This is a genomic window from Paenibacillus sp. SJS-P3 (genome assembly GCF_056711585.1).
Map to the genome: position 1 here is coordinate 3,268,693 of NZ_CM160043.1, position 57,671 is coordinate 3,326,363.

At 53.7% G+C, this 57,671-nt stretch carries 54 protein-coding genes, 2 pseudogenes and 1 riboswitch (1 of these 57 running past the window's edge); of the genes and pseudogenes, 15 read left to right on the forward strand and 41 right to left on the reverse strand.

What is annotated here, in order from left to right:
• The 9 genes from aroE to spoVAC form a co-directional block, all read right to left on the reverse strand.
• Positions 1-698, reverse strand: the 5' portion of a protein-coding gene (gene aroE / locus AC06G8_RS15050) for a shikimate dehydrogenase (protein WP_480283228.1). The gene continues 199 nt to the left of window position 1, outside the view; the window shows 698 of its 897 coding nt (coding positions 1-698); the start codon lies at positions 696-698; the stop codon falls past the left edge of the window.
• Between the two features lie 22 nt (positions 699-720).
• Positions 721-1,842, reverse strand: a complete 1,122-nt coding sequence (gene yqeH, locus AC06G8_RS15055; protein ID WP_447661534.1) for a ribosome biogenesis GTPase YqeH — start codon at positions 1,840-1,842, stop codon at positions 721-723.
• Positions 1,839-2,366, reverse strand: coding sequence for a YqeG family HAD IIIA-type phosphatase (locus AC06G8_RS15060; RefSeq protein WP_480283229.1), 528 nt, complete (start codon positions 2,364-2,366; stop codon positions 1,839-1,841). The genes yqeH and AC06G8_RS15060 overlap by 4 nt, the downstream gene beginning before the upstream one ends.
• 130 nt (positions 2,367-2,496) lie before the next feature.
• Positions 2,497-4,746 carry a DUF4129 domain-containing transglutaminase family protein gene (locus tag AC06G8_RS15065; protein WP_480283230.1) on the reverse strand — a complete coding sequence of 750 codons (2,250 nt, stop codon included), beginning with the start codon at positions 4,744-4,746 and terminating at the stop codon, positions 2,497-2,499.
• Positions 4,739-5,995, reverse strand: coding sequence for a DUF58 domain-containing protein (locus tag AC06G8_RS15070; RefSeq protein ID WP_480283231.1), 1,257 nt, complete (start codon positions 5,993-5,995; stop codon positions 4,739-4,741). Before AC06G8_RS15070 ends, AC06G8_RS15065 begins: the two co-directional genes overlap by 8 nt.
• 3 nt (positions 5,996-5,998) lie before the next feature.
• The gene (locus AC06G8_RS15075) at positions 5,999-6,955 is read right to left on the reverse strand and encodes an AAA family ATPase (protein ID WP_447661537.1); all 957 of its coding nucleotides are present in this window, start codon (positions 6,953-6,955) and stop codon (positions 5,999-6,001) included.
• A 163-nt stretch (positions 6,956-7,118) separates the two neighbouring features.
• The gene (gene spoVAE / locus AC06G8_RS15080; protein ID WP_447661538.1) at positions 7,119-7,469 is read right to left on the reverse strand and encodes a stage V sporulation protein AE; all 351 of its coding nucleotides are present in this window, start codon (positions 7,467-7,469) and stop codon (positions 7,119-7,121) included.
• Positions 7,466-8,485 carry a stage V sporulation protein AD gene (gene spoVAD, locus AC06G8_RS15085; RefSeq protein WP_480283232.1) on the reverse strand — a complete coding sequence of 340 codons (1,020 nt, stop codon included), beginning with the start codon at positions 8,483-8,485 and terminating at the stop codon, positions 7,466-7,468. The genes spoVAE and spoVAD overlap by 4 nt, the downstream gene beginning before the upstream one ends.
• A gap of 1 nt (position 8,486) precedes the next feature.
• A complete protein-coding gene (gene spoVAC / locus AC06G8_RS15090; RefSeq protein WP_480283233.1) occupies positions 8,487-8,981 on the reverse strand; it encodes a stage V sporulation protein AC in 495 nt (164 codons plus the stop codon).
• A gap of 327 nt (positions 8,982-9,308) precedes the next feature.
• Here spoVAC and AC06G8_RS15095 point away from each other — a divergent pair, with 327 nt between their 5' ends.
• Positions 9,309-10,556 carry a CynX/NimT family MFS transporter gene (locus tag AC06G8_RS15095; RefSeq protein WP_480283234.1) on the forward strand — a complete coding sequence of 416 codons (1,248 nt, stop codon included), beginning with the start codon at positions 9,309-9,311 and terminating at the stop codon, positions 10,554-10,556.
• 139 nt (positions 10,557-10,695) lie between these two features.
• Entirely contained in the window at positions 10,696-11,235 is a 540-nt protein-coding gene (locus tag AC06G8_RS15100) for a C40 family peptidase (RefSeq protein ID WP_480283235.1), read from the forward strand.
• Positions 11,236-11,297: 62 nt separating this feature from the next.
• On the opposite strand, the gene AC06G8_RS15105 is transcribed toward AC06G8_RS15100, so the two are convergent.
• From AC06G8_RS15105 to AC06G8_RS15115, 3 genes are read right to left on the reverse strand one after another with little or no spacing between them, the layout of a single operon-like run.
• Positions 11,298-12,152 (reverse strand): MetQ/NlpA family ABC transporter substrate-binding protein, encoded by an 855-nt coding sequence (locus AC06G8_RS15105; RefSeq protein ID WP_480283236.1) that lies wholly within the window; start codon positions 12,150-12,152, stop codon positions 11,298-11,300.
• 40 nt (positions 12,153-12,192) lie between these two features.
• Positions 12,193-12,852, reverse strand: coding sequence for a methionine ABC transporter permease (locus tag AC06G8_RS15110; protein ID WP_480283237.1), 660 nt, complete (start codon positions 12,850-12,852; stop codon positions 12,193-12,195).
• A complete protein-coding gene (locus AC06G8_RS15115; RefSeq protein WP_480285453.1) occupies positions 12,849-13,862 on the reverse strand; it encodes a methionine ABC transporter ATP-binding protein in 1,014 nt (337 codons plus the stop codon). The genes AC06G8_RS15110 and AC06G8_RS15115 overlap by 4 nt, the downstream gene beginning before the upstream one ends.
• A gap of 322 nt (positions 13,863-14,184) precedes the next feature.
• Here AC06G8_RS15115 and AC06G8_RS15120 point away from each other — a divergent pair, with 322 nt between their 5' ends.
• Positions 14,185-14,949: a YdcF family protein gene (locus AC06G8_RS15120; RefSeq protein ID WP_480283238.1), complete on the forward strand. Its 765-nt coding sequence runs from the start codon at positions 14,185-14,187 to the stop codon at positions 14,947-14,949.
• 85 nt (positions 14,950-15,034) lie between these two features.
• On the opposite strand, the gene AC06G8_RS15125 is transcribed toward AC06G8_RS15120, so the two are convergent.
• The 3 genes from AC06G8_RS15125 to AC06G8_RS15135 form a co-directional block, all read right to left on the reverse strand.
• Positions 15,035-16,114: a Gfo/Idh/MocA family protein gene (locus AC06G8_RS15125; protein ID WP_480283239.1), complete on the reverse strand. Its 1,080-nt coding sequence runs from the start codon at positions 16,112-16,114 to the stop codon at positions 15,035-15,037.
• A 207-nt stretch (positions 16,115-16,321) separates the two neighbouring features.
• The gene (locus tag AC06G8_RS15130; RefSeq protein WP_447661546.1) at positions 16,322-16,522 is read right to left on the reverse strand and encodes a copper ion binding protein; all 201 of its coding nucleotides are present in this window, start codon (positions 16,520-16,522) and stop codon (positions 16,322-16,324) included.
• A gap of 194 nt (positions 16,523-16,716) precedes the next feature.
• Positions 16,717-17,193 carry a 2-thiouracil desulfurase family protein gene (locus tag AC06G8_RS15135; RefSeq protein WP_480283240.1) on the reverse strand — a complete coding sequence of 159 codons (477 nt, stop codon included), beginning with the start codon at positions 17,191-17,193 and terminating at the stop codon, positions 16,717-16,719.
• A gap of 209 nt (positions 17,194-17,402) precedes the next feature.
• Between AC06G8_RS15135 and AC06G8_RS15140 the strand changes: the two genes are divergently transcribed.
• Both AC06G8_RS15140 and AC06G8_RS15145 read left to right on the forward strand, forming a co-directional pair.
• Positions 17,403-17,573, forward strand: coding sequence for a hypothetical protein (locus AC06G8_RS15140; protein WP_480283241.1), 171 nt, complete (start codon positions 17,403-17,405; stop codon positions 17,571-17,573).
• A gap of 46 nt (positions 17,574-17,619) precedes the next feature.
• The gene (locus AC06G8_RS15145; RefSeq protein ID WP_480283242.1) at positions 17,620-17,934 is read left to right on the forward strand and encodes a hypothetical protein; all 315 of its coding nucleotides are present in this window, start codon (positions 17,620-17,622) and stop codon (positions 17,932-17,934) included.
• Positions 17,935-17,997: 63 nt separating this feature from the next.
• Here the strand turns inward: AC06G8_RS15145 and AC06G8_RS15150 are convergent, their stop codons facing one another.
• From AC06G8_RS15150 to AC06G8_RS15160, 3 genes are read right to left on the reverse strand one after another with little or no spacing between them, the layout of a single operon-like run.
• Complete coding sequence (locus AC06G8_RS15150) at positions 17,998-18,888, reverse strand: glycine betaine ABC transporter substrate-binding protein (protein WP_480285454.1); 891 nt, start codon at positions 18,886-18,888, stop codon at positions 17,998-18,000.
• Between the two features lie 26 nt (positions 18,889-18,914).
• Positions 18,915-19,760 carry an ABC transporter permease gene (locus AC06G8_RS15155; RefSeq protein WP_447661549.1) on the reverse strand — a complete coding sequence of 282 codons (846 nt, stop codon included), beginning with the start codon at positions 19,758-19,760 and terminating at the stop codon, positions 18,915-18,917.
• Entirely contained in the window at positions 19,738-20,955 is a 1,218-nt protein-coding gene (locus AC06G8_RS15160) for a quaternary amine ABC transporter ATP-binding protein (RefSeq protein WP_480283243.1), read from the reverse strand. The genes AC06G8_RS15155 and AC06G8_RS15160 overlap by 23 nt, the downstream gene beginning before the upstream one ends.
• Positions 20,956-21,196: 241 nt before the next feature.
• Between AC06G8_RS15160 and AC06G8_RS15165 the strand changes: the two genes are divergently transcribed.
• Positions 21,197-21,766 carry a GbsR/MarR family transcriptional regulator gene (locus AC06G8_RS15165; protein ID WP_480283244.1) on the forward strand — a complete coding sequence of 190 codons (570 nt, stop codon included), beginning with the start codon at positions 21,197-21,199 and terminating at the stop codon, positions 21,764-21,766.
• A 132-nt stretch (positions 21,767-21,898) separates the two neighbouring features.
• Here AC06G8_RS15165 and AC06G8_RS15170 read toward each other — a convergent pair whose 3' ends face one another.
• Positions 21,899-22,390: a C40 family peptidase gene (locus tag AC06G8_RS15170; RefSeq protein WP_480283245.1), complete on the reverse strand. Its 492-nt coding sequence runs from the start codon at positions 22,388-22,390 to the stop codon at positions 21,899-21,901.
• Between the two features lie 3 nt (positions 22,391-22,393).
• Positions 22,394-22,527, reverse strand: a riboswitch (cyclic di-AMP (ydaO/yuaA leader).
• Positions 22,528-22,892: 365 nt separating this feature from the next.
• Between AC06G8_RS15170 and AC06G8_RS15175 the strand changes: the two genes are divergently transcribed.
• A complete protein-coding gene (locus AC06G8_RS15175; RefSeq protein WP_480283246.1) occupies positions 22,893-24,215 on the forward strand; it encodes a glycosyl hydrolase family 18 protein in 1,323 nt (440 codons plus the stop codon).
• Between the two features lie 87 nt (positions 24,216-24,302).
• Here AC06G8_RS15175 and AC06G8_RS15180 read toward each other — a convergent pair whose 3' ends face one another.
• Positions 24,303-24,758: a CBS domain-containing protein gene (locus AC06G8_RS15180; protein WP_447661554.1), complete on the reverse strand. Its 456-nt coding sequence runs from the start codon at positions 24,756-24,758 to the stop codon at positions 24,303-24,305.
• Between the two features lie 178 nt (positions 24,759-24,936).
• Between AC06G8_RS15180 and AC06G8_RS15185 the strand changes: the two genes are divergently transcribed.
• The 3 genes from AC06G8_RS15185 to AC06G8_RS15195 all read left to right on the forward strand — a co-directional run bounded on the left by AC06G8_RS15185 (position 24,937) and on the right by AC06G8_RS15195 (position 28,340).
• Entirely contained in the window at positions 24,937-25,386 is a 450-nt protein-coding gene (locus AC06G8_RS15185) for a MarR family winged helix-turn-helix transcriptional regulator (protein WP_480283247.1), read from the forward strand.
• A gap of 162 nt (positions 25,387-25,548) precedes the next feature.
• Complete coding sequence (locus AC06G8_RS15190; protein WP_480285455.1) at positions 25,549-25,845, forward strand: ArsR/SmtB family transcription factor; 297 nt, start codon at positions 25,549-25,551, stop codon at positions 25,843-25,845.
• Positions 25,845-28,340: a DsrE/DsrF/DrsH-like family protein gene (locus AC06G8_RS15195; protein ID WP_480283248.1), complete on the forward strand. Its 2,496-nt coding sequence runs from the start codon at positions 25,845-25,847 to the stop codon at positions 28,338-28,340. The genes AC06G8_RS15190 and AC06G8_RS15195 overlap by 1 nt, the downstream gene beginning before the upstream one ends.
• Before the next feature lie 120 nt (positions 28,341-28,460).
• On the opposite strand, the gene AC06G8_RS15200 is transcribed toward AC06G8_RS15195, so the two are convergent.
• Positions 28,461-28,709 (reverse strand): hypothetical protein, encoded by a 249-nt coding sequence (locus AC06G8_RS15200; RefSeq protein WP_480283249.1) that lies wholly within the window; start codon positions 28,707-28,709, stop codon positions 28,461-28,463.
• A 481-nt stretch (positions 28,710-29,190) separates the two neighbouring features.
• Between AC06G8_RS15200 and AC06G8_RS15205 the strand changes: the two genes are divergently transcribed.
• Positions 29,191-29,910 carry a hypothetical protein gene (locus AC06G8_RS15205; protein ID WP_480283250.1) on the forward strand — a complete coding sequence of 240 codons (720 nt, stop codon included), beginning with the start codon at positions 29,191-29,193 and terminating at the stop codon, positions 29,908-29,910.
• A 500-nt stretch (positions 29,911-30,410) separates the two neighbouring features.
• Positions 30,411-30,773: pseudogene (locus tag AC06G8_RS15210) on the forward strand (transposase); the annotation flags it as partial.
• A 227-nt stretch (positions 30,774-31,000) separates the two neighbouring features.
• Here AC06G8_RS15210 and AC06G8_RS15215 read toward each other — a convergent pair.
• Complete coding sequence (locus AC06G8_RS15215; RefSeq protein ID WP_480283251.1) at positions 31,001-32,740, reverse strand: ABC-F family ATP-binding cassette domain-containing protein; 1,740 nt, start codon at positions 32,738-32,740, stop codon at positions 31,001-31,003.
• Positions 32,741-32,923: 183 nt separating this feature from the next.
• Between AC06G8_RS15215 and AC06G8_RS15220 the strand changes: the two genes are divergently transcribed.
• The gene (locus AC06G8_RS15220; RefSeq protein WP_480283252.1) at positions 32,924-33,613 is read left to right on the forward strand and encodes a Ger(x)C family spore germination C-terminal domain-containing protein; all 690 of its coding nucleotides are present in this window, start codon (positions 32,924-32,926) and stop codon (positions 33,611-33,613) included.
• Positions 33,614-33,780: 167 nt separating this feature from the next.
• Here the strand turns inward: AC06G8_RS15220 and AC06G8_RS15225 are convergent, their stop codons facing one another.
• From AC06G8_RS15225 to AC06G8_RS15285, 13 genes and pseudogenes are all read right to left on the reverse strand, one after another.
• The gene (locus AC06G8_RS15225; protein WP_480283253.1) at positions 33,781-34,665 is read right to left on the reverse strand and encodes a haloalkane dehalogenase; all 885 of its coding nucleotides are present in this window, start codon (positions 34,663-34,665) and stop codon (positions 33,781-33,783) included.
• The gene (locus AC06G8_RS15230; RefSeq protein ID WP_447661563.1) at positions 34,658-34,966 is read right to left on the reverse strand and encodes a luciferase domain-containing protein; all 309 of its coding nucleotides are present in this window, start codon (positions 34,964-34,966) and stop codon (positions 34,658-34,660) included. Before AC06G8_RS15230 ends, AC06G8_RS15225 begins: the two co-directional genes overlap by 8 nt.
• A gap of 24 nt (positions 34,967-34,990) precedes the next feature.
• On the reverse strand, positions 34,991-35,452 hold the full coding sequence (locus AC06G8_RS15235) for a MarR family winged helix-turn-helix transcriptional regulator (RefSeq protein WP_480283254.1): 462 nt from the start codon (positions 35,450-35,452) through the stop codon (positions 34,991-34,993).
• Between the two features lie 487 nt (positions 35,453-35,939).
• Positions 35,940-36,938, reverse strand: coding sequence for a Gfo/Idh/MocA family protein (locus AC06G8_RS15240; protein WP_480283255.1), 999 nt, complete (start codon positions 36,936-36,938; stop codon positions 35,940-35,942).
• Complete coding sequence (locus AC06G8_RS15245; protein WP_480283256.1) at positions 36,935-37,279, reverse strand: cupin domain-containing protein; 345 nt, start codon at positions 37,277-37,279, stop codon at positions 36,935-36,937. The genes AC06G8_RS15240 and AC06G8_RS15245 overlap by 4 nt, the downstream gene beginning before the upstream one ends.
• A gap of 147 nt (positions 37,280-37,426) precedes the next feature.
• A complete protein-coding gene (locus tag AC06G8_RS15250) occupies positions 37,427-39,520 on the reverse strand; it encodes an alpha-galactosidase (protein WP_480283257.1) in 2,094 nt (697 codons plus the stop codon).
• Positions 39,521-39,647: 127 nt separating this feature from the next.
• Positions 39,648-41,840 carry an alpha-L-rhamnosidase-related protein gene (locus tag AC06G8_RS15255; RefSeq protein ID WP_480283258.1) on the reverse strand — a complete coding sequence of 731 codons (2,193 nt, stop codon included), beginning with the start codon at positions 41,838-41,840 and terminating at the stop codon, positions 39,648-39,650.
• 194 nt (positions 41,841-42,034) lie between these two features.
• Complete coding sequence (locus AC06G8_RS15260; RefSeq protein ID WP_447661569.1) at positions 42,035-43,540, reverse strand: ABC transporter substrate-binding protein; 1,506 nt, start codon at positions 43,538-43,540, stop codon at positions 42,035-42,037.
• Positions 43,541-43,635: 95 nt separating this feature from the next.
• Positions 43,636-44,508, reverse strand: coding sequence for a carbohydrate ABC transporter permease (locus tag AC06G8_RS15265; RefSeq protein ID WP_480283259.1), 873 nt, complete (start codon positions 44,506-44,508; stop codon positions 43,636-43,638).
• 26 nt (positions 44,509-44,534) lie between these two features.
• Entirely contained in the window at positions 44,535-45,473 is a 939-nt protein-coding gene (locus tag AC06G8_RS15270) for an ABC transporter permease (protein WP_480283260.1), read from the reverse strand.
• A gap of 73 nt (positions 45,474-45,546) precedes the next feature.
• The gene (locus AC06G8_RS15275) at positions 45,547-46,410 is read right to left on the reverse strand and encodes a sugar phosphate isomerase/epimerase family protein (RefSeq protein WP_447661572.1); all 864 of its coding nucleotides are present in this window, start codon (positions 46,408-46,410) and stop codon (positions 45,547-45,549) included.
• Positions 46,411-46,439: 29 nt separating this feature from the next.
• On the reverse strand, positions 46,440-47,447 hold the full coding sequence (locus AC06G8_RS15280) for a LacI family DNA-binding transcriptional regulator (RefSeq protein WP_480283261.1): 1,008 nt from the start codon (positions 47,445-47,447) through the stop codon (positions 46,440-46,442).
• Between the two features lie 584 nt (positions 47,448-48,031).
• Positions 48,032-48,534, reverse strand: a pseudogene (locus tag AC06G8_RS15285) (DEAD/DEAH box helicase family protein); the annotation flags it as partial.
• A gap of 124 nt (positions 48,535-48,658) precedes the next feature.
• Here AC06G8_RS15285 and AC06G8_RS15290 point away from each other — a divergent pair.
• On the forward strand, positions 48,659-50,251 hold the full coding sequence (locus AC06G8_RS15290) for a M2 family metallopeptidase (protein WP_480283262.1): 1,593 nt from the start codon (positions 48,659-48,661) through the stop codon (positions 50,249-50,251).
• Between the two features lie 150 nt (positions 50,252-50,401).
• On the opposite strand, the gene AC06G8_RS15295 is transcribed toward AC06G8_RS15290, so the two are convergent.
• The 4 genes from AC06G8_RS15295 to AC06G8_RS15310 form a co-directional block, all read right to left on the reverse strand.
• Positions 50,402-51,256 carry a DUF4405 domain-containing protein gene (locus AC06G8_RS15295; protein WP_480283263.1) on the reverse strand — a complete coding sequence of 285 codons (855 nt, stop codon included), beginning with the start codon at positions 51,254-51,256 and terminating at the stop codon, positions 50,402-50,404.
• Positions 51,257-51,529: 273 nt separating this feature from the next.
• A complete protein-coding gene (locus tag AC06G8_RS15300) occupies positions 51,530-52,654 on the reverse strand; it encodes an NADH-dependent flavin oxidoreductase (protein ID WP_447661576.1) in 1,125 nt (374 codons plus the stop codon).
• A gap of 1,213 nt (positions 52,655-53,867) precedes the next feature.
• Positions 53,868-54,098: a hypothetical protein gene (locus tag AC06G8_RS15305; RefSeq protein WP_480283264.1), complete on the reverse strand. Its 231-nt coding sequence runs from the start codon at positions 54,096-54,098 to the stop codon at positions 53,868-53,870.
• 52 nt (positions 54,099-54,150) lie between these two features.
• The gene (locus AC06G8_RS15310; protein WP_480285456.1) at positions 54,151-54,504 is read right to left on the reverse strand and encodes an NAD-dependent epimerase/dehydratase family protein; all 354 of its coding nucleotides are present in this window, start codon (positions 54,502-54,504) and stop codon (positions 54,151-54,153) included.
• Positions 54,505-55,028: 524 nt separating this feature from the next.
• Between AC06G8_RS15310 and AC06G8_RS15315 the strand changes: the two genes are divergently transcribed.
• Entirely contained in the window at positions 55,029-55,988 is a 960-nt protein-coding gene (locus AC06G8_RS15315) for an aldo/keto reductase family protein (RefSeq protein WP_480283265.1), read from the forward strand.
• A 136-nt stretch (positions 55,989-56,124) separates the two neighbouring features.
• Here the strand turns inward: AC06G8_RS15315 and AC06G8_RS15320 are convergent, their stop codons facing one another.
• Together AC06G8_RS15320 and AC06G8_RS15325 are read right to left on the reverse strand one after the other, a co-directional pair.
• Positions 56,125-56,580, reverse strand: coding sequence for a hypothetical protein (locus AC06G8_RS15320; RefSeq protein WP_480283266.1), 456 nt, complete (start codon positions 56,578-56,580; stop codon positions 56,125-56,127).
• Between the two features lie 148 nt (positions 56,581-56,728).
• Positions 56,729-57,565: a helix-turn-helix transcriptional regulator gene (locus AC06G8_RS15325; protein ID WP_447661583.1), complete on the reverse strand. Its 837-nt coding sequence runs from the start codon at positions 57,563-57,565 to the stop codon at positions 56,729-56,731.
• Positions 57,566-57,671: the final 106 nt, after the last annotated feature.

Genomic DNA, 57,671 nt, shown 5'->3' on the forward strand with positions numbered 1-57,671 from the left:
GCGACCGCGTCCGGCTGCAGCAGCGATACGTCGACAGGGCATGCGTCTACATTAGGATGCATCCCGATCGAGGTCGTATTCACGACGAGATCGGCTGAGCGGAGAACGTCCTCCGCCTCGCTGCCGGACTGCGGGAGCGCCCGCACCTGTCCATGCGAGGCAAAGGCTTCCGCCAGCTCTCTGGCGCGCTCCTCCGTCCTGTTCAGCACCGCGACCTCGGCAGGGCCTTCCTTCAGCAGCGCGTACAGCACGCCTCGGGCGGCCCCGCCGGCTCCGATAACCGCGATGCGCTTGCCTCGCAGATCGGGCAGCGCCTCTTCCTTAAGGGAGCGGACATAACCGATTCCGTCCGTATTGTAACCGGTCAGGACGCCGCCTTCATTCACGACGGTGTTCACGGCTCCGATCAAGCGGGCTCCTTCATCGACATGGTCCAGATGGCTCATGACGTCCAGCTTGTGCGGAATGGTCACGTTGACGCCGCGGATGCCCATCGCCCTGACTCCGGCCCAAAAATCGCCTAACCGGTCAGCCGCGACATGGAAGGCGGCATAAGCGCCGTTCACTCCGGTCTCGCGGAAGGCGCGGTTCATCATGACCGGCGATTTGGAATGCCGGATCGGGTCGCCGATGACGCCGTACAAGGTCGTATGGCTGTCTATCTCCATTCCGGTCATCCCATGCGTCATTGCCATCATGCCGTCAGCTCTCCCGTCTATGTCAGATTAAAGCTTCGCGGACGAGAACCTTGACTCCCTTGGGCGCATAGACTTCGATCTGCGCTCCGCTGGTGCCGTTGACGCGGATCCATCCCAGGCCCGAGACGAACACGTCGGACTCGCTTCCTTTTGGAATGCGCAGGGAATGGCGCGTCCAGGCCGGCATCTTCTCGAGCTCTTCCCGCGAAGGCGGGGCAAGCAGCTCGCCCTTGTGCTGGGCATAGAGATCGTCGGCGCGCTCCATCTTCGTCCGGTGTACTTTCATCGCATTGGCCGTGTACAGCGTGAAGCTGAGATTGGCTCCGGCCGCATAATCGAACCGGATCAGGCTTCCGAAGAACAGCGTCTGGCCGGCATCGAGCTGATAGACGAGCGGCTTGATCGGCTTGTCCGGCAGCAAAGCTCCCAGAACGCCGCGCGGCACGAGCTCCGTCAAGCGCGAGCGGTACACGATGCCCGGCGTATCGACGATGGCTTTGCCGTCGTCAAGCGGGATGCGGATCTCGTCGAGCGTCGTTCCCGGGAACCGCGATACGGTCAATTCCCGGTCCAGATCGCTGTAGTCGGAAATGAGCCTGTTGATGAGCGTCGACTTGCCGACGTTGGTGGCGCCGACGACGTAGACGTCGCGGCGGCCGCGCAGCTCCTCGACCGCTTCCACGACCCGCTCGAAGCCCATGCCTTTCTTGGCGCTGCACAGGACGATATCGACCGTGCGCAGTCCTTGCGCCTTGGCCTGCCGCTGCACCCAGTTGCGGATGCGGTTGTAGTTCGTTCCCTTCGGAAGCAGGTCGATCTTGTTGACGACGAGCAGCACGGGGTTGTTGCCCACGAAGCGCTGCAAGCCGGAGATCATGCTTCCTTCGAAGTCGAACAGGTCGACGATATGCACGACGAGGCTGTCGGTAGATGCGATGCCGCCGAGCAGCCTCAGGAATTCGTCATGGTCCATGGACACCGATACGGCGTCGTTGTAGTTGCGGATGCGGAAGCACCGCTGGCAGATGACGGCTTCGCCGCCCTTGGCCGATGCCGGGACGTATCCCGGCTTGTCCTTGCTGGCTGACTGAAGCGCGGCTCCGCAGCCTGCGCATCCTTGCTTGTCCAGTTGTTTTTCGCTCACTTGCTTGTTTCCTCCTCCTGCCACAGGCCCTTGCGGCGCAGCCGGGAGAGGGCAATCCGTTCCAGCAGCCGGTTGATCCGGGTGCCGAAGCCTTCATCCGCCGGCGAGATGGGAGCTACGAGTATCGTATACAGCCCCATCCGCTTGCCTCCCAATACATCGGTCATCATCTGGTCGCCGACGACCACCGTCTGTTCCGCTTCCAGGCCAAGCACCGCCAGCGCCTTGCGGAACGCTTGGGTGGACGGCTTGCGGGCCGCATGGATGAACGGGATAGCCAGCGGTTCGGCGAATCGGGATACCCGCGTCTCGTGGTTGTTGGATACGACCACGACTTGGAAGCCGAGTTCCCTGACCCTGTCGAGCCAGGCGATCAGTTCCGGAGTCGCCAGTGCGGTCCGGGCGCCGACGAGCGTGTTGTCGAGATCGGTGATAATGCCTCGAACACCCTTCTCCTTCAGCAGATCAAGATCGATTTCATATATAGATTTCACGCGCATGTGCGGCACCAGCCGTTCAAACATCGCTTAGTCTCCCTTGCTTAGAGCCTGCTATCTTACGAAACTATACCATATTACAGGATAACGGCGCAAAAAGGAACCGCCCTGTCAACAGGAGCGGTTCCTTTCCCGAACTTTGCCGGCTCGGCCCGGATCAGCCCGGCTTGCCGAACCTGCCGAGCACGCCTTTGACTTTGCCGGCGAAAGCCTCGGCGTCGCCGTATGAAACGGGCTGTCCGCTGTATTTCACTTTCTCGAAATCAGCCAGGATAGCCTGAAGCTCCCGCTGCAGATACTTGCGCTGCTTCGACCATCGCAGCACCGCCTCTCTCAGCGTCTCGTGATCCTCCTTGACCAGGCCGCCCCGCCTGGCGGAGCGGATCAACCGGCCGGTATCCCACGATATCCGCTCCTCGGCAGACAGCGAACGGATGCGCAAGCGGCGCCAAGACTCGGCAAGGATATGCCGGTTCACGAATGCCGCAGCAGCTGCGGCTGCCGCCAGGACGATGCCCCCGATGACGTAGACGTAGGACGGAAGGGCGAATCCGGATGCCTCGGCAGCCTCCGTGTCCATTTCCGGCGCCGCGCTTGGCGCCGGCGTCGGGGTGGCTGCCGCTGCCGCATCGTCGGCTGCCGCCGGATACGGATAAGCGAAGCCTGCTGTCGGCTCGAACGGAATCCAGCCGTAGCCTTGGAAGTAGATTTCGACCCAAGAGTGGGCATCGGAGTTACGCACCGTATAGGTATCGCTTTCCATCCACTCCTCAGGCCCGCCGCGCATGCCGCCCGGCATCGGAACGCGGTTCGAGCCGGAAGCATAGCCTTTCACCCAGCGGGTCGGCAGATCCACGGAACGGGCGAGGACGGCCATGGCCGACGAATAGTAATCGCAGTAGCCTTCCTGAATCTCGAAGAGGAAAGAATCGACGAAGTCGGCGCTGACCTTCTTGCTCGTGTCCGGCTGATTGGTGTAAGGAAAGTTCGTCTTTAGATACTCCTCGATGGCGACAGCCTTGCCGAAATCGGTCGGCTCGGCAGACGTCAGATCGCGCCCAAGCTGAGTGACCCGGGCCGGAATATCCATCGGCAGCTGCGTGTACATGCCCTGCAGCTGCTGGTCCGGAATGATTGCCTGCGCGGACTTGACGCCGTCGTCCACAAGCGTCTGCTCCGAGACGATGGAATAGGTTTTGGGGTACGTCTTCTGACCGTTCTCATACCGGAGCTCCATCGAGGATGGATACCAGCCGCCCGAGCCGGAAATGTCCTTGGAACCGTTGAACGACTCCAGTATTTTGATGGCGGAGGCGCCGAACAGGACCGGGAACACGTCTTTGCGGGCCATCTTGAACTCTTGATTAATCTCCACCGTTTCGGCAGCGGAACGATCCCATCCAAACGGAAGCTCATCTCCCGCAGCAAACGGCATGAGCTTCTCGTTCTTCTCGAGCTCGCTGTCTTCCCAGCCTTTACCGGTATAGTCCGATTTCGTCTCGCCTCTCCAATAGCTCTTGCGGTCCGACTTGACCGTCATGACCGGAGAATAGTCGTAGTTGAAGCCCCCGCCCAGCTTGCCGTCCTCGCGGCTGTAGCCCGACTTGTTGCTCTGCTTGCTGGAGTTTGCCGGCGCAACGCCCTTGTCCCCTACGAAAGACTGGACTTGCTCGCCCTGGGCTTCCTTCCATACCGTGTATGGATCCTTGATGATCGGCGGAATCTCGGGAACGAACAATCCCGTCGCCATGACGAGGGAAAGCACCAGCACGATCGGCAGGAGAAGCTGCGCAGGATAGCTCTTCAGCCTCGTCCAGCTCGCCGGATGGTCCCGCTGGAAGCGGGCGAAGTGCTCGGCGATCAGCCAGACCAGTCCGGCGAAAATGACGATGGCCGTGTTGTCCCATAGATAGATCGGCGTGAAGGAATCCGTCACCGCCAGGACAAGCAGGCATACCGAGGTGAAGCCGACGATGCGGATCCGGATGCGCGTCCAGGCCGAGAAGAGAACGTAGACTATCCACACTCCGAGCGCGATTTCCAGAAACGGATGAAGGGCGGCAAGATTGTCGGCCAGATGAGCCAAGCGGCTGTCCATGAGAATCGGGTCATATGGCGTCCACTGTATCGGAGCGGCGGCATAGAGGATGACGCCGATGGACGCGAGCTGGAGCAGGACCCGGTATATTCTCCGCAAAGGCAGCAGCTCGATCAGAGCGGACATCCCCAGGACGAGGTATGCGACCCGGAACGTCTCGGACCACCAGATCTTCTCCAGCACCGACAGGCTGCTCGCGATCATGACGGCTGTCAGAAGGCCGCTCAGCATGACGAACCAGCGGGCGGAGGTTGCGTTCATTGCTTGGGCAAGCCCCAGGCAGCGGCGGGCTTTCCTGCCTTCAGGCATCGGCGGCGACCTCCCTTCCGTCAAGCGCGTCCGGCAGCTCTTCCAGGCTCGAGATCACATAGACAGGCCCGCCGTAATCGTGGAAAGAGGCGCTGTCCGTTCCGGAGGAACGGTCCTCGATCTTGATGCAGCAAGGATTCATGCCCCGCCGGGACAGCATGGACATCGCCCGGCGCACTTCATCCGGACCGGCGTCCGTCACGAGCACGGCCAGCGAGCCGCGTTCAAGCACGGCCTCCGCCTCCGACAAGGCGGCATCGATTCCGTCCGCTCCATCGTTGTCCGCCGCGGTGAGCAGATCCATCGCCTGATGAAGCTGATCGCCGCCGCTGCCGGAACGGAGAATGCCCGGGACCCGGGATGAGATCCAGAGTCCCATGGACGTGTTGCGCCGGAGGCCGTGCTGGAACAGGGACGCCGCCGTCGATACGGCGATCTCGAATCGGGCTTCGGCGCCTGGAGCCTGGCGGCGGCAGGCATCCAGGAGCACGATCGTACGCGGAAGCGCCTCGCGCTCGAATTCCTTGGATTTCCACTGTCCGGTCTTGGCGGTCGCCCCCCAATGGACGCGGGAGAGTCGGTCGCCCGGCAGAAACTCCCGGATGCCGTTGATCTGGGTCGTCTCGCGCGAAGCCCGGGGAGCCGAGGCATGCGAATAGTTGCCTTTCGCCCCTCTGCGCACCCGCTCCCAGCCGCGAAGCTCGATCGTCCTCGGCCTCACGGCAAAAGCATCCGCCGATTCGAAATGGCCGGTATGTTCGAAAAAGCCGAACAAATCGCGCGTCGAGCATTCGGTCGGCAAAAACCGGTAGATGCCTCTTTCCAGCGGCGGCGTCTTGTAGGAAGCCTGCCCGCTCCGCTTCACATTCGGCACGAAGCTGATCTCGAACGGGATCTCTTCGCTGCCGTTGCGCTGCAGCCGTTCCCGGACAAGCACGTAGGGGACGGGATAATAGCCGGGCAGCTTCATGCTCAGGCTTACTTCCTGAGAGCTTCCCGCGCTCAGAACCGCCTGGGCTGCCGGCGACTGGTCTCCGGAAGCCCTGATCCGGCGCTTGCCCGATATGCCGCGGATTCCGCTCCAATAACCAAGAGAAATATAAAGGATGAGTCCGTTCAGGATGCAAAAGATCATGACGGCGGTCTTGCCGCCTTGAAAAAGCATGTACAAAAGGCTGGAGACGTAGATCAGCGCCAGCAGCCGCCACCTGAAGGCGGACTGGCGCCTCCTTGCAGGGATCAAGCCCATGCGTCAGCGCTCCAGCCGGACCGGCACCTTGGTCCGGCCGATGACGTCCTCGATGACCGTCTCGGCGCGGGTGCCGCCAAGCCTCGCGGCCGGCTTCAGCAGGAGCCGGTGCGAGAGCACGTGGACGGCGAGCTGCTTGACGTCGTCCGGGATGACGTATTCCCGCTTCTCGATCAGCGCGCGGGCTTTGGCGGCCCGCATCAATGCTACCGCGGCGCGCGGGCTGGCTCCCAGCTGCACGCCTTCATGCTCGCGGGTGCTGCGGACGAGCCGGACCAGATATTCTCCGACCGCTTCGTCCACATGGATCTTCTCCGCCAGCTCCTGGAGCTTGACGATGTCGCCGATCTCGGCGACCCGTCCGAGCAGATCGGAAGGATGGCCGCTTTCCTGCTTGAGCACCATGCGCCTCTCTTCGGCTTCTCCCGGATAGCCGAGCGACAGCCGCATCATGAAGCGGTCCATCTGGGCTTCGGGAAGCAGATACGTTCCCTCGAACTCGATCGGATTCTGGGTCGCGATCAGAATGAACGGACTCGGCAGCGAATACGTCTCCCCGTCCACCGTGATGCTTCTCTCCTCCATCGCCTCCAGGAGAGCGGACTGGGTCTTCGTCGTCGCGCGGTTGATCTCGTCCGCAAGGACGAGATGGGACATGATCGGACCCGGACGGAAGATGAACTGCTCCTCCCGGGGATGATAGATGGTCAGGCCGGTAATATCGGTAGGCAGCAGATCCGGATTGCACTGGATGCGTCTGAAATCGCCCCCGATGGAGCGGGCGAGAGCCTTGACGAGCTGGGTCTTGCCTGTGCCCGGAACATCTTCGAGCAGCAGATGGCCTCCTGCCAGCAGGGCGATCAGCACGAGCTCGATCTCGCGCTCCTTGCCCAGGATGCAGGATTCCAGATTGCGGCGAATGTCCGTGCACAGCTGTAGATCGGATGCGTAGACTTCCATGTCCATGACTCCTTCCGAAGACTGCTTCCCCTGCGAGAGCGGTATTTTATTAGTTTACAAGAACCGACTATATCTAACAATAACATCCGTTTCCAAAAAAAATTGGAGAATCCCACAGAGGGATTCTCCAATGCATACGACAGTCAGGAACAAAATGTTTCGCTCATCCCTTCGGACGGACGACGAGAGCGGCCAGGAAGGAGAAGATGATCGCCGCGCTTATGCCTGCGCTGGTGACCTTGAATATTCCGGATATGACCCCGATCCATCCCGTATCGTGCAGCTCGGTCAGCGCGCCGTGAACGAGCGAGTTGCCGAAGCTCGTGATCGGAACCGTGACGCCCGCGCCGGCGAACTTGATCAGCGGCTCGTACCAGCCGAAGCCGTCCACGATGGCTCCGACGACGACCAGCGTCGCCATCGTATGCGCCGGCGTCAGCTTGCCGACGTCGAACATGAGCTGCCCGATGACGCAGATCGCCCCGCCGATCAGAAACGCCCATAAATAAATCATGCGTACACCCCGCTTTGTTCAATAGACACCGCATGCGCGATGCAAGGAATCGTCTCGCCCTGCTGGAACGACAGCGGCGAAAGGAGCGCTCCCGTCGCCACGACGAGAATCCGCTTCAGCTCCCCCGACTGGACGCGCTTCAGCAGATGTCCGTAAGTGACGACTGCCGAGCATGCGCAGCCGCTGCCCCCGGCCTGCACCTTCTGCTTGTCAATATCGTAGATCATCAGGCCGCAGTCGTTGAATTGCGTCTGCTCCATCGGGACTCCGTTGCGCTTGAGCAGATCGGTGGCGATGCCGTGGCCGACTGTCGCCAGATCACCGGTCACGATCATGTCGTAATCGCCCGGCGAGCGGCCGGTATCCGTCAGATGCATCTGGATGGTATCGACCGCAGCCGGCGCCATGGCGGCGCCCATATTGAAGGGATCGGTGATGCCGAGATCGACGATGCGGCCGATCGTCGCGCATTCCACGACCGGTCCGATGCCTGCAGGCGCGACGACGGCCGCTCCTGCTCCGGTAATCGTGTACTGCGCCGTAGGCGGCTTCTGCGACCCGTATTCGGTCGGATACCGGAACTGCTTCTCCGCCGTGCAGTTGTGGCTGCAGGTTCCGGCCAGCACGGATTTGCCCGCGCCCGAGTTGACGATCAGCGACGCGATCGCCAGCGACTCCATGGACGTGGAGCAGGCTCCGAAGACGCCCAGGTAGGGCACGCCCAGCGTCCTGGCGGCGAAGGTGTTGCTGATGATCTGGTTCATCAAGTCCCCGCCGACGAAAAACTCCAGCTGCTCCTTCGTCATGGAGGCATTTTTCAGCGCGAGATCCGAAGCCTGCTCCAGCAGCAGCCGCTCCGCCTTCTCCCAGCTCTTCTGCTGCATGTCCATTTCAGGGTGGATCAGGTCGAAATCAGCGGCAAGCGGCCCTTCTCCCTCGTCAGGGCCGACAACAGTAGCCGTCCCGACAATGACCGGACGGTTCTCGAACCACCAGGTCTGCTTTCCTCTTTGCATCTTAAGGCTGCCCCCCAGTACCCAGGATGAGATGCGCGATGCCGACGAAGAAAGCCGCTACGGTGCCGAATACGATCACCGAGCCTGCCAGCTTGAACATATTCGCCCCGACGCCAAGGACAAGCCCCTCGCTGCGATGCTCGATCGCTGCCGAGCACATGGAGTTGGCGAAGCCGGTGACCGGCACCGCCGTGCCCGCTCCCGCCCACTGGGCGATCTTGTCATAGACGCCCAGGCAGGTCAGGATGACGGAGATCAGGATCAAGACGGCGACGGTCGGGTTCGCCGCCTTGTCCACAGGCATTTTGAAGGCATGCATGAAAAATTCCTGGATGCCTTGGCCGATCAGGCAGATGAAGCCGCCGACCAGAAAGGCGCGTACGCAGTTGCTAAAAACGGAGCGGGACGGCTCCCTCGTCTTGGCGAACGCCTGATACTCCTTCGGCGACATCGTCATTTTCTTGAAACCTTCGCGCCGCGTGCTTTTGTTTGACATCGATGCTCCCCCTTGCTGGCCGCTATCGCAGGCGCCGTCCGGCGGCGCAGCATCGCAGGCCATGAATTCGAGGTTATTATTCGCCTTTCTCTCATGTATTATCCAACTTTTCCGCTCCGCCATCGATTGCCAGCCCGAGCTTGCTTCCGCGGGGCATCTTAATTAGATGGCAGTAGAAAATAAGCCGGGCCGCTTCACTTGCGCAGCCGCTGAAAGCAGCATCCCTTTATTTACTTTAGTCGTGAAGTAGGATAGTATACGTTACTGGTACCCTAAAAAGCTCACACACAATGTCAACCGAGGGGCCTGGAAAGAAGGAACTTATTCATGAGCCACATTCCCAAGCCTGCTTCCGGCCGAAGCAGGCTTCTGACTGCGTCGGCGATCGCAGGAATCCTGCTGATCGCCGCCAATATGCGCGCAGCCATAACTTCCGTCGGGCCTGTGATCGACCAGATCCGCGGCAGCTACGGCCTGAGCAGCGAGATGTCGGGCCTGCTCACCTCGCTTCCCCTCATCGCCTTTGCGGCCATGTCCCTGCTGGCTCCGCGCATCGCGGACCGCTTCGGCGCAGAGCGCTCCCTGCTTTACGGGCTGCTCTTCCTGATTGCGGGCATGCTGCTGCGGACATTGCCCGCCGCAGCCGGACTGTTCGCCGGCACCGCCCTGCTCGGTCTGGCGATCGCTCTCAGCAACGTCCTGCTGCCGAGCATCATCAAACGTGATTTCCCGGCGCGGATCGGACTTCTGACCGGCTCCTATTCGGTGACGATGAGCATATTCGCCGCCACCGCCTCCGGCGTATCCGTCCCGCTGGCTTCCGTGCCGGGCTGGGGATGGAAGGGGGCGCTGCTGATATGGGCGCTGCTGGCCGCTGCCGCGCTTGCCGTATGGATTCCATATTCCCGGAAAGCGGCTCCGGCTGCCGCTTCCTATAAGGCAGGGTCGTCGCCGAGCATGTTCCGCTCCTCGCTGGCCTGGAGAATCACGTTCTTCATGGGCATCCAGTCCATGACCTTCTATGTGACGATCGCATGGCTGCCGGCGGTATTCCATGAGAATGGGATGAGCGCCTCCGCCGCCGGCTGGATGCTCTCGCTGATGCAGTTCGTCAGCCTGCCGACTTCCTTCTTCATGCCGGTATGGGCGAGCCGCATGCGCTCCCAGGTGCCGCTCGTGCTCGTGTCCGGCGCTCTGTCGCTGAGCGGCTATTCCGGACTCCTGTTCGGCAGCACAGACATGACCTGGCTCTGGATCACGCTGCTGGGCCTCAGTCAGGGAGCGACCATTTCGCTGGCCCTCACCTTCTTCGGCCTCCGCACGCGGAACGCCGGGGAAGCGGCGAAGCTGTCCGGAATGGCGCAGTCGCTCGGCTACCTGCTGGCGGCGCTTGGACCGATCGTGTTCGGCTCCATCCATGATCTGTCCGGCTCCTGGAAGCCGGTGCTTGCAATCCTGCTCGGCCTCTCCTGCATCGTCATCGTGCTTGGCACCGGAGCCGCCCGCAATCGCTACGTCGCAGCAGAGGAAGAATCTTCTCTACCCGGCCGTTCCGGCCGCTTGAGCAACAGCTGATCCCATTCGATCCTGACCCGCCCCTACGGCGGGTTTTTATTTTTGGCTCTTTTTGGCATGATTAGGCTTCTCTAAGAAAATATCCGCCTTCTATCAAGCGATGCTAGAATAGCGGTACATCGCCAGAAGGAGGAACATCATGAATCTTTTCCTGCATCTTCGCAAGACCGTCGCCGGCGTCGCCGCATTATCTCTCATCCTTGCCGCGGGTAAAGCGGCAGCGGCCAAGCCCGTTCATGCCGCGCAGGCCAGCAGTACATATGCTGCAGCCTCGGCATCCGCATCGACAGCATCCGCCAAGGCCGACCGCATCATTGCCTATGCGGAGTCCTTGAAAGGAAAGGTCAAATACGTCTACGGAACGAACAATCCTGCGAAGCTCATCTTCGACTGCTCTTCGTTCACCAAATATGTCTTTGCTTCCCAGGGCGTCTCGCTCAAGTGGGGATCGACCGCGCAGAGCAAGCAAGGCACCAAGGTCAGCAAAGCCAATCTTCGCAAGGGCGATCTTATGTTCTTCACCGTCGGCTCCTCCAAATCGATCGGACATGTCGGCATCTACATGGGGAACGGGAAGTTCATCCACAACACGATCGGCTCCAAAGTGAACGGCATCCTCATCAGCAGCTTCGACAGCGGCTACCAGAAGCGGTTCGTATCGGCAGCGCGGGTGCTCTGACCGCCAGCCGTCAAAAAAAGGCCTTCGCGCGATGCGCGAAGGCCTTTTCTGTGCAGGTTGGATCAGAACGCCGGAACGATGGCTCCCGCGTATTTATCTTCAATGAACTTCTTTACGTCGTCGCTGTTCAGAACCTTCATGAGCTTCTGGATGCCTTCGGAATCCTTGTTGTCCGGACGGGCGGCGACGATATTGGCGTAAGGGGATTCCTTGCCTTCGATGAACAGGGCGTCCTTCGTCGGGTTGAGCTTGGCGTCGAGAGCGTAGTTCGTGTTGATGATCGCGAGGTCGACCTGGTTCAGGACGCGCGGAAGCGTGGCGGCTTCAAGCTCCTTGAACTTCAGGTTTTTCGGGTTCGTCGCGATATCCTTCACCGTGGCGCTGATTCCGGCTCCGTCCTTGAGCGTGATCAGGCCGTTGTCGGCCAGCAGCTTGAGCGCGCGGCCGCCGTTGGTGGCGTCGTTCGGAATCGCGATTGTCGCTCCGTCCTTCAGCTCGTCCTTCGACTTGAGGCTGTCGGAGTAAGCTCCGATCGGCTCGACATGCACCGTGCCGACGCTGACGAGATCATAGCTGCGTTCTTTGTTGAACTCGTCCAGGTAAGGAACATGCTGGAAGAAGTTCGCATCCAGCTTTTTCTCGTACAGCTGCACGTTCGGCTGGACGTAATCCGTGAACTCGACGACTTCAAGGCTGACGCCTTCTTTGGCCAGCGCATCCTTGATGTGGTTGAGAATCTCGGCATGGGGAACCGGCGAGGCTCCGACTTTCAAAGTGATCGGCTCGGAAGCGCCTGCGCCAGCGTTGGAAGCAGCGTTTTCTGCCGCGCCGCCGGCGTTGTTGCTGTTCTTGGCTCCGCAAGCCGCAAGGGCAAGCACAAGCAGCGACAAGGTAAGGACAGTAAACCATTTTTTCATGAGTATGACCCTCCGATAAATGTAGTGTAATCTCTCTGTCTTATCTCCGGCTGATTCGGCGGACAAGCCAGTCTCCCAGAACCTGGAGCAGCTGAACCAGCACGATGAGGATGACGACCGTCACGATCATGATGTCGGTCTGGAAGCGCATATAGCCGTAACGGATCGCCAGGTCTCCCAGTCCTCCTGCTCCGATGGTGCCCATCATCGCGGTGTACGATACGAGCGTGACCGCTGTGACCGTGATCGCGGCGAGCAGTCCCGGCCGGGATTCCCGCAGCAGCACGCGGCGGACGATATCCCATTTGGAAGCTCCCATCGCTTGAGCGGCCTCGATGACGCCCTTGTCGACTTCCCGCAACGCCGTTTCAACCAGTCTGGCAAAAAACGGCGCAGCCCCGATGACGAGCGGCGGAATCGCTCCCTTCACGCCGATGGTCGTATTGACGATCGCCTCTGTGAGAGGCATGACCGCGATCATCAGGATGATGAACGGCACCGACCTCAGAATGTTCACGACGAACGACAGGACGGAATAGAGGGCCGGCATGTAGAGCAGCTGGCGGCTGGACGTCAAGTACAGCAGAACGCCGAGCGCGAGGCCGAGAAGGACCGTGAAGATCATGGAGAACACCATCATCGTCAGCGTATCCTGCGTCGCCTGCCAGATTTCGTCCCAATTGATATTCTCCCAAGTCATTCCGGCAGCACCTCCACGTCAAGTCCGCTCGCGCGAAGCGATTCGATGACGGCGTCCGCCTCGCCGGGACCTCCGCCGCTCAGTTCGACAAGAAGCTGTCCGTAAGGAGTATGCTTCATGCGGGAGACGGTTCCTTGTAGAATGGCGCATTGCACGGGACTGCCCTTCAGCGCTTCGAAGAGCACCGGCTGGTAGGTTTCTTCACCGACGAAATGAAGCCGGATAAGCCGCGAATTATCGCGGGTCCGCAGCGGAGAGCCGTCAGACAGATCGGACATCTCGTCGACGAACTGCCTCGTGACCGGGTGGGACGGCTTCAGAAACACGTCGAGCACGTTGCCGAATTCGACGATCGTACCGGCGTCCATGACCGCGACGCGGTCGCAGATGGAGCGGATGACGCCCATCTCATGCGTGATGAGCACGATCGTCAGCCCCAGCTTCTCGTTGATGTCCATCAGCAGCGAAAGAATGCTGTTCGTCGTCTGCGGATCGAGCGCGGAAGTCGCCTCGTCGCAGAGCAGCACCTCGGGATCGGCAGCGAGCGCCCTCGCGATGCCGACACGCTGCTTCTGGCCGCCCGACAGCTGGGACGGGTACTTGTCTCCGTGCGCCTGCAGGCCGACCAGCGTCAGCAGCTCGTCCACGCGGCGGGCGATGGCCGGCTTCTTTTGGCCTGCCAGCTTGAGCGGAAACGCGATATTGTCGCGGACCGTCACGCTGGAGAGCAGATTGAAATGCTGAAAGATCATGCCGATCTTGCGGCGTTCCCGCTGCAAGCCCCGTTCTCCCAGACCGGTCAGGACGACTTCCCCGACCTTCACCGTGCCGCGCGTCGGGCGCTCCAGCAGATTCATGCAGCGGATCAGCGTGCTTTTGCCGGCTCCGGAATGGCCGATAATGCCGAATATCTCGCCTTTGCGGACATCGAGCGTGATGTCGCGGATCGCGTCTACTTCTCCGCCGCCAGCGCTGCGGTATGTTTTCGTCACATCCTGCAAGTGAATCAGGTTTATCCCTCCCGGAACAACACCGCCTATCAAATCCTATAAAACCAAGTAGTTTAAATGGTATTATATAGGCGAGCGTTGGTTTTGTCTATAGTGGATGAAATATCGTTCTAGCATGCGGAACGGCGCGGTTTTAATACCCCGTTCCCAAAGTATTTATTCTATTATTCTGACATAGTCATGTCAAATTGCAGAAGTTTCCTTGCCATCAGGCTCCGTTTTATGATTTATATTAGATGACTTTCAAAAGCAAGGGGAATTGACGTCGAAGCCTTCTTGGCGTCCGCTCGTCCGTTTCCCCGGATTCAAGCGAGGACATACCTTGATCTATTTCGTCAAATTCGTATACAGCCTGCTCCTTCCACCCGGATTGTTCCTGCTTCTGCTCGGGGTCGCCGTCTGGAGAGCATGGATCCGGGACCGCAAATGGACATGGCTCCCGCTGCTGCTGCTTGTCGCGCTGTACTTGATGAGCTCGGGGCTGGCCAGCGACGCTCTCGTACGCAGCATCGAAAGCCGCTATCCGCAGCCTTCGCCGGCCGATGTGCGGCTGCAAGGCGACGTGCTTGTCGTGCTCGGCGGCGGAGCGACGCCGGATACGCCCGATCTCGAAGGACTCGGCAACCTGTCCGGTTCGGGGGAAGCGAGGCTGCTGGCTGCAGTCCGGCTGCATGCCGCTACTGGGCTGCCGATTCTGTTCAGCGGCGGCCAGGTTTTTCCGGACAGCGGCAATGAAGCGGACATCGCGGGCAGGCAGCTGCGCCAGCTCGGAGTTCCCGCCGAGAGCATCTTCCTCGAGAACCGTTCGCTCAATACCGAGCAGAATGCCGCTTACAGCAAGGTGCTGATGGAGGCCGAAGGGTTCAGCCGTCCCGTCCTAGTCACTTCCGCCTTCCATATGAGACGTTCGGTGGAGACGTTCCGGCAAGCCGGGCTCACGCCCCTTCCCTATCCAGTCGACTATGGGGCGCCGGCCGATGCCGTCTTCTATTGGAGCAAGCTCCTCCCCTCCGGCAGCGCCATGGCTGCCAGCTCCACGGCTCTCAAGGAATGCCTGGGCATGCTGGCCCTTCGGCTGAAGGGCTGAGCCTGAGGCAAGAGCCCGCATGAAATAGCGGTAAAATGAAAAAAACGGTCCTCCCCGTCGCCGGGATAGGACCGCTTTTTGCTGCTTAGTCGAAGTACACCGTCTTGCCCGTGCGGGCCGATTCGTAGATCGCTTCGAGAATCTCCGTCACGACAAGCGCCTGCTCCGGCTTCACGACCGGTTCCGTATCATTGAGGACGGAATCGATCCATGCGGAGCATTCCACGTCGATATCGCGCTGCGACGTGCCGCTGTAGAAAGCGACGCCTCCTGCGTTCAGATCGATTTCCTTGACGTACAGGCGGCTGCTGTCCTCGCCGTTGATCCGGAGGCCGCCCTTCATGTCGGCTCCGCCTTCCGTCCCGCTGAGCGAGCATTTGGCTTCGTCGATGTCCAGCGTGTTGAGCGCCCAGCTCGCTTCAAGCACGATCGTCGCGCCGTTCTCCATCTTGATGAAGCCCATCGCGGAGTCTTCCACGGTGAACTTGGCCGGGTCCCACGGTCCCCATGCATTGGCCGCGTTTTCCTTGGAGCCAAGCTTATGGAAGACCGAGCCCGTCACCGACACCGGCTTGTAGTTGTCCATCATCCACAGCGTCAGATCCAGCGCATGCGTGCCGATATCGATAAGCGGTCCCCCGCCTTGTTTTTCCTCATCCAAAAAGACGCCCCAAGTCGGAACGGCGCGGCGGCGGATCGCATGCGCCTTGGCGTAATAGATCTCTCCGAGCTCTCCGGCCTCGCACACCTTCTTGAGATGCTGGCTGTCCGGGCGGAAGCGGTTGTTGTACCCGATCGTCAGCTTCTTGCCGGAGCGGCGCGCCGCCTCCAGCATCGCTCTTGCTTCCTCGGCCGTCTTGGCCATCGGCTTCTCGCACATGACATGCTTGCCGGCATCCAGCGCGGCGATCGAGATCGGCGAATGCGAATCGTTCGGCGTCAGCACATGCACGATATCCAGGCTGCCGTCCTTCAGCAGCTCCTGATAATCGGTATAAACGGCTGCGCCTTCAATGCCGTACTGGTCCGCGGCCTGACGCGCCTTCTCCTCGACGATATCGCAAAATGCCGCAAGTTCCACGTTTCCGTTCTGGCTCAATGCCGGCAGATGCTTGCCGTTCGCGATGCCGCCGCAGCCGATGATGCCCACACGCAGTTTGCTCATTGTCCAACCTCCGCAACTTGTAATTGAAAGCCCTTACCCATCTTTAATGTACCACAGAGCCTGGACGGAAAAGACTAGCGAATGAGGACATTCTATATGCAAAATTGCGACATCGCATCCGTGTCATGCCGCATGAATACAAAAAAGGAAGGAAACGAGCGCTTGCCGCTCGCATCCTCCCCTGTTGAAGCAGGCCTATCCGTTCAATTAAACGACATCGTAGCCTTGCTCTTCGATGACTTCCTTGATCGCCTGCACGGACAGCTTGGAATCGTCGAATTCCACCGTTACTTTGCCGGATGCAAGGTCGACCTTCGCGCTGCCGCCCGCATTCCGGACCGCGCCTTCGACGGAGCTGACGCAATGCCCGCAGGACATTCCCTTTACTTGAAGAACTTCTGTCGCCATCTATTCCACATCTCCTTCAGGCTCTGCCGGAGCCGGGATTTGAATGCTCTTTCCATTCCAATATACCCCCCAGGGGTATATATGTCAAGCCGGATTGTTCCTTGCTTATTCATGCTCAATCTCCGAGGCGCAGCCTCGCTCCTTAATGAGCATACCGCCAGCAGAACCATTCCCGCCCTCTCGGCACGACATGTTCATCCTTGAGCACCGCTCGCCCCTTCCCATTCCTGCATCTCTTCCTCCGACAGCACGCGAATCCCGTGGCGGCGCAGCAAAGCGGCCGTGACGCCGCTGCCGGGAATTTTCATGCCATTGAAATGGCCGTCATAAATGGTGGCGCTGCCGCAGGACGGGCTGTTCTCTTTGAGAATGACGGTATCGGCGCCGACCGTCCTCGCCTGTTCCAGCGTCTTGTACGCCCCCGCCAGATAGAGATCCGTGACATCGAGGCCGGATCGGTCCACGACGCGCGCAGCGCCGTCCAGGACATCCTCCCCGCTGCCCCCTTGAATCTCCGCCGGTTCGCGAGGGGTAGAGAAGCCTCCCATGAGCTCCGGGCAGACAGCGGCGGCACGCCCGTCGCTGAGCATCTCCCTGATCGTCTCGCTCAAGCAATGCGTTCCGTCATACCTGACCTCATGCCCGGCCAAGCAGGAGCTGACTAGAATCATGAGCCTCGCCTCCTTTCTGTCTTGCCATCTTGCCTTTCATTATAATACGGCGCGACAGACAGCTCCATCCCTTCCTTCGCCGGAAAAAGAATGTGTGCGGATGCAAGCGATCTCGATTAAAATGCTGCTGACGCAGATTGCCCGCTCCCTCGGCCTTCAGCAGAAATTCGGCGAAGCCGAGGCTGTTCTGGACCAAGCGCAGACGCTGCTTGCCGATTCCCCTCCTTCGGCCCGAATTGAACGCCAAGGCGCTCCGGCTTGTCGAGAGCAGCCCGGCTGCCGGCCGCTGGCTCGGGTCTCTGTACAACAACGTCGGCTGGGCGAAGGTCGAGGCCGGCGAGCTGGAGGAAGCGCTCTGGAGTTGTTCGGAAGGGCGTTGAAGTTCCGCTTGGAGCAAGGAAATCCGGCGAATATCGCCATGGCGGGATGGTGCGAGGCCAAGGTGCTTCGGCGGCTCGGCCGCGTGGACGAAGCCTATGGAATTCGCTGGAGCTCCTCGCTCAGAAGAAGGCTTCCGATCCTGACGGATACGTGTACGAAGAGCTCGCCGAATGCCTGCATGCGCTCGGAAGGCCCGATGACGCCGCGGATTATTTCGCCGCCGCTTACTCGGTCCTGTCGCAGGACCGCTGGTTTTCCGAGACTGGGCGGCTCGAGAGAATGAGGCGGCTGTCCCTCGCCAAACCAAAAAAAACCAGCCGGCGTGACGCATCGCTCGATGCGCCTGCCGGCTGGTCTTGATTCCGCCTTGCTCGGCAAGCCGCTGAAGCATCTACCCGACAGGGAGCTTGCCTCTATGACGGCTTACTTCGCCAAATCCTCGATCGAGGAAATATCCATATAAGAAGGAACGACAAGGCCAAGCTTGGTTCCCTTCAAATTCGCCCCGAGATCCTCGTACTTGTCCTTGTACTGCTCCGCATAGTCCTTGTGCGTAATCGGCAGCCATGCCGCTACGATCGCGTCGGCGTCGCCGTTCGCCACTCCCGCCCACATCGGACCGGCTTCCACCTGCAGCAGCTCCGTCTTGTAGCCGAGGCGGTTATCCAGCACCCACGCCACAACGTTCGTGCTGGCGATCTCGGAATCCCAGGCGACGTAGGCGAGCTTGAGCGGCTTGCCGGACACCTTCTCGATGCCGTCCACCCAGCCGTCGATCAAGCCGGCGTTGTCCTTCGCCCAATCGGCGGCGGCGGCGGCCGGTTCGGCGCCTTCCTGAATGGCCATCATCACTTTGGCCATATCGGCATCCGTCCATTCGAACCGGTCGAGGAATTCATATGCCGATGGCGCATCCTGCTTCAATCCGCCGCGTACGATCGTATGGATCTCCTCGTCCTCCCCGAACGATTTTTTGGGATCGTCCAGATATTTCAGATCATACTTCCCGAACATCCAGTGAGGCGTCCAGCCGGTGATGACGATCGGCTCCTTCTTCTTGATCGCCTTGTCGAGCGCAACGGTCATCGCCGCTCCCGAGCCTTCGACCAGCGTCCAGTCCGACAAGCCGTAGTCTTCGATAGCCCGATTGGCGGCAGCCATCAGGCCGGCGCCGGGATCGATGCCGATGATCTTGTGGCCGACCGCCTTGCCGACAGATTCCTCGCTTCCCCCGGAAGCCGTTCCATTTTCATTGCCGCTCGAAGAACAGCCCCCAAGCGCGATAGCTCCTGCAAGTCCGAGTATTCCAACCATTTTCCAAGAGTTCCGAATCAAAATATCTATCCTCTCCTGTCTGCATGTTTTTTCCCTTTGACGAGATGCTGCGTCAGCCGATCCAGGAAGATCGCCAGAATGACGATGGCCAGGCCGGCTTCGAAGCCTTTGCCCGTCTTGATCTGGCTGACGGCGCGGTACACGTCCGCTCCGATGCCCTGCGCCCCGATCAGGGAAGCGATGACGACCATGGACAGAGCGAGCATGAGCGTCTGGTTGATGCCTGCCATGATGGACGGCACCGCCAGCGGCAGCTGCACCTTGAACAGCTTCTGGGAAGGTGTGGATCCAAAGGCATTCGCAGCCTCCACCAGATCGGCGGGCACCTGGCGTATGCCGAGATTCGTCAGGCGGATCGTCGGCGGCACCGCAAAAATGACCGAGGCGATGACGCCGGGCACAACGCCCAGATTGAAGAATGTCACAGCCGGGATCAGGTAGACGAAGGCCGGCATCGTCTGCATGAAATCAAGAATGGGCGTCACGATGCTCTGCGTGCGGTTGTTCCGGGCGCAGGCGATTCCGATCGGCACGCCGAGCACGATGCTGACGATCGCCGATGTCAGCACGAGCGCCAGCGTATCCATCGTATGGTCCCAATAGCCGAGATTGTCGATCAGGAACAAGCCGACGAACGTGAAGAGCGCCATCGGCCAGCGCATGATCCACCAGGCCAGCGCCGTAAACAGAACGATCAGCACGATCGCAGGCGGAAGATGGAGCAGATAAGAGAAAAAGTCCACGACGCCTTCGATTCCGGCTGAAATCGGATCGAACAGGAAGTTCATGTTCTCCTCGATGGAATCCACGACTTGGTCTACCCATTTATCAAGCGGTAGTTTCGGCAGCATCCTCGCTCACCTCCCGTCCGGAGACATGACCGGCAAGCGCTCCGAGCACGGCTCCGCGCACGATGACGCCGACGATGCGTCCCGCCTCGTTCACGACGGCGACTGGATACTTGCTGGTCCCGCATATGTCGAACAGCTCGTGGAGAAGCATATCCGGAGTGACGACAGGGGTATCCCGGATAACGATCTCCTCCAGCGGCTGTCCGCGCTTCGCCGCTTCCGACGCGTCGTCGGCGGTGAGGACGCCGATCAGCTTGCGGCTGCGGTCCGTCACGAACAGATTGGAGATGCCGCTCTCGCGCATCAGCTGCAGGGCGACCCTGGCGCCGCGGTCGAGACCGATCGTCTCGGGACGCCGCATCACATGGGAGGCGGTGAGCACCTTGGACAAATCCACGTCCTCGACGAACCGCTCCACATATTCGTTGGCAGGATTGACCATGATTTCTTCCGGCGTGCCGATCTGCACGATCGCTCCATCCTTCATGAGCGCGATGCGGTCCCCGATCCGCAGCGCCTCATCCAGATCATGCGTAATGAACACGATCGTTTTTTTCATCTTCTCCTGCAGCTCCAGCAGTTCGTCCTGCATATCCTTGCGGATGAGCGGATCAAGCGCGCTGAACGCTTCGTCCATCAGCAGTATTTCAGGGTCGTTCGCAAGCGCTCTTGCCAGTCCGACCCGCTGCTGCATGCCGCCGCTCAGTTGATCGGGATAACTGTCAGCCCTTTCTTCCAGTCCGACGAGCCGCAAGGCTTCCCTTGCTTTCGGCTCTCTTTCCTTCTTGGGCACTTTCTGGACCTCAAGTCCGTACTCCACATTCTCAAGCAGTGTCCGATGCGGAAACAGCGCGAATTTCTGGAAGACCATGCTGATCTTTTTCTGGCGCACCTTCCTCAGCTGCTCCGCATTCAAGCGGGTAATATCCTGTCCCGCGATGCGGATGGCGCCTCCCGTCGGCTCGATCAGCCTGTTCAGCAGGCGCACGAGAGTCGATTTCCCGCTGCCGGACAGCCCCATGATGACAAAAATTTCTCCCGGCTCGACGGCAAATTGAACCCGGTTGACCCCAACCGTATGCCGCGTTTCTTTAAAGATCCTGTCTTTGCTCCACCCTTCCGTCAGAAGCGGCAGCATTCGTTTTGGATCCTCGCCGAATATTTTCGTCACATCCGTGACTTCAATGATCGACAAGCGCTTCACCTCCTTATGGCCTCTCTTGCGGCCAACGCTCACTCGAACTAGTCTATCGAACAATTCACGACACCGTCAACCGTTTTATCCGTATAATAAGTACGTACGGTTTTTTCTGTTCATACTTTACGTGCGAAATGCTCCCGTATCCTCTCTTATACTCGTTCATCAACCGCTTTACATTGCCGGGAATGTTTCTTACAATTACTTTGTCAGCCGAGAAGGCGATGAAGGAGCGGACATGATGACCAATGATTTTGCCGGCCTGGAGGCCGCGCAGGAGCAGGCAATCCAGAAGGCGCGCAAGCGCGTGATCGAGTCCATCGGCAAGAACATGGACCTGTACGGCATTACACAGTCTACAGGACTGCTGTATGGGCTCATGTTTTTCCAGGACAAGCCGATGAATCTCGACGAGATGGGCAAAGCGATGGAAATGAGCAAAACCAGCATGAGCACCGGTATCCGCACGCTGGTTGATTTGAATATGGTGAACAAGGTATGGGAAAAGGGATCGCGGAAGGACTTGTATGAAGTCGAGCGGGACTGGCACCAGACTTTCGCCGATTTTTTTGTCCTGAAGTGGAGAAAGGCCGTGGAGCTCAACCTGATGGCGCTTCGCCGCTCCAAGGCAGAGCTGGACAAGCTGGCCGAGAGCAGCGGATCGGAAGCAGAAGCCATGCTGATCAGCAGCGATCTGGAGAAAATCCGCCAAGCGATCGACTATTATTTGTGGCTGGACCGGGTCATCGATCTGATGGAATCCGGCGAGATTTTCAAGCATGTGCCGAAGGAAGAGCCTTCGAGCTGAAACCAAGAAAAGCCTTCCCCGGCGGGAAGGCTTTTCGGTTTTGTTGCTGGAATATAACCGACTGCGCAAAAAAGAAAGACAGGCAGCTCGCGCCGCCTGTCTCCCCTCATCCTTCAGAACCGGAGCCGTCCATCATTCCCCGGCGTCGTCGGCCGCTTCTTCCTCTTCGCTTACCATCTTGCTGTAATCCTCGCCCGTCACGACGCGGCGCGCGGTAACGTAGCGCTTGGCATAGTAGGCATCGTCCAGATCCGTATACCGGACGCCCTTGCTCGAGGAGTGGGCGAACTTGCCGTCTCCGACATAGATGCCGGCATGCGAGATGCCGCGGCCGTTGGTGTTGAAGAAGACGAGGTCTCCCGGACGAAGATCATCCTTTTCCACCTTCGTGCCGGCCTTGGCCTGGGATTGGGAGGTGCGGGGCAGCTTCACGTCGAACTGGCCGAAAATATAGCGGACGAATCCCGAGCAGTCGAATCCTGCTGTAGTCGTGCCTCCATACTTGTAGGGAGTGCCGAGAACCTTGCCGACGGATGACTTCAATTCGGTGCTTGCGAACACGCTGGATGATGCGAACACGGCAATAAGAATGAAAGCGGTAATGGACATGATGACTTTCTTCACAGATGGTTCTCCCTCCGGTGCCTACGAAGTTAGCTGATGGGTTCGGTAGAAGGTTCCCTAGAATTCTCTCTTGCAGAATTCATTCACCCCGAGTGGTTCCCCCGTTTTTCTTATCGAAAATTCGGCATTTATTTTGTTTCAAGCTTGTTTGCTGATGGTTAATATTCGTAGTTTTTTGTCGAACTCCTCCCTTTGGATTATTAGAAGTCTTTCATAATTCGACTTTTTCGGTCTAAGAGGGTCGTTCGCCCTTGTTTATATCGTAATAGAGATATTTTTGATGCCTATTTCTGAACAAATAGTCCTTCCCCTTTCTTCCTTTAAAGTACTCTATTCCCATTCGATAGAAATTTCTCCCTGCATTCATCCAATTTTCCCCTTTTATCGATAAGCACTTTCATTGATAATGAAAGTGCTTTCAATAGATTCGAAAAAGGAGGTCGGATATTCCCTCTCATTCTTGTTTCGCCCCTATCATCCTATCCTTCAGGAGGTATCGTTCATGTTCAAACCGAACCGCCGCATAGCAGCTTCCGCGCTGAGAGTCTTGATGCTTGCCGTGCTTCTTGCCTTCTCGCTCCTTCCGCAAGGCGTCGCCGTCCAGAAGGCCAGCGCTGCGGATGCATGCAGCGGAGTCGCTGCCTGGAGCTCGTCCTCCATCTATACCGTCGGGCAGAAGGCGGTCTACTCCGGCACGCTGTACGAAGCCAAATGGTGGACGCAAGGCGAGCGCCCGGATCTCGCCGGAGAATGGGGAGCCTGGAAAGTGCTGTCACTCTGCTCGGCATCCCCTACGCCGACTCCTACGGCAACGCCTGCTCCTACGGCGACGCCTAAGCCTAGCGCCACTCCGACACCGACGCCGACGGCCACTCCTGTCCCTGCCGGCAAAATCATCGGCGCGTATGTAGCCGACTGGCATTTCCCCGTCATCAGCACCGTGCCGGCCGAGAAGCTGACACATGTGTTCTATGCCTTCGCCGACGCGACCTCTGCCGGTGTCAGCGGAGGGGATACGGGCAAGCTGGCGCAGCTCGTCTCGCTGAAATCCAAAAATTCGAATCTCAAGGTTCTCGTCTCCGTCGGAGGCTGGGGCCGCTCCGCCAGCTTCCCCGCAGCAGCGGCTACGGACGCGAGCCGCACGGCGTTCGCCAACAGCGCCGTATCCTATATCCGGGCCAATAAGCTGGACGGCATCGATATCGATTGGGAATATCCGGGCTCCGGCGACCGCGCGAACTATACTCTGTTCATCCAGAAGCTCCGTTCGACTCTGGACTCGGCCAGCTCGGCCGATGGACGCTCCGCCAACAAATACCAGCTTACAGCCGCCGTCGGCGCCTCCGACTACGGTCTCGGCAACATCGATATCGCCGCCGTCATTCCCTCCTTCGATTTCCTCAATGTCATGACGTACGATCTGCAGAACGGCGCGAATACCCATCACACCGCCCTGTACAACTCCTCGATGGCAAGCTACAGCGTCGATTCCGCCATCAAGCTGCTGAAGAGCAAGGGCGCTCCGGCAGCGAAGCTCGTCGCCGGAGGCGCCTTCTACTCCCATGGCTCCGGCGATTACACCTATGATGAGCTCAAGGCGAGCTATATCAACAAGAACGGATGGACCCGCCAGTGGGACTCCACGGCAAGGGCTCCATACCTGACGAATTCCAGCGGCGGCTTCCTCAGCTACGACGATGCGGAATCGCTGACCGGAAAGGTGAATTACGCGAAGTCCGGCGGACTCGGCGGCATCATGTTCTGGGAGTATGGCCAGAACATGAACGGCGAGCTGCTGGAAGCCATCTATCAAGCGATGAAGTGAACCACGGATTGCAGAACGAAAAGAGCCCGTTGTGCCGGTCCGGCATAACGGGCTCTTTTTCGGCTTGAAAGCTGCCTGCAAGCGTCTTTAAAGAAGGGATTGAAACGATTGGCGGATGACGTCGCCGCGGCTGATGATGCCCGCAAGGAAGCCGCCCCGGTGGACCGGCAGCTTTTTGATCTGCTTCTTGCCCAGGATGGCGGCGATCTGCTCGATGTCATCCTCCACGGAAGCGGTTACAACTTTTTTCTTGGCGATCGCCATGACATTCAAAGGAAGCAGCCGCTTCAGCCTCTCCTCATATTTATCGTTGTCGCCATTCACGACGGCCGTGAAATAAAAGGCATCGACGACAATGTCTTCATGCTTGCCGATGTATCGCATGATATCGCCGTCGCTGACGTATCCGACGATTACGTTGCGCTCGTTGACGACGGGCAGGCCGCTGATGCGGTAAGCAAGAAATCTCTCGATGACATCCCTCACGGTATCGGATTCCTTCACCTTATAAACCTTGGAGATCATAAAATCCTTGGCTTTCATCCTCATAACCCCTCGATTCCGATTTGCGGACGCTTCAAACAAGTTGTATGATGAAAGTATATACTTGAATTATACAACTACTGGACATCGTGTCAATGGTTATCCCTGCCGCCGATTGTTCATGCAGCGCCGGGATGCGCTGCCCCAAACCTATGCCGAACGATAATGAGGAATTGTGATGAACGAACTTCCTTTCGAGCATATCGAGCTCGAGCTCTCCATCCTCTCCAGGCTCGTAGCTTCCGCCACGACCTACAAGAAGGAAGGAATGCTGGATCGATCCGCTTATTTGCTCCTTCAGCAAATCTCATCGAGGAGGTCCGCCAGTGTCAAGGCGCTCGCAGATGAATTCCGACTGGATATTTCCACTGTAAGCCGCCAGTCCGCTGCCCTGGAGCAGAAGGGCTATGCATACCGGATTCCACATCCGCAGGACGGCCGTTCCTACTCCCTGGAGCTGACGAAGGCCGGCGCCTTGGCCTTGGAGGCGAACCGGAAAGTCAGAGCCGATTATATCGCCGGGCTGCTGACGGGATGGTCCGATGAGGAGCAGAAGCAATTCGGCGCCCTCCTGGAGAAGTTCAATCGGGCCTGCCTGCAGGATCATCAAGCAGAGAGACAGCCTTAATCCTCACGGGATTAAGGCTGCTTTCATTCCGGAGGCTTAATGCCTGCCTGCAAAAAAGGAATGGACACATTTTCGGCATGAATTTCCGCCTCTTCCCTCTTGCCTTTTGTATCGTTATATTCTAATATTACGATATTAAGACGGGATGGGAGAATCAGCATGATGGACAAGAACACGAACGTAAAAGCTTACGAGCAGGCGGCCGAGCTGCTCAAGGCGCTCGCCCATCCGATCCGCCTCTGCATCGTCAGAGGACTGATCGGCAAGGGCTCCTGCAATGTTTCGTATATGCAGGAATGCCTCGAGCTGCCGCAATCGACCATCTCCCAGCATCTGCAGAAGCTCCGCGCCGCCGGCATCGTCGTGACGAGCCGCAGCGGCCTTGAAGTCCATTATTCGGTGCCGGATGCCAAAGTCCAGGCGCTTGTCCATATGATTACCGGAGAGGATGAATCTTGATGTCTAGAAAAATTCTGATCGTCGGCGGAGTCGCAGGAGGCGCTTCGGCAGCCGCGCGGCTGCGCAGGCTCGACGAAGACGCCCATATCGTCATGTTTGAACGGGATGCCTACATTTCATTCGCCAATTGCGGCCTGCCTTATTATATCGGGAATTCCATCAAGGACCGCTCCAAGCTGCTCGTCCAGACGCCGGAAGCGATGACCCGGCGCTTCGGGCTCGATATCCGCACCGAGAGCGAAGTGATCGGCCTCAATGCGGAAGCCAAGACCGTCACCGTAAGATCGGCATCGAAGGGGCTCTATGAGGAAAGCTACGACGCTCTGATTCTGTCGCCTGGCGCGAAACCTCTGAAGCCGGATATTCCAGGCATCGGCAATCCCAAGGTGCATACCCTGCGCAATATTCCCGACATGGACCGCATCAAGGAACAAGTCGGCCGTGACGGCGTACGCGCGGCCCTCGTTGTCGGAGGAGGATACATCGGCGTGGAGATGGCGGAGAATCTGCGCGAGCTCGGCCTCGATGTCACCCTCATCCAGTCCGGCAGCCAGATTCTGGCTCCGTTCGATCCGGAGATGGCTTCCGCGCTGGCCAAGGAAATGGAGCAGAGCGGCGTCAAGCTGATCATGAACGATTCGGTTCAAGCGTTCGGGGATGCGGGAGAACGGATTGAAGCCCGCCTTGCAGGCGGCCGGACGGTTGCCGGCGATATCGTCATTTGGGCCGCAGGCGTCGTTCCCGACACGAATTTCCTGAAGGACAGCGGCCTGGAGCTCGGAGAGCGAGGCAATATCCGTGTGAACGAACGCCTGGAAACGAATCTGCAGGATGTGTTCGCGGTTGGAGATGCGGTCGAGGTCGTGGATTACGTCAGCGGACGGGCCGCCGCCATCCCGCTGGCCGGACCTGCCAACAAGCAGGGAAGGATCGCCGCCGACAATGCCTGCGGACTACGCAGCTCCTACAAGGGTACGCAAGGCACTTCGATCATCAAAGTGTTCGGCCTGACCGGGGCAGCCACCGGACTGAACGAGAAAATGCTGAAGCGGCTCGGCATTCCCTACCGGGTCACCGTCGTACATCCGAGCTCCCATGCCGGCTATTATCCAGGCGCCTCGCCAATGACGCTCAAGCTCATCTTCAACGATGAAGGCCGGGTTCTAGGAGCCCAGGCCGTGGGAGCCGACGGTGTCGACAAGCGGATCGATTCCATAGCCGCTGTCATCCGGCTTCGCGGAAGCGTCACGGATCTGACGGAGCTGGAGCTCGCCTATGCGCCTCCTTTTTCCTCCGCCAAGGATCCCGTCAACATGGCCGGATATACGGCAGAAAACATTCTGACCGGGAAGACGAATGTGTTCACGGCAGACGAGCTCGGCTCCCGCAGCGACAGCGGAACGATGCTGATCGATGTCCGCACGGTATTGGAGCATGAAAACGGCCATATCCCGGGCTCGCTCCATATTCCGGTGGACGAGCTGCGCGAACGCCTTGGAGAACTGGACCCGGCCAAGGAAATCTGGGTATACTGCCAGGTCGGGCTTCGCGGCTATACCGCTTCGCGCATCCTGCTCCAAAAAGGCTTCTCCGTACGCAACCTGACAGGAGGGTATAAAAGTTACCAAATGGCACAGTATAAACCGAATCCGCCGCAGCTGCCGCTCGTCATGATTCCGCCCTCCGGAGCCGAATCCGCTGCCGCTGCCGAAGCGGTTGCCGGACAAGCTCCGCTGCCGAAGGAAGCTATCGCTCAAATCCACGTCGAGCTCGATGCATGCGGCCTCAGCTGCCCCGGCCCGCTTATCGAGGTCAAGCAGAAGATCGATGCCATGCAGGAAGGACAGGTGCTTCGAGTCACCGCGACCGACCCGGGCTTCTACGAGGATATAAGCGCTTGGGCGACCATGTCCCGCAACGAACTGTTGCAGCTTGAAAAGAAACCTCGCGGCGTCATCGAGGCTTATGTGCGCAAGCCTGTCGCCGCCGAAGCAGCGGCAGCCTCTCCCCGTTCGGGCGATACGCCCGAGGGCAGCTCCCTCATCGTCTTCAGCGGCGATCTGGACAAGGCGATCGCTTCGTTCATCATTGCCAACGGCGCCGCGGCAAGCGGCAAGAAAGTAACGATGTTCTTCACGTTCTGGGGACTCAACGTCATCCGCCGTTCCGAGAAGGTGGCTGTAGAGAAGAGCTTCATGGGCAAGATGTTCGGCATGATGATGCCGCGCGGCAGCCGCAAGCTGGGCATGTCCAGGATGAATATGGGCGGCATGGGCGCCAAGATGATCCGCGGCGTCATGAAGGGCAGCAACATCTCCTCCCTCGAAGAGCTGATCCAGACCGCGATCGGGCAAGGCGTCGAAGTCGTCGCCTGCACGATGTCGATGGACGTCATGGGCATCAAGCGCGAGGAGCTGATCGACGGCGTCAAGCTCGGCGGCGTCGGCTATTACCTCGGCAAAGCCGATCAGTCCGGCATCAACCTGTTCATTTAACTTCATCCCCGTACCGGTTTGGACCGGACGGGGATTTTTTGCGTCCGATCCAAAAAGGCATTCCGGAACAGCGGAAGGAACGAAGCCCCTCCGCTATCCGAAATGCCTTCATGCCGCCGTTTAGATGATCGATACGCCCGCACTGGCAAAGCCTGTGACGGCTTGAACGAGCACAGAGCAGGCTGCAGCGATTGTGTAGACCAAGAGCAGGCGATTGCCCGCAGCTACAGGCACCGCCAACCCCGTTGCGGAGCCGGTGCTTATCGAGCCTACCGCGACGGCTCCCGTGAGTGCAGGCGCAAGCGTAACCGCCGTTTCCGCGAGCGGGGAGAAGATGTTGCTTCCAGCCGGGGAGCTGTACAGCTGCACGGTTAAAGTCTATACACGGTGCCTCGCTTTTTTTGTACAGAAAATAAAGGACTTGGGATGCGGAATAAGGAGGAATGAAACAAGACTATGCAAATTCAAAATAGGATTGAAATGTAATTGGGCCGTTTATCTATTGTAGCTAGTCCAGTTAAGTCTGCACTTCTCCAAGGGCCTCTGGGGTCACTATCTGGATTAGATAACTTGTCCAAATCCCTCAAGCTGCCTCTGAGAGTTGACAAATTACTCTTCTGCCATAACAGATACATTTTTCGGGGCACCACCTTACATATACAAAGTACCCCCGGCCTGCCGTTTCATGCCCCAATCCTTACACAGTAAGACTTGTGTTCGTCAAATGCTGACGATTCACAAGTCTTTTGTTTTTTCATTGGGGATGACGTTGGTTTGCCTTGCGGAACCGTTATCAAATGATTATCGTAAGCAACTATAAAGAATGCCAAGCGAAAGGTGTGCGATGGAAATGGAACAGATCAGAGAAGAATTAAGTGTGATGTATATGGAATACTGGAACCGGTTGAAAAACACACTGGTAGACAGGAAAGTTGACTTGCCTAGCTTGTCTAAGCCCTTCCTTATTGATGCGGTTGGGCCTTATCAAGAAGCTTCAGTAAAAATACTGTTTGTGGGAAAGGAAACTTGTGGATGGGGAACATACATTGATCTCGTGAATCGGGAGCCATATGATGCGATCGACGACTTACAGAATGATTATATCCGGTTCAGACAGGATGGCAAATGGGCTCATACGCCTTTCTGGAGAGCATGCAAGCTCATCCATGACAGGCTCAACCCGGATGGTCCGAAAGACGGTTACATGACCAGCAATCTGATCAAGCTCGACCAGAACAAGACAAGACCGTCCGTTGAGGTTGAAGAGATCATCTGCAACCATTTCCCATTGCTTCCATATGAGATCAGTATACTGAGGCCGGATGTTGTTCTCTTTTTTACCGGTCCGTATTACGATGACAGATTGCAAAAGACATTTACCGGAGCTGCTCTGGAGACAGTAAACGACTTGCCTTCTAATCTTCTATGCCGGGTCGTCCATAAGAAGCTCCCGTATCATTCTTACCGCACTTATCATCCCGGTTACTCGTTACGCGGCAACAAAGCAAAGGCTGTCAAATTTGATCCGGTGGCCGATACTATCGTCAATCGTGCAACAACAGCACAATAATCTGTTCAAGACCAGCGAGCCAGGAGCCATCCTCGGTTCGCTTTTTTTATGCCTTCTATTCCACTTGAAAGGGGGTGAACAAAATGGTTGTGAAAAAAGGATTGCCGGCTGACGTTTCTACCGTTCTGAAGTAGCTTGTTATAAATGGACACCTCAGTATGGCTGGCCGCGTTCTTCTAACCTATTGCCGCCGTACCTATGTGGTGGATAAAGAAACTGCCGCCCGCTGAACCGTTGTCTACTTTCAACGAGAAATCCCCCAACAGCTGCAAAAGTACCGGAAACGATTGGCGGGAGCATGAGGATGTCGATTTCAAGGAAAGGAGTATGAAAAGATGACCTATGAATCATTCAGACGTAACAGCCAGAAAAAGTATCTTGGGTTCTTCGAGCAAAAAGGGAGTCTGTAAATCTTTTGTGTAAACTCCAAAACCAATATACGATGAAATGAGACGAAAGGTTGGGGAGAGCACATGGGACTGTGGACAAAGGAGCAACTAGCGGCCACGGAAGAACTGGCTCTGCTCGAGCTCGACCGATTCGAGGAGACATGGAGCACCAAGTATCCGCTCATCCTTCGTTCATGGCCCAACAACTGGCCTGAGCTCGCGACATTCTTCAAGTATCCACCGGAAATCCGTAAGCTCATCTACACCACGAACATGATTGAAAGCAATCACCGGCAGCTCCGCAAGGTCACCAAGGGCAAGAGCATCTTCCGACAGACGAAGCCCTGCTCAAAATGCTCTATCTGGCGACCATGGACGTTGTCCGGAAGTGGACGGCCGAATCCAAAACTGGGACAGATTCTCCTCCAGCTCTCCGTTTTCTTCCCCGATCGCATCGGCCAGCATTTACGCTAAGGCTTCACTGTCGGTGAGTTTACACAAAATTCTTGACAGACCCACAAGTTTCTTGATTCCGCGATTGCTAATAAAAAATAAATGAGCGCGGCACCGTTTATGGACGGTTGCCGCGCTTTGTCTTTTTTATTGATCCTTTTCCACCAAGATCATGTTTCATCGTTGAACTCGGACTCATTCACTTCAGCAATATTCGCTGCAACTCATTTCAATCAGAAGGTTGAAATTTAAAGCAACTTAATCAGCTCTTCCAGCTCATCAACCAATACTTTTGCATGTTCAAAATCAGCAGCTTTTAAAGCCATTTCTATTTTCATTTCAACGGATTTTTTATTTTGTTCCGTTTCTAAATAGTCTCTATCAAAATGACTAGCGTAAATCATCTGTCTAAATTTTCGCATGCTCATTTTTCTAATCGTCTTATCGTCAATGATTAAAACATAATCCATGCCATTTACGACCGAATAGAAATCATGAGAAATCATGAGAATCGCACCTTTATAGTCTTCAATGGCTTTCTCCAGTGCTAGTTGTGAATAGGTGTCCAAATGGCTTGTCGGTTCATCTAGAAGCAATACGTTTGCTTTACTGGCAGAAACTTTAGCCAATTGAAGCATATTTTTTTCTCCACCAGATAAAGATTCTATCTTTTGATTAAGGATTTCTCCTTCAAAGCCAAAGTTTGAAAGATACGATCGAATCTCATCATAAGTTTTAAACCCAGCATCGATGAATTCTTCTAGTATTGTATTAGAATCCTTTAGCATTTCGCCTTGAATCTGAGATAAATAAGCCACTTTAACATCAGCATGTATTTCAATGGAATCATGATTGTTTTTATAGATATCTCGGAGCAAAGTCGTTTTACCGGTACCGTTCGAACCAATAATGGCTACTTTATCAGTGGATTTGATCTCAAAGCTAACCTTATCCAAAAGCAGCTCATCAAAGGCAACACGATAGTTGGTGACATTTACAACCATGGTGTCTTCCATTTCATTCTCAATACCAAAATTAATATTCGGTTGCTTAATATCAACAAATGGCGCTTTAATTCTACGAGCTTCAAATCTTTCTTGAAACTTAACTCTAGCTTTTAGCGCTTTCCCTCTAGATGCTTCTGAATTATAAGTTGCGATAGCTCTAAGATTATTGATTATGTTCTCGTTTCTCTCCATTTCTTCATCATCGGCGATTGCGAGTTCTTGCAACTCGATTTTTTTCTGAAGCAAGGAGAAGTTATAATCGATATATCGCCCATCAAACTCTTGGATCTCCGTGTTTTCAAGGTGGATGATTTTGTTGAAACAATGATTCAATAGATATCGGTTGTGCGTAACAACTAGCAGTGTTCCTTTGTGAGAATTGATCAGATTTTTAAGCGCATTCAGGTTTTCAAAGTCTAAAAATACATCTGGTTCGTCCATAATCAACAAGTCTGGACTCCTAAGCATTTCCTTCATCACTTGAATAAGTTTGAATTCCCCACCGCTCAGGTCGGATACCCTAAGATCTTTTAGCTTCATGAGGTTAGCTAGATTTAGTTTCTTATTGATTTTGCTTTCAAAATCATCCCCGCCGATTGAATCAAATGCGTCTAAAGCTAATTGATACTTTTCTAATAACGAATCAATATCCGATGATGTTTCCATTTCAGAACAAATAGAAGTTATTTCATTTTGTATCTTCATAAATTCTTCCCCAATATACTCAAAAACGGTTGTTTCTTTCGTTTTGTCTAGTTGCGCGAATTGACTTACATGTCCAATTCTGCAAGTGGGGTCTATTTCCAGCATGCCCTCGAACAAATATCTTTCCGGATCCATCAGTATATCTATCAGCGTACTTTTCCCACTGCCGCTTGTTCCTATAAAAGCGCAATGTTGTGCCTCTTCAAACGTAAATGAAATGTTTTTATATAGTTCTTTTTGCGGAAATGAAAAGGATAGTTTATCAACTTTTATCATAGTATGACCCTTCTTTATAACTAAAATAGTGACTATTACTAGATGTATTGCAAAAACATAGATTTTGAGTTTACCGTTGTTAGAGTAACACTGTTTACAACCAACTTCAATCGATTTGTATCCCATCCCTTGTGGGTCAGAGTTCCATGTTACCTCCTTAACTGTCCTCATAAAAGCGCCGGAATGGAACCCATTGAGAAGGTGCTCGATGCCAAGCCGATAACGGGCAGCTCTTCCATGGCAACAATGCTATATCAACCCAAAATCACCTATCAAATGCATTCACTTCTTGAACCCGTAAAAATGCAGCAAGTCATACGTTCCCTTGGCGAACAATATGAAACGATTTTAGTCCCGCAAATCAAAATGAATGAAAGCTGGATGAAAGGTGGTGAAAAGGAGGATGTGGCTGTCATGAATGGTACAGTTGCGATCACACAGGGTAATTCCCCGCATTCCTTTACAGAAAAGCAAGTAATGGGGGTGTGCTGGCTTGATAGGCATTTAAAGCAAGCTAATCTGGTCATTGATGAGAGTAAGGAGAAAGCGACCCTATTATCGTTAAGCAACCCTAAAGTAAGGCGAAGTTATCACAGGGAAGGTCAATGGATTGTCGTCGATTTCACAGTGAAGACAAAAGGATTTATTCGCGTACAAAAACAAAAAATGACACTCACCGCGCTTGCAAACAAAGCTGAAACGATAATTGAAAAGGAGATCCGAGAAACATTCGATACGTCTAATAAACAGGGTGTCGACATTTACAATTTGAAACTAGGCTGTTATCGGCAAAAAATGAAGCCAAGCGATTTAATAAAGCTTGGGAGCATCGACGTCAGGGTTATAATTGAAACCGGTATGCTTAAAAGGTAAGTTGATCGTTTTAAGGAGTAATTCCGGCCGTGAGTTGAAACTCCACAGCCCTCACATCACATCCAACCATATTCCACCCCGATGACTGCGTGCCGCATGGTGAACCGGTTGAAGGACGGGACGAAGATCGTACGCATGTACGGGAGACCGAGAAGCCTATTTTAAGCTTAAAGTGAAACCAGATTTTCCAACCATACGGCAAGCGCTTCGCCAACTTTATCGGGTGCGTCTTCTTGGGGATAGTGGCGACCCGGCACAATAACTTCGGTCTGCGATGGCCATGTACGGCAGAAATCGATGTGGGATTGCGGCAATAAGCCGGGGTCGCATTGAATGAATAGTTTGGAGACAGTGCTTTGCGCCAGCCATTCTCCATTATCATTGACAATCTTCGTTACATCAGGCGGGTTTCCGTCGAACGGAAGCTGGCGTGCCCAGCTGAGCGTAGGACGTCGGCTCTCGCCCGGTTCCAGGAACGGCCGGCGGTACTGTGCCATTTCTTCATCAGTCAGCTTGCGTAATATGCCTGCCGGCAGGTTATACTCGATGAACGAACTTTGCTCCAGCACCATTCGTTCTCCTTCCGGCGTCAGAAGCGCCTGAAAGATCTTGCGTCCATTCTCCGGAATTTCACTCCAACTGCGTGGTTTAATAATCGCCTCCATGTACGCGATGCCCTTGACTGCGCCGGGATGGCGCTTCGCCCAATCGAAACCCAGCACTGATCCCCAGTCGTGCACCACGAAAGTCACACGCTCGCTCACGCCAAGCTGTTTGAGCAGCTCGTCGAGGTAGCGGCGGTGTTCGATAAAGGCGTACGCGTGAGGTCCGCTATCCGGAAGCTTTGCGGAATCGCCCATGCCAATCAGATCCGGCGCAATGCAGCGGCCGAACTTCTGAGCATAAGGAATGATGTTGCGCCAGAGATAGGAAGATGTGGGATTGCCGTGTAAGAAGACGATCGGGTCGCCGCTTCCTTCCTCCACATATGCCATCTCCAGACCGAATATTGGTTTGCGCTTTTTCTCATAAGGGAATGCCTCGTTAATCATTTTGCATCGCACCCTTCAATTTTATTTGATCATATTTAGAACGCGCGATATCGATGGCATGAGCGACATCTTGCTCGGTATTCAAATAAACGGATACCCAACCTGAATCAGGATACATATGATGCGGCTTTGCCTTCCCTTCTTCAATCCGCCGATTGCGTTCAGATTTCGGCAAAAGAAGGTCGAACAAGCGGTTGCCGTGAGTATGCCCGATTTCCATTCCGTTCAGCTGAAATTCCTCCCCTCCGAACCGATGAGGATGCTTGGTAACGCCAGCCCAAGTCAACAGCTCTTCCGTCAAGTCTGCTCCCCGTACCCGCACATATTACATCTCCTCCTGTTCGGTCAGATTGTGAAGCACAATTTTCAGCAAGCGTACCAACAAGTCATACTCCTCATCGGTAATACCTTTCTGGGTTTTGTTCTTAACACGAGCCAGGGCTTCCTGTACCTTAGGTACCACCATACGTCCCGAATCCGTCAAATAGAGAAGATGATAGCGGTTGTCGACGGGATCGGCTTCCCTCCGCACGTAACCTTCTGCTTCCAGCTTTGCAATCGCCTTGGCGGTAGTCGTTTTGTCAATGAGCAGTTTCTCGCTTAGCGCCTTCTGCGTGATTGGCTGCTGAAACGCAATCGCCATCAGAAAAATGTACTGCCCGCTTCCGATTCGATAGGGCGCCAACTCCGCTGAGATCAATATCTGCATGTGTCGGTATATGGCTGAGATGTATTGTCCGTGCGATTCCGCCGCGCCCTCGTCATTCTTCCTCCCATGCTCACTCATTTGATCACCTCCTTTTAATAGGATGTTATTGCAACTAATTGTATGATATGCTGAATAGGATGTTATTGCAACTATTTTTTTTAAGACTTACCCGCTGGCAGTTTATCGCCTCTTCGATTTCCCCCCGACCTCCGCCAAAAAACTTGCCGTTACTCGTGTTCACCGTATCACAAGTAACGGCGAAAAATGGCACCCAGATTGGGGGCCATTAATGATGGAGCGACCGGTCTTGTTTGGGATCGACGACCAGTTTTTCGTAATTGGGCGATGTGCCTGCTGGGAATTGTAGAGGATGCAAATTCTTCATCCAACACTCAAGATATCGATCAGCTGCTTCAAGGGACGAAGACGATAAACGAAAATCTGGGCAAGCTATCGGACGGCTTAACCTCCATAGAGGCAGGAATGCGGAAAGGGCAAGCCGGAGCGACGCAAATTGCAGATGGAATGAAATTGGTTTATTCATCGCTCACGTTATGGATAAAAGCTACAATTGTATTTCTCTGCCCAAGATGGATGATTCGCTTGTCGCTAAGAGCGCCTTGATCGTATTTAAGTTGTCTCTTCCGGAAGTAGCGGGCTCTCTGTTTTCTCGGATCGACTGAGCAAACTCGAACAGTACGCCATGAATGCTCTCATGCTCGGGGATCTGCGTAGGAATTTTAGTTAAGGTGCCATTACTGTCAGCGACATAAACCCCATAACCCTCACCAAGATCATCCATATAAATTACACCGTGATCGAACTGCAATCTCCATTTTCCTTCCCATGGTAACCGTGGTCCCCTGGCCAATAAACTGCTCGTATAGAAGAAAGGAACACCTTTCTCCGTTTGGTAGACTGCGTGGACATTAGGGTCACCTTTGTATCCGCTGTTCAAATAGTTCCACGTCCTGCCCCAAACACTCACAATATTGCTTTCCAGCAGGAACCGGATCATGTCAATGTGATGTACGGACATCTCCATCAGAATATAATTATCCATCTCGCGTTGATAGCCTTTACCTTCATGATTAATGAAGAATTCAGTATTAACAAATCGCATTTGCCCTAATGAGCTTTGATCAATGGTTTGTTTTAAAGTAACCACAGGTGAAACAAAGCGATAATTTTGGCTGATCATTATAATCCGCTGTTTATCTTCTGCAAGCTGCACCAATTCCACAGCATGTTCCATAGACAAAACGAACGGTTTCTCGATGAGCACATGAAGGCCTTGCTCAAGCGCTTCTTTGGCAATTTCATAGTGACTCGGAGATATCGCGGTAATAAAGACGGCGTCCGCCTCTCTCGTACTGAAAGAGTGCTTGTAATCTGTGTCCAGCAGTTCACTGGATAGGCCATGCTCACCTGCAAAGTCCTCCAGTGCAGCCATATTCAAATCAACAAGCCCTGCATATTCAAAATCAACTGACGGAAGGATAAAATTGCTTCCTACGCCTCTGCCATGAGCACCAAGTCCGACTTGAATGATTTTTAGGATCATTTCGTGGCCTCCTTTGAACGGTGCAAATGACCCGACCGGCCCTCGGGCGGCATAACACCATAAATATAAATGGCAGTCATTTGTTCGGTTACAATGAGCGAATGCTCCTGTCCCCGTTCGGTAAGCACGAGATCCCCTGGACCGATTTCATAAGTGTCACCTTCTGTTGTGCAGATCCCTTTCCCGCTAACGATGATCCAATATTCGTTACAGTCATGATAATGAAGTTCTACCACGTCGCCGACCTTCAAATAATTAATTCCATAATGACTCAACTCACACCACGGAGGAAAAAAGCTCGAATCCTGTTTTTCTATTCCTATAACCGGCAAGCCTTTCACCTCTCAAGTCGAATTGTGAATCCCTTTATTTTGTCGCTTCTGAAAAGTATAGGCAGTTTCTGCGGAGGGATACCTGTTGTACCGAACAATGCCTATTATCTCGGATGGTTCGAGGACAGCGATTCCTTCTCCATTCTTATATCGGGACTACAGGCTTCCGCTTATTCGCTTGATCACAAGCAGTTCGGATTCCTCTTCCTCCAGATCGGCGAAGCGGATTCCGTACGCCATCAGTTCGCGGCCTGAGCGGGTCGATCGCTTACCGCCGTCGACGGTGCCTACTTGGTAAGAAGCGTCCGGATCCAGATGCTTCAGACGGATTTCGCGCGACTCTGGCGACCGCGGCAGCCGGAAGGTGAACAACAGATGCTTGTCCTCGCTCCCCAAGCTGTATTGGAACGCCGCCCAGCGTTCGCCGCCTCCTTCCCGTAGCGGCTGCCCGGTCAGCCGGTACAAATCCGCCTCGCGCACGAACATCCTCACGGTTTCCTTGTACACCTTCACATGATCGGCAATCCGCCGCCGCCAGCGCTCCGGCATTTCCGACAGCTTCTGCGAGAAACCGAACCCCCTGAGCATCGAGATCCTCGTATAATAGTCGAACCGCTTCTCCGTCAGCAATGGATCGCGCGGATTGAACGTCTGTGAAGGATGGTCGCCGCGCCATTCGGAATAGCTCCAATGCAGGCAGGCATCCGGCGCCAGCATCGCCACCGCGCCCCAGAACACCTGAAGACTGTGCTCCGGCCAGTCCGGGTCGCTCAGGAACGTCAGATGCGTATGCCGCATCATGCCAAGATCGATGCGGAGACCTCCTGATGAGCAGTTCTCTAGGATGATATCGGGATACCGCTCCCGGATTCTGTCCAGAACCGAATAATAACCGGTATAGTGCTCGTACAGGCCATCGCCAGGACCATGGCCATGATCCGTGCAGTTGCAGCCGGCCTGGGGGTCCAGGTTGAAGTCCAGCTTCACCCAATCGCAGCCATAGTCCGCAATCAGCCGGTCCAGTGTCTGGAACGCCCATTCCCGCGCCTCCGGATTGCCGAAGCAGACATAACCAAGCGGCTCGCCGTCCCGCCGCGCCACAAAGGCCGGGCTGCGCTCTCCCAGCGAGGACAGCTTCCCCGCCGCCTCGATTTCGCACCACAGACCGAACTTCAGGCCTAGGCCATGGATGCGGTCAGACAGGGGACGGATGCCGCCCGGGAACCGGGCCGCGTTGACAAGCTCCCAATCTCCCCGATAATCGTACCACTCCGTTCCTGGCTCGGAAGGCCCGAACCATCCGGCGTCAAGCGTGACGACTTCCATGCCTAGGCTGGCCGCCGATTCGGCATTCTGGCGGAAATTCTCTTCGTTCACGTCCCGATCCTCGTAACTCCACCAATGGTTCCACTCCACCGGCAGCGAACGCGAGAACGCATTGTGCGGGTACCAATGCTTCCGGCCAACCCGAGCGAACTGAACGGCGGTCGTATCCGGATCGCCCGAACTTCCGAGGGCCATTGCGGCATGAACGCTCCCGAATTCACCGCCCGGCTGGAGCACTTTGGCGAATTCCCAGTCATGAAGGCCGCCACTGATCCGGTAACCACCCTCGGCCTTGGCCTCCCCACGCATGACCCAATTGCCAGACCACATCGGGGAAACGGTCAGCAGCTGCCCGCTCCCGTCCATGCGGTACAGCGTCATCCATGGATGCGTCCCCTTCGACGAACGGCCAAATCTGGTTTCCAGCGTAAAGCCGCCGGCGAGAGGCTCGCTTCGGGGCTCAAACTCGGCACCCCAGTCGCTCGCGTAGTACTCGACCCTCCACTCGTCTCTGGGCAGCGGAAGAACGAAGGAATCGATGCGCCCGATCGTCACCGGATTGCCGGCGGCGTTCCGGATATCCATCCATTTTTCGACGAGAGCAGTATTTTCATAGACAAGATAATAGCATACGATGTCTAGCTCCTTCGGCTCATACCGGAGGCGGATGGCAACGGAACGGACACCGAGGGCAGACGCCGTGTCCTCGACTCCGGTCGTCGTCATCCCGGGGGATGTCCCGTCGATCGTCACCCCGTCGCATACCAATGCGAACTCGCAGCCTGCCGCTTCCACCTGATCGTCCAGACGGACAAGAGGTGAGCCAGGCCGTCCGTATTCGCGCAGGGACAAGCCCTTTTCCACGTTTAATCTGTACGTCATCTTGTCTGTCGATAAATCGATGATGCCATTCGCCGGAATCATGGCCATGCACTCCTCTCCAAGCTTATCTAACAAACCGGTATTCTGCGTATGGGATCGATCGTATACCGCACTCCCCGGTCGCCCTTGATGGAATAGTGTCCAAAACGCCGCGAGCACCTTAATGAAATCAAAGCTGGGCGGTTATGCTCGACTCACAGCTTGTTACGGATTTCCCGTTCCAGGATACGGTCACTTCTAAGCCTGACACGTTCCGGATCTCCGCAAATAACCGACCATTGTCTGATTTCACGGAGATGTCGACGTTCGCGTTGCCAACCCGGGCGTTTCTTAAATGAATCCATTTGCCCTCCCAAGAGGAAGGAATGTTCGGCTGAATCACAAGCTGATTTTTATACGCCTCAGGCTGCAGCCCAAAAAAGTGAGATACGATTGGGACAGCCACCGCGTAAACGGTCCAAGCTTGCACCACGCATCCGTAATCGGGGGACATCTCGCTCATCGACCCTGGCAGCACCTTTGAAAACGTACGGAACATGCGCTTAAGCAAATCAAGAGACGCTTCCGTATTGCCGTACTTCGCCTCCGCAACCGCGTGCACGCCCGTGCTGATCGTCATTGTCCCTTGTTTAAGGCTGCCAGACAAATACGCTCCATACTCGCCAATAAAATCATCGTTTCTCATATTGACGATCGCACGTTCGCCTTTTTCCCTGTCCGCAATCCCAGCCTCCATCGGCGTAGATATCACCCAGTTTTTGTTGATGATCCAACCGCGATCCGCATTCTCGTCGTCCGTTTCTTCAAGCATCCTTTCGAGATAGGCGCGGTAATCGGCCGCTCCACGCTTTTCGGCCAGAGAAACCATGAACTCCACCTTCGGCAAGATATCTTTCTTGGGAGCGACTGCATCAGAGTACAAGCCTTCGCGTTCATTCCAATACCTATCATTCACCGCTCTGACGATGCGCTCGGACAGTTGAGTATATTGCTCCGCTTTCGCCTCGTCGCCGAGTTCTCTGCTCATGAAGGCAGCAGCCTGCACCGCTTTCGCCGTATACACGGCCGAATCGATTAGCTCCATATTCAAACCGGCGATTTCGATAATGCCGTATCCCGAAGGCAGCAGATCGCCGTCCGGATCCATTTCGCCCAGCAGCCAGTCAATGCCCTTCACGCAATACTCGAAATTTTGCTCCAAAATGTTCCGGTCTCCGGTCCAGCGGTATAATTCCCAAACTAATGCGATATAGTGAGCGGTTTCCTGCGTATTTCCCGGATTACTGACGGCGCCCATAGTCGTAACTTCGTGAACGATCCGGCCGTTGCCGTTCGCTTTGACTGAACTATCAAGTATAAGGCGGGCCGTATCCTTGGCAAGCTGGTGATCCCCGATCGCAAGTACGCCCTGGATGGAATATGAATTGTCGCAGCCGAACCACCATGGATATGTCGGGGAACCGGCCGTCAATCCTCTGCCGATGCCATCCACCTGCTGCACAAGCCATTGATTGTTCCATTTTACCCAGGCAAAAATGTCGTTGATGTCCGGTTCGCCTTCCACCTCAAGCTCCGCTCGTTCCCGAATCGCTTCGCATGTGCGCATTTTCGCTTCCAGCAGCTCATCGAAATTCCCTGAAATGACCGAGTATGTACGCTCGCACTCCTCTCTCGAAGCATACGAGCCGGCAATTAACAGATGGAATGTCAACTGCTCCTGTGGCTGCAACGTAACGGCCGTCTCAAATTTCACGCCGCGACCGTTCCCGCTCGTAAATTCCGGACCGTACAATTGCCCGCTGTCGAACTGCTCCCCCGGCAGATCGGTGCCGATGAGCGCGAACCAATCATGTTCGCAGTCCTTCGCGATAGCAAGCCGGTTCGACACTTTCTCGATAACATCTTCTTGGCCGTCATGTATCCCCATACTCTCAGAAAACCAGACCGGGCGAAGATCGGTCCGCGCAAGCAGCTCCAGCCTCAGCCGTGTCTCGGTTTGCGAGTAGTTGAATATATCATAGCGGGTGATGAATCCCTTCTCCTGCTCGGGCGCAAACTGCGTGCGCTCCATCGACACGGGAATGTGTCCGAGATTATGGCCGTAGCGGAACTGGTTCCCCCATGGATGGGAAATAAACTCGTCCGCTTTGGACCAAACGGATATATCTCGGTCCAAGTCCGTAATTCGAAGCCAGTAGCCGTCCAATAGCTTGATCGGATGCAGCCAAACCCCGCCCATCTCATTTGCGATGTGATGTCCGAAATCCGGAAAATATCCGTCTTGCGTGCCGATGACCTTCATATATTCACCCGCCGTGAGATACATGTTGAACGGGTGTCTGCTTTGCTTCTCGATATTCATCCTATGGTCCTCCCTTGATTTTCAGATGTTCAGGATCTCCGAAACGTTTTGGATAATAGTTGAAAAACCAATCCGCCATCGCTCATCGTCAGCGGTGGTTTATTAGATGACATTGGGCTTCGCCTGTATAACGAGTGTGGGCATCCGCAAAAGATGCCCACACTCGTTAAATATAGGTATTTATAGATTCGCAACTATTTCTGGTTCACATAAGCGTTGATTTGATTTTGAGTCTCTTTTATAACATCCTTCAACCCTGCTGCTTCTAACTTTTTCACAAGTTCGCCTTTTACTTTGTTGTAGTCCGTTACACCCATGCCCAGGTTCGGAATATATTCACCCATGATAGCTCGAATGTTGCTGACTTGAGATTTAATTTTGCTTTGATCCAAAGTAAAGCCGACAAAAGGCGTGACTTCCGAATTTTCGTCCCAAGTCTTCAATGCTTCAATATCTTCTTTCGGGTAGTTCGTAGAGAAACGGGCAAGACGCAGGTCGTTCCACATCCATACATTCGCATTGTACTTGTTTTCATCCGAAATGGTTGAGACATCAACCGCATTGTCAGCCAACTTGTAGTTTACGCCTTCTACTCCATAGGACCAAAGATCGTAGTTCGCCTGGTCTTTTTTAATCCAGTTGATTAGAGCCACCGCTTCGTTCGCATGCTTGCTCGTGCTTGGAACCGCCAACATATTGTCTCCGGCAGAGAAAATGTAGCGAGTCTTGGGTTCCAGATAAACGGTTTCTACTTTTGCACCCGGAACGTTTTTCGTGAGCGTGTCAACTCGTTCCGATGCTCTGAAAATATTGGCGGCTAATGCAGCAACCTTACCGTTATCAAATCCATCTTCTCCATTATAATCAGCCTCGTTAAACAGCCATCCTTTGTCTTTCCATTCTTTCTTCTTTGCGATAGCTTGGGCAAAGGCATCGGAATCCAAGAACGATTTCACGGTGTACGTATTATCGGTCGGATCGATATAAAGCGGGTACTGGCCACCGTCACCGATCGGGAAGTAGTAATTGGCGTATACCGGGAACAACTCCTGGATGTTGTCTCCTACTATCGGATGCATATCGGGCTCATTTTTTTGAATGGCGTCAAAATAAGCTTCCAAGCCCTCTACTGTCGTGATTTTCGAAATGTTATACTTCTCCCGCAAGTCGCCGCGAATATCATATACATTATTGAATCCCGTCATCGGAATGGCTCTTGGGACTGCATACTGCTTGCCTTGAACTTGACCGCCTTTGATGACATAATCAGGTGTGTTTTTCAACAGATCACTGGCGTTCTTTTCCAGATCAATAGGCTGATATACCTTCTTCGCTACCAAGTCAGACAACGTGGAGCTGTGTGCCCATGCCAAATCGTAAGCGGTTCCACCAGCAATATTCAGGGCCAGTTTATTCCAAAAATCGTCGAGATACTTAATATCGACTTCAATGTTCAGCCCGTCCGCTTTAAGCTTTTCGTTAATCGCTTGCAAAACGCTCTTTTGTGCTGGAGATTCTTGACCTGGGAAGGCAGCTGTCAGTTTTACAACTTTGCCTCCATTGTCTGCACTGGTACCGTCGTTGACGCTCGAATCATTCGATCCCGCCTGATTACCGCCCGTATTGCTGCAGCCTACAAGCATAGCCACTGATATCAGAACTGCAAACAGAGCTGAAACCGGTTTTTTAAAGGCTTTCATCTTACTTCCTCCTTTTTTTGTAAAGCTAATATTGAAAGTTTTTATACCGATTTTGTGTTCAGTATAAAAAACTTCTTAAAACCAAGGAATAGAGCTTATCCTTTGACTGCGCCGATCATGATTCCTTTGACGAAATAGCGCTGGATAAACGGATACAAAAGGATGATGGGCCCGATCGTTACAAACATGGTTGCTATCTGAAAAGTCTCTGCCGGAACTTTCATATCACCCAAGGTTCCGGTTTCCCGGACAAGATTAATGATGGATTGAATCCGGTACAGCATGAACTGAAGCGGGTACATATTGGGATTATCAATGAACCACAACGCACTCGCCCAATCGTTCCAATAAGCCAAACCTATGAACAAGGTAATCGTCGCAATTATTGGCTTTGACAACGGAATGATGATACCAAGAAATGTTCTCATGACTCCGGAGCCGTCGATCTCCGCCGATTCGATCAGTTCGGATGGAACGGTCATAAAATAATTACGCATCAAAAATACGTTAAATGGAGCTACTAGACCAGGCAGTATTAACGCACCAAATGTATTGTGCAAATGCAAAATCTGCGTGGATACCAAATACCAGGGCAGCACACCCGCGCTGAAAACCATTGGAATGTAAAAAAACATAGCGACGACATTTTTGTATTTGACCCGCTTGACCGACATTGCATAACCTGCCGTGCCGCAAATGAGCAGCGACAACACCGTCCCGACTACTGTAACCAAAATCGAAACCCCAAAACTCTTGAAAACATACTCGCTGTTAAAGACCGCTTCATACGCCACCCGAGAAAACTCACTCGGAATGAGCTGAAACCCATGGTCCAAAATACTCTTTTCACTGCTGATTGAAGCCATAAATGTGAGAATAAGCGGGTAAATGCATGCGACCGCAAAGATGAAGAGATAAAGATGCATTATGAACTGCATGATATAACCGCTAGGCGATAGCTTCCGCATCCGGCCTCCTCCTTCCCATCACCGCTTTAGAACAACGCGTTATCTTTGTTATATCGCCTTACCAAGGCGTTGGATCCGAAAACCAATATGAATCCTACTACGGACTGATACAAACCGACTGCGGCTGTTGTCCCGAAATCAGCTGCCTGCTTGACCGCCCGGAAAACATAAGTATCGATGACATCCGTTCTTTCGAATAACAGTCCGTTATCCCCGATGATGGCATATATGGTCCCGAAGTCGCCGCGTAAAATGCCGCCGATGCTTAACAGTGTCATGATGATAATTGCAGGAGTCAGCATGGGCAGTAATATGAGCCTGATTTGCTGCCAACGATTCGCTCCGTCAAGCGACGCCGCCTCAAACAAATGATCATCTATACCTGTGATGCTGGCAAGGTAGACAATTGTGGAATAGCCGGCTGCCTGCCATACGTGAGCTCCGATAATAATCCAAGCCCACGGTGCCGGATTCTGTGACCACTGGATCGGGTCTTGCCCGAAAAGCCCGAGGATTTGGTTTGCGATCCCGTTTTTGTCCGAGAAAGCGATTTGCGTCACAAGCTTGCCGATCACGACTGCAGAGATGAAATAGGGCAGAAACATAAGATTTTGATAAATCTTGCTGGCAATTTTCAATCTGAGCTCATTTAACAGAATGGCTATAAGAACACTGACTAACGTTGTCCAAAAGATATAATTCAAATTGATAAAGATGGTGTTGAAGGTTGTACGGAATGCATAAATGCTCGTAAAATAAAACATGAAATTGTCAAAACCAACAAAAGGGCTTCTGAATTTATCCATAAAATTAAAATCCTGAAAAGCTATAATAATACCCGGCAACGGTAAATATGAGAATAGAAAAAGAATGACTGCAGCTGGTAACATCATCAAATAATAGGGATAGTTTCGTTTCATTTCATGAACAAATCCGTTTTTTTTCTTATCGATCGTCCTCTTCATTCTATCTAAGCACCTCCCAAAGTTGAAACGATTCCTCAAAACGTTTTGGAAAATAGCGGGATAAAATTAGTTGTCAACGAAACAGCAATTTATTCATAAATTCAACTGTGAATCGTACACCTTTATCGCCAAGTTCGCCGGTCCACACATCGGAATGCGGTTCGACGCTCAAGCCACCGTCATAGCCTACACCATACAAAATCGCCATGAAGGCCCCCCAATCGGTTTGGTCCAAGCCTGCCGGCGGATCGTCGAAACGCTCGCCTTCAATGATCACCGAGCCTTTGATGTGCACATGAAGGAACCGCCCCCCCCATTCCTTCATTTCCTTCAAGTAGTCTTGTCCCGCATACCGCGCGTGTGATGGATCGTATTTGATGCCGAGCTCCGGCAGATGTCCGTGAATCAGCCTCCAGGCCATATCATCGACGACGAAATTGTTCCAGTGGCAATTGTAGGTAGCGATTCGCACGCCCTTAGCTTTACCGTATTCAATCAGCTTCGAGAAAAATTCGATGGCCGAGGTCACGTTCTGGTAGAGGGACCGTTCCTCAATATAGTTGCATCCGCTTACAAAAACCGGACAGTCAAGCTCGCTTGAAGCGTCGATCAATGCATATGCCGCCTGAAGCTCCTCTTCGATTATACTGCCGTCTTTTGCAATCCGGTCCGGACCCCAGCGTCCGATTGATCCGACCGCCACAGCCGTACGCTCGCTTGCCTCTTTCAATTCCGCAGCGCGTCTCGCAAACTCCTTCGCGTCATTTCCAACATTAATGCAAAATTCCACAAACTCCAGCCCTAACCGCTTGGCGTATTCGAAGCTCTCCAGATTCGGCGAAGCGATGATGCCTAGTTTCACAGTAACCGTCTCCCTTAAAATGGAATTTTCCGAAACGTTTTCAAAAACAATAATCCGAAACGTTTTCAAAAACATTAAAATGAACTTCGCTTCTCATCGGCCTTTCAAAGCTTTTTCGTGCTTTCCCGTATGATAAGCTTGGATGACATAACGCGCGTGTAGCCGGATGAACCGTCCAACATCTCCAACACCATATTGACGGCGGATGTCCCGATTTGAAACCGGTCCAGTTCGATTGTCGTCAACGACGGCTTCATGATTTTGGTGATCTCGATTCCGTCAAAGCCCACAACGGAGATGTCATCGGGGACTTTATATCCCAGCTCGGAGGCTTTGGTGAGCATTCCGTACGCCATCAAATCTGAGGCGCAAAACACGGCCGTCGCATTCGGCTTCCTCGCTATCAAAGCTTCGAAGGCTCTCCCGCCTCCTTCGATTTCAAAATCCGCATGCGCGGTATTCTCTTCATCGTATTGCAATCCGTTCTTCTCAAGCGCTTTCTTGTAGCCCTCCAGCCGATGCTGGCTGACTACCGCCTCCCGATGACCGTTGATAAACAGAATGTGCTGATGACCGTAATCGATCAAATGTTGAATCGCGGACATCGAGCCGCCGACATCGTCGTTGATAACGCTTCCAACATTGTCAGAAGCAGCCGGAACATCGAGCAATACGGTCGGGACCTCCGCATGGACGGCCTGCTCAATGTACGGGTCGTCGATTTTAAGCCCCGCTAAAATAACACCGTCGAAGCTTCGCTTGCGGCACAGCTCCTCATAGCGCAATTCCCTCTGCTGCTGAGAGCTCGTGCCGAACAAAAACACGTCATAATTGCGCGAGGTGGCCTGCTCGTTCACGCCGCAAATGACATCAAACAAAAAATGATGCCCGCTTCTTGTCGTTAAATTCGAAACGATCAGACCGATCGTATTCGTTTTCTTCAACACCAGGCTTCGTGCCGATGAATTCGGTTGATATCCCAATTGTTTCGCGATTTTAACAATCTTCTTATGGGTATTCCTATTGACGTCAGAATGATTGTTTAATGCTCGCGATACGGTGGTAATGGAACAACCTGCTAATTTAGCAATATCTTTTATTGTCGCCGCCATATCTCTCACCTGTTATTCCGAACGGATCCGTTATATTTTTGAAAACGCTTCCAATGAAATTTTAGCATACTGTTCTTTTTTCTGTCAATCATTTCTGATAACGTTTCGGATCATAAAACGTTTTAGTTTAAAAATAGAATAAACACTTAGATGTCCCTGTTTCTCATGACGCTCCATACCATTCCCCTTAGTCAACAAAGTTATTCCAATGGCAGTTAAGGCAGAGATGGCGACTCCATTCGGAGCCTCTTATTCGATCACATGAAGCGTTGCTGAAGAAGGACAGCTCTTCGAAATAATTGACGCCGCATTCGAAATTCGGGCATCCGAGTTCATCCGCCGTGCCGATCAGACGGTATGAGAGTTGCAGCTTCTCCTTCACGATTCCGCGATTATCGATCCGGTCGGGCCTCATCCAATCGAGCTGACCATTACTCGATGTTGATTCAGAACTCCAGAAAATTGAGGCTGTTCACCAGTGCTTGATGAAAGCTTACCCCTCGGGAGTTGCTATGACACCCAGCGTCATGCTGAATCCTCCTAGGGCGTGTCTTCAAACTACAGGTCTAGTGTAATTCTTGTAAAATAATCAGGATCGGATTCGTGCTGGCAATGACATCGATTGGACGACGGGAGTTAAAGTCACCCAGCTCCATGTATATTCTTCTTGTATCTTGTCCTCTCGCGGCGAATGCCTGAGAGTTAATAATCATGACGTTTATTCCAGCATCACTGGCAAACTTCTCAATGTGATGCAATTGCTTCGAGTTGTATACGAAGTATCGAGCTTTTGATCCGTATTCCGCATGAAATGATCTTCAGTGATCTGAAATGTCTTGAGTACACTTTCACGAATTGCGATAGAAGGGACGACGATAATAAATTTGCTCCAACCGTACTTTTTGTACAACTCAAACATTGAGCGAATGTAAGTGTATGTCTTACCTGTACCGGTTTCCATTTCAATCGTTAAATTAAATTTGCCCTCAAGTCGTTCAGACAATCTCAATCCAATGTTACGTTGTGTCGATCGAATGTTATCTAGGACTTCCCGATCAATAAGCTTGATGGTATTGTTCTTGAATCCATAGCATTCCTCTTTTTTTAACTGCTGACCCATTTTATTGATAAACATTTAAAGGTTTAAGAATATTCATGTCGAATTCCTAATAATGTATAAAGGTATTTTGATACAGAAAGGTTGCGACCATTTGGAAACCCTACAAACTTTCCTTAATGATTTCAATAACAAAATGCAAGAATTATACAAAACCACTGCCGAAACAGCCTGGATGGCCCAAACAACAGGGGACCCTGAATGGGCTGAAAAATTAGGCGAAGCTGACACAAAGTACAATCTGTTATTCTCTTCAAAAGAAACATTCGAAAAAGCAAAACACTTTCTAGCAATGGAAAACATAACGGAAATTGAAAAACGACAGCTTCAACTTTTACTAAACGAAATGGAGGGCAACCAACTCCCTGAAGATGTGATTGCAGATTTGGCAAAACGCGCTTCTGAACTAAATATATTATTTAACACTTATTCACCTAAAGTAGATGGGAAAAAGTATTCTGCCAATGATATTCGAGAGGTATTGTTAAATAGTGATGACCTGGAATTACGCAAAAAAGTATGGTTTGCTAGTAAGGAAGTAGGTAAAGTTGTAGAAAAGGATCTGCTGGAGCTTGTAAAGAAGCGCAATGAAGCTGCACAACTACTTGGTTATGATAACCATCATCAAATGGGCTTTGCGCTACAAGAACTTGATCGTAATGAGGTATTTGCTATTTTCAACGAACTCATTAATCAATCAGATGAAACCTATCGTACGATGAAGAATGAACTTGATGATCGTTTAGCAACTAAATTCGGGATTAATCCAGAGGATATTCGCCCTTGGCATTATGTTGATCCCTTTTTCCAGGAGGCACCACCGTCAGATTCAACCAATCTAGATCGTTTTTACAAGGGACAAGATATCGTTCAGATTACAACAAATACGTTTAGCTCATTGGGGCTTGATATTGATGACCTATATGAAAAAAGCGATTTATTCCCAAGAGATAAGAAAAATCCAACAGCCTTTTGCTTGGATGTTGATCGTGAAGGTGACGTTCGTGTCCTTTGCAGCTTAATGGAGGATGCCTATTGGATGGAAACAAATTTACACGAATTTGGGCATGCAGCTTATTTTAAATATGTAGACGCTAGCCTTCCATTCATATTACGTACCAGTAGCCACACCTTAACAACAGAATCAATCGCGATGTTATTTGGGAAAATGGGCAAAGACCCACGCTGGTTAAAGCGATTCTTACAGGTCGATGATGCAACCGTAAATGCGCTTGCTTCTGAATTAGAAAATTTCCAACAATTTCAAATGCTTATAGCAGTAAGATGGATTATTACCTTTGTCTTTTTTGAGAAAGAACTGTACGAAAATCCTGATCAAGATTTAAACGCTTTATGGTGGAAAACTGTCAATGAAATTCAACTAATTACTCCTCCGGATAAAACTGATAACCCTGATTGGGCAGCAAAAATTCACTTTACACTCGCACCTGTTTACTACCAAAATTATCTCTTAGGCGAACTAATGGCAGCACAATTACTTCGCCATATTGAAACAAGAATTTCTCCAGAATTTTTTACAAAAGAAACTGGTGAAATGCTGATCAATGAATTCTTTAAACCAGCTGCACGCTATAACTGGAATGAAAAAATTAGCCGTATAACAGGCGAAAAATTAAACCCCGCTCACTTTGTTGAGGTTTATTGTAAAGCTCAGGTTAGACAATAGGAAAAGGATAGCTAGGCCTACAGGTCTAAGCTATCCTTTTCTTATCGTTTAATCGCACTTGCTTATGGTACGGTTCACCGCGCCGTCTGTAACGGCAAGTTTTAAGGCCATTCCTTATGGAATGGCCCTTTCAAAACTATCAACTAACCCTTATTTCGGGTTTAAAACCGTCTTTTTCTTTCGGTATAAGCTTAATTTTTTCAGATAATGAGCTGCAATGATGAACACAGCCGTAATTCCGGTATAAGTCCAAATGACAGAAACGACGCTTACGTTACCTCCATTTTCCCCTCCATGGAATGGAGATTCAGGTTGACCTTCTCTCCCGGAAAGCTGCTTGTCTCCCTTCATTCCACCTCGTTCTCCGTTTTCGAAAACCTCTCTGCCCTGGAAATCGTCCCCGCCCTTGATTCCTGTTTGCTTCGTGTTTACTCCGAACGCCGAAACCGAGCTTTTTAAATGCGTAACATACGAAGTCTGATTGATTTGGTAAAGCCCGAATAGCAGAACAATCAATGTCAGGCCTTGTGCGACATACCTCAACCAAGTCCGACTCTTCTTTACGCTCGTCATTTTCTTGCACATGTTCACGACCCAGTGCCAATGCAGCCCGACATGGACCCCGATTAGCGCCAATACCAAGAAGGATACGGAAATATGAGTCATCTTAAACCAGCCCTCATTGCCCACGTTTATATTCGGAAATACGACATGGGAAACCATGATCCCGCTGACAATAATGAACGTCATGGAAATCAACAATAACAGGTTCAACGCATAACTTCCACGTATTCTCCAAGATAAACTGCGATCGAACATTTTTAAGGTGACCCTCTTCACCCAACTCAAATTCAGAAGAATATGAGTGATGTAAGCACCCGCAAAAAAGAGGCCCGATATTTCATGAAACGCTAACCCGCCTAAAACATTTTTATTAAAGAACAAGACGAACATTACACCCATGATAAGATCAAGAACAAACTTAAAATAATTGATTTTTTTCATTCCGTTCCCCCTCCATATCCACCTAATGGAGTATGAGGCGAAAACCTTTAATGAATCTTAAATCCGTGTCTGCAAGGCTGTCGCAATTCCCCAAAAAACTTGCCGTTACTTATGATAAGGTTCACCGTAACATCTATAAGTCGAAGTTTAAGGGGCACCTGTTTGGGTGCCCCTTCTTAGACTACTGCGGGAGTTCCAATATTATCAAAAGTACCAAAGACCCCTGTCACCGTGTAGGTAAATTTATCGGTGCAGCCGGCTGCGGCGAAGCGTTCAGTCCACCACCGGGAACCAGCCCGGTGCGCCCATGATGCCCTGCCAGAGCGGATCCGGGATGACCAGCCGGCGCTGGTCCTGCTTGCTGAGCGTCGTAGCGATCTCGGCCTCCCGGCCTTCCGCGACCTTAGCGACCCAATCGGGCTCCATGATCAGCTCGCGGCCGAGGGCAACCAGAGCTGCGCCCGTCAGCAGCGCCTCCAGCGCTTCCTCGGGCGTATGCACGGAGCCGACGCCGATGACGGGCGTCCGTCCGCCGGCCGTATCTACAATCCATTGCAGCCGCGACTTGCTTTCGTCCGCCCCGACCCGCGGTTTGGACCCGAAGTCCATGAGCGACACATGGAGGTAGTCCAGTTCCCGGCCTGCGAGCACGTCGACCAGCTTCAACGTGTCGTCCATCGTGATGCCGTTCTCCTCCGGTTCTTCCGGCGAGAAGCGGTATCCGACGGCAAACGGCCGTTTGGCATGCTCGGCGACGACCCGCTTCACCTCCTCCACCACCTCGAGCGGAAACGTCAGCCGTTTCGCCAGATCCCCGCCCCAGCGGTCGTCGCGGCGGTTCGTATGCGGCGAGAAAAACTGCTGAAGCAGGTATCCATTCGCGCCGTGAATCTCTACACCGTCGAAGCCCGCCTCAATCGCCCGCCGTGCCGCCTCCCCGAAGTCGCGCACGATGTCTTCGATCTCTTCATCCTGAAGCGGCCTTGGCCTGACATTCCCGTTCTGTTCCGACGGTACGTCGCTCGCGCTTACGATATCTCCGTTCGGCACCAGCTCCGGCGGACACTGGCGCCCGCCGTGGAAAATCTGCAGCAGCGCCACCGCTCCTTTTTCCTTGATCGCGGACGCAAGACGCCGCAGGCTTGGGATCATGTCGTCGGTGTCGGCGCCGAACTCGCCGGCAAACCCTTTTCCGTTGCGGGTGACGTAGGTGCATGCGGTCACGACCATGCCGACGCCGTCGGCGCGGCGGATATAATAGTCGACCTCAGTGTCCGAAACTGTGCCGTCCGCATTCGACGACCAGTTCGTCATCGGGGCCATGACGATTCGATTGTTCAGCCGGATGCCGCTTCGCAGCGTAAAGTCTTCAAATAGTGGCTTATATTTGGGGTTCATGCGTAATATGTCCTCCCTATGGATGATTAGACCTCAACTAGGTTGCTCAACAACGGGAAAAGCATACGAAGATGCGAAGATGAAGAAAACACGATTAACAATCTAATCAGGAAACGATCCCGCGCAAATTCTGGAACACTCCGTGTTCAAGAAGAAAGCGCGGTAGATTTGCGCAAGAGAAGACCATTAAAGAACAAGAAGAAAGCCCGTCAAGGCAATCTCTTTGCCTTGACGGGCGTTTTCCTTATCTCACACTCGGATATATTCTTTTTCTAACTGAGTCCGGTTATGGAGCATCTCAACAAAACAAAAAGCTTCGGCGCAAGCCGAAGCCTTCTGACGGTGATTCTCCGTGTCTATGGCAAATACGTTCCTCCGAGCGTCAACGCAGATCATTTGCCCATGCGGGGAGTATCGGCGTAAACATCATACACAACGTCTACAGACAGACGACCATATCTCGATATTATTGTTGGTCTGGCAGACGTAATGCGTTAGCTGAAGCTTGCGCTTGATCTAAAAATTCCTCTGCTCGGGTCAATTGCTGCCGGGCCGTCTCCAAAGCTTGTGAATTTGTTGCCACATTAGATTCACTTATCGAGCTTATAGCCTGATTTAAAGCCGTTTGCGCCTCAGAAACCGCGTTAGATGCATGCTGCTCCAGTGTATTGCCGCTGTGCGGTGGATTTTTAGTTTTTATTCCTGCGACTGTATGGGAATATCCGGGCCCCACATTTCTCCGGCAATCATTTTTAGTATAAGATCCGATGCTTTGGAAAATCTAAGTTGATGAAAAAACGACTTTATTAATCTTGAGGCGAACGGACGCCACCTGCTGGGTGCGTTCATCAGTTGCTTAATAACTTGTTGCGGAGTTCACTGACAATCTGATAATTGGTTAAGAGGGATAAACATATCTCTATAGCACCTTCCTCCATCACTCTACAGTCCTCTATACACTTCTTGACATTCAAATTTTTCGCCGTCACTTGTGATACGGTTCACCGCTCTTGATCTTAAACTGTTCCCCACGTCAGCTTAACGACTGAGTATACTCTCGGTATGTTTGTTGTCCTTCCGGATAGCGACGCTCCTGGGCTACCTAGATTTATGTCTGTAAAGAAAAAAGTCCGCTTTTTATGCGGGCTTAATATTTCCAACCGTGTGCAATTGCTGCAACAGCTATCCTAATCGCACATATGTTATTTCCCCATCAATATCCCGGCACCCATCTCAAAACCCGTTTCGCCCGCTCATTACTAAACAACGGCTCCCGCCCCGTCAAATTCTTCATAAACTCCTTCACCTCGGGATAATAAATCTTCACCAGCTCCGCCGTATCCATCTCACTCAGCGTATCATCCCCGGTAATATTCAGCATTTCCGCCCCCTCGATCCCCTCAGCTGTCAACGCAAGCACGCAATCCGCCGCTGCGTCTCTCAAATCAACATAACTCCAAAGGATCTTTTGAAAAGCCTCCGACCGCTTCATCGCCTCACGCAGATGAGCGTAATCTTGCGGAACCGCGATCAGGGAGAAGCGGAGGGACGGCCTCCAGCCCGCTGCGGAGGCTGAACATAGCCGCCGTCTGCTCATTCAGCGTCTTGGACAGGCCGTATCCCTCCTGGGCGAAATGAGGATGATCTTCGTCGACTGGCAGATAAGACAGCGAAAAAGGCTTTTCCGCCCAAGCAAAGCCATAGCAGGAAGTGCTCGATCCCATGACGACGCGCTTGATGCCGAGCAGGGAAACCGCCTCCAGGATATTGAAGCTCCCGATGACGTTGTTGGTGAAAATATGGTTTTGCGGAAACCCGACCGGAGCCGGAATCGCCGCCAGATGAACGATGCCCTCCGCTCCGGAAGGCGCTCATCACCTGTCCTAAATCGTTCATGTCCACCTGAAGCTGCCTGCAAGGCAGCTTATCCGAGATGCGGCTATCCAGCGAAACGACGTCGAATCCGACTTCCTTCAACTGGCGCACGACCTCCGTGCCCAGCTTGCCGCTGCCACCCGTTACCGCAACTGTTTTCATGTGTTGCCTCCTCTTCGCTTGCCCCCGCAGCTTCAATCCGATCTGTACAGCTGCTTAAAAACCATTGTGTAGAGCGGTTCTGCCTGGCTGACGTTCTTCGTCGTACTTGATTGCTCCCCTATTCCAAGCTATGGAATTTCCTTCCATACATAGGGCGGATTTATCTTTCCCAGGGCAAATCGATACGGTTGATCCGTCTATCGGCTTGCACAATGAAAACGCTCTATTGTGAGGAGAACCGAGTCGTGATAAACTTTGTAAACGCGCGTCCATATCCTTCCATCCCGTGCGCGGAAAACCATGGAACCCATTCCCTCAATGTCAGGAGAGACAGCGAATGAAATACAGAAAGCTTGGCCGCTCCGGCCTCAAGGTCAGCGAGATCAGTCTCGGCAGCTGGATGACGTACGGACATACGGTAGGCGAAAATACGGGAGCGAAGCTGGTCGAGCGCGCCTTCGAGCTCGGCATCAACTTCATCGACACCGCCAATGTGTATGAGCAAGGCGCGGCGGAATCCATGCTCGGCGATATTCTGCCTGCGTATCCGCGCGAATCGTATGTGCTGGCGACGAAGGCGTTCTGGCCGATGGGCTCGGGTCCGAATGACCGCGGCCTCTCCCGCAAGCATGTCGTCGAGCAGCTGAACGCCAGCCTGAGGCGGCTGAAGCAGGACTATGTCGACATTTTCTACTGCCACCGCTACGATCCCGAGACTCCGGTCGAGGAGACGCTGCGCACGATCGAGGACTTCGTCCGCCAGGGCAAGGTGCTGTACGTCGGCGTCAGCGAATGGAGCGCGGCCCAGATCCAGGAGGCGGTTCAGGTCGCGGACAAGTATTTGCTGGACCGCATCGTCGTGAACCAGCCGGAGTACAGCATGTTCAACCGCAGCATCGAGCGGGACGTGCTGGCCGTCAGCGAGAAGAACGGCATCTCGCAAGTCGTGTTCTCCCCTCTCGCCCAAGGCGTGCTGACCGGCAAATACCGGCTCGGGCAAGAGCTTCCGGAAGGCAGCCGCGCGAGCGATCCGAAGACGAACATGTGGATCAAGAACTACTTGACCGACAGCCATCTGCGCAAAGTCGACCAGCTTGACGCCGTAGCCAAGGAGCTCGGCCTTTCCCTCTCCAGCCTGGCTCTCGCCTGGATTCTGCGCCATGACAGCGTTGCTAGCACGCTCGTTGGAGCGACGAAGGTTTCCCAGCTGGAAGAGAACGTGAAGGCTTCCGGCGTGGAGCTTTCGGAAGAGATCGTAAAAAAGATCGAAGCGATTTTGACGGGAACGGAAGAATAGAGAAGTCCGATTCGGACATTCTTTCCTTTTCCCGTTTACAATTAGCCGCATAGCAAAGAGCGCCCGTCATCGACGAGCGCTTTTTGCTTTTTGCCGCCTTGACGAGGATAGCTGAAGTCCGGCCATCGACGGCCACTTAAGGAGCTATTTCCACCTTTTCCGCATGCCAGTGTCCATTTTTCCATTTCACTCTTATCTTGATGCTCTCCACCGATCCGAACCGATGATCGCCGGCTTGGAAGGAAAAGCACTGCTTGGCATAAACAGCGGCTCCAAAAAAATAATGAACCGGAACGATGGAAATGATCTCATGTTTGTTCGGCTCATAGCGGTAAGGCGACTGCACCAAACCGCGCTTCAGCGGATTCAGCTTGTCGTAGGCCTGTTCGTTCATGTAGGGAGCGAAGTTTATATTCGTTTGCATTCCAATCGTCATTATTTTTTGGACGCCGTTCCTTATCCATATGAAGCCCGCGGTATATGCGGACAGGAATAGGAGCAGCAAGACAAGGAGCAGCGAGAGTTTCTTTTTCACCACGATCATTCCTCCCATGCTCTCAAGAACGCAAGGCAGTTCGACAAGGTTGCGCACTCCATGACAAAAAACCGCCATAGGGCGGCGGTAAATTGGAAGCGGAGCTTGACCCCCGCATGGCGCAAGCCATAGGAGCAATAGGAGATTCTTATCCTGAACGGCACCCTCGTCTTGCTTTCCTGTCCGTACCTTTCCCAAGCCTGAGTCAGTTGTTGAACAAGCTCCGATACTCCGTCGGCGTCATGCCTTCATGCTCCTGGAACCGCTTGTTGAAATAGCTGGCGCTCGGATATCCGGCCCGCACGGCAATGTCTCCGATGTTGTCGTCCTTCCGCTCCAGCAGCTGCTGCTTCGCCATCTGCAGCCGGGCGCGCGTCACGAAGTCCGATGGCGTCATCTGCATGGCGCTCTTGAACAGCTTGCAGAAATAATGCGGGCTCACCTCCGCCCGATCCGCCCATTCCTGAAGGATGAACGGCTTCGCCGCCTCCTGCTGCATGAGCGGCAGCAGGCCGATGACGCGGCTCTCCGCCGGGCTCGTGCGCCCGGAAGTCAGGCTGACCGCCTGCTGCACGAACTCCGCGAGCACCGCATACGTCAGAGTGGACAGCAGCGCCGGCCGGGTCATGCTGTTCGCTTCGGCTTCCTGGAGCAGCGCGAGATGCGCCTCCTCCCAAGCAGCGGGCTGGCGCAGCTTCCACAGATTGTTCTTGTGGAAGCCCCTTTCGATCATATAATCATGAAGTGTGCCGCCATAGAAATGGATCCAGCGCACATCCCACGGCTCCTCGGTACTGCTGTAATACCGCTGGCGCTGCAGCGGAAAATACAGAACCGCCTCGCCCCGTTCCAGCTCGTGGAGCTTGCCCTCCACCTCCACATATCCCCGCCCGGAAGCGACATAATGGATGTTGAAATTGTTCAGGGCGCCCGCTTCCCTCAGCACCGAGTGCGTGGGATATTCGGTGTATCTGCCGACCGATTCCGGAAAGACGAAGTACGGAAGATCCGGCCAGGTCAATAAATGGGCCTGCCGCTCCAATGAAATCTCCTCCATGACAATATTGTTCTAATGCCCTTCAAAATATTATTATTTTTATTCTATCTTTCATTTCATATAATGACAATATAATCGTAGTTGTTGAAGG

Excerpts from the sequence above, each read along its gene's own strand:
- AC06G8_RS15060 (WP_480283229.1), bottom strand. The coding sequence starts at position 2,366 with ATGTTTGAACGGCTGGTGCCGCACATGCGCGTGAAATCTATATATGAA.
- AC06G8_RS15065 (WP_480283230.1), bottom strand. The coding sequence starts at position 4,746 with ATGCCTGAAGGCAGGAAAGCCCGCCGCTGCCTGGGGCTTGCCCAAGCA.
- AC06G8_RS15070 (WP_480283231.1), bottom strand. The coding sequence starts at position 5,995 with ATGGGCTTGATCCCTGCAAGGAGGCGCCAGTCCGCCTTCAGGTGGCGG.
- AC06G8_RS15075 (WP_447661537.1), bottom strand. The coding sequence starts at position 6,955 with ATGGAAGTCTACGCATCCGATCTACAGCTGTGCACGGACATTCGCCGC.
- spoVAE (WP_447661538.1), bottom strand. The coding sequence starts at position 7,469 with ATGATTTATTTATGGGCGTTTCTGATCGGCGGGGCGATCTGCGTCATC.
- spoVAD (WP_480283232.1), bottom strand. The coding sequence starts at position 8,485 with ATGCAAAGAGGAAAGCAGACCTGGTGGTTCGAGAACCGTCCGGTCATT.
- spoVAC (WP_480283233.1), bottom strand. The coding sequence starts at position 8,981 with ATGTCAAACAAAAGCACGCGGCGCGAAGGTTTCAAGAAAATGACGATG.
- AC06G8_RS15095 (WP_480283234.1), top strand. The coding sequence starts at position 9,309 with ATGAGCCACATTCCCAAGCCTGCTTCCGGCCGAAGCAGGCTTCTGACT.
- AC06G8_RS15100 (WP_480283235.1), top strand. The coding sequence starts at position 10,696 with ATGAATCTTTTCCTGCATCTTCGCAAGACCGTCGCCGGCGTCGCCGCA.
- AC06G8_RS15105 (WP_480283236.1), bottom strand. The coding sequence starts at position 12,152 with ATGAAAAAATGGTTTACTGTCCTTACCTTGTCGCTGCTTGTGCTTGCC.
- AC06G8_RS15110 (WP_480283237.1), bottom strand. The coding sequence starts at position 12,852 with ATGACTTGGGAGAATATCAATTGGGACGAAATCTGGCAGGCGACGCAG.
- AC06G8_RS15125 (WP_480283239.1), bottom strand. The coding sequence starts at position 16,114 with ATGAGCAAACTGCGTGTGGGCATCATCGGCTGCGGCGGCATCGCGAAC.
- AC06G8_RS15130 (WP_447661546.1), bottom strand. The coding sequence starts at position 16,522 with ATGGCGACAGAAGTTCTTCAAGTAAAGGGAATGTCCTGCGGGCATTGC.
- AC06G8_RS15135 (WP_480283240.1), bottom strand. The coding sequence starts at position 17,193 with ATGATTCTAGTCAGCTCCTGCTTGGCCGGGCATGAGGTCAGGTATGAC.
- AC06G8_RS15145 (WP_480283242.1), top strand. The coding sequence starts at position 17,620 with ATGGTGCGAGGCCAAGGTGCTTCGGCGGCTCGGCCGCGTGGACGAAGC.
- AC06G8_RS15150 (WP_480285454.1), bottom strand. The coding sequence starts at position 18,888 with ATGGTTGGAATACTCGGACTTGCAGGAGCTATCGCGCTTGGGGGCTGT.
- AC06G8_RS15155 (WP_447661549.1), bottom strand. The coding sequence starts at position 19,760 with ATGCTGCCGAAACTACCGCTTGATAAATGGGTAGACCAAGTCGTGGAT.
- AC06G8_RS15165 (WP_480283244.1), top strand. The coding sequence starts at position 21,197 with ATGATGACCAATGATTTTGCCGGCCTGGAGGCCGCGCAGGAGCAGGCA.
- AC06G8_RS15175 (WP_480283246.1), top strand. The coding sequence starts at position 22,893 with ATGTTCAAACCGAACCGCCGCATAGCAGCTTCCGCGCTGAGAGTCTTG.
- AC06G8_RS15180 (WP_447661554.1), bottom strand. The coding sequence starts at position 24,758 with ATGAAAGCCAAGGATTTTATGATCTCCAAGGTTTATAAGGTGAAGGAA.
- AC06G8_RS15185 (WP_480283247.1), top strand. The coding sequence starts at position 24,937 with ATGAACGAACTTCCTTTCGAGCATATCGAGCTCGAGCTCTCCATCCTC.
- AC06G8_RS15190 (WP_480285455.1), top strand. The coding sequence starts at position 25,549 with ATGGACAAGAACACGAACGTAAAAGCTTACGAGCAGGCGGCCGAGCTG.
- AC06G8_RS15195 (WP_480283248.1), top strand. The coding sequence starts at position 25,845 with ATGTCTAGAAAAATTCTGATCGTCGGCGGAGTCGCAGGAGGCGCTTCG.
- AC06G8_RS15205 (WP_480283250.1), top strand. The coding sequence starts at position 29,191 with ATGGAACAGATCAGAGAAGAATTAAGTGTGATGTATATGGAATACTGG.
- AC06G8_RS15215 (WP_480283251.1), bottom strand. The coding sequence starts at position 32,740 with ATGATAAAAGTTGATAAACTATCCTTTTCATTTCCGCAAAAAGAACTA.
- AC06G8_RS15220 (WP_480283252.1), top strand. The coding sequence starts at position 32,924 with ATGGAACCCATTGAGAAGGTGCTCGATGCCAAGCCGATAACGGGCAGC.
- AC06G8_RS15225 (WP_480283253.1), bottom strand. The coding sequence starts at position 34,665 with ATGATTAACGAGGCATTCCCTTATGAGAAAAAGCGCAAACCAATATTC.
- AC06G8_RS15235 (WP_480283254.1), bottom strand. The coding sequence starts at position 35,452 with ATGAGTGAGCATGGGAGGAAGAATGACGAGGGCGCGGCGGAATCGCAC.
- AC06G8_RS15240 (WP_480283255.1), bottom strand. The coding sequence starts at position 36,938 with ATGATCCTAAAAATCATTCAAGTCGGACTTGGTGCTCATGGCAGAGGC.
- AC06G8_RS15250 (WP_480283257.1), bottom strand. The coding sequence starts at position 39,520 with ATGATTCCGGCGAATGGCATCATCGATTTATCGACAGACAAGATGACG.
- AC06G8_RS15255 (WP_480283258.1), bottom strand. The coding sequence starts at position 41,840 with ATGAATATCGAGAAGCAAAGCAGACACCCGTTCAACATGTATCTCACG.
- AC06G8_RS15260 (WP_447661569.1), bottom strand. The coding sequence starts at position 43,540 with ATGAAAGCCTTTAAAAAACCGGTTTCAGCTCTGTTTGCAGTTCTGATA.
- AC06G8_RS15265 (WP_480283259.1), bottom strand. The coding sequence starts at position 44,508 with ATGCGGAAGCTATCGCCTAGCGGTTATATCATGCAGTTCATAATGCAT.
- AC06G8_RS15270 (WP_480283260.1), bottom strand. The coding sequence starts at position 45,473 with ATGAAGAGGACGATCGATAAGAAAAAAAACGGATTTGTTCATGAAATG.
- AC06G8_RS15275 (WP_447661572.1), bottom strand. The coding sequence starts at position 46,410 with ATGTTTTTGAAAACGTTTCGGATTATTGTTTTTGAAAACGTTTCGGAA.
- AC06G8_RS15280 (WP_480283261.1), bottom strand. The coding sequence starts at position 47,447 with ATGGCGGCGACAATAAAAGATATTGCTAAATTAGCAGGTTGTTCCATT.
- AC06G8_RS15295 (WP_480283263.1), bottom strand. The coding sequence starts at position 51,256 with ATGAAAAAAATCAATTATTTTAAGTTTGTTCTTGATCTTATCATGGGT.
- AC06G8_RS15300 (WP_447661576.1), bottom strand. The coding sequence starts at position 52,654 with ATGAACCCCAAATATAAGCCACTATTTGAAGACTTTACGCTGCGAAGC.
- AC06G8_RS15315 (WP_480283265.1), top strand. The coding sequence starts at position 55,029 with ATGAAATACAGAAAGCTTGGCCGCTCCGGCCTCAAGGTCAGCGAGATC.